This window comes from Candidatus Synchoanobacter obligatus, from assembly GCF_024259865.1.
Taxonomy (GTDB): domain Bacteria; phylum Pseudomonadota; class Gammaproteobacteria; order Comchoanobacterales; family Comchoanobacteraceae; genus Synchoanobacter; species Synchoanobacter obligatus.
Map to the genome: position 1 here is coordinate 600,498 of NZ_JAKUDN010000002.1, position 57,671 is coordinate 658,168.

Annotated in this window: 54 protein-coding genes and 4 tRNA genes (1 of these 58 only partly in view); 38 read left to right on the top strand and 20 right to left on the bottom strand. The window is 41.6% G+C overall.

All coding sequences use genetic code 11. The features are described from left to right. From rpsA to MKS91_RS04790, 5 genes are all read left to right on the top strand, one after another. On the top strand, positions 1–18 hold the 3' end of the coding sequence (gene rpsA / locus MKS91_RS04770) for a 30S ribosomal protein S1 (protein WP_258569700.1). It extends 1,638 nt beyond the left edge of the window; 18 of the gene's 1,656 nt are visible here — the last part of the coding sequence; its start codon lies off the left edge, out of view; it ends in the stop codon at positions 16–18. A 29-nt stretch (positions 19–47) separates the two neighbouring features. Continuing rightward, positions 48–929: a hypothetical protein gene (locus MKS91_RS04775; RefSeq protein ID WP_258569701.1), complete on the top strand. Its 882-nt coding sequence runs from the start codon at positions 48–50 to the stop codon at positions 927–929. Between the two features lie 122 nt (positions 930–1,051). Next, a complete protein-coding gene (locus tag MKS91_RS04780) occupies positions 1,052–1,867 on the top strand; it encodes a hypothetical protein (RefSeq protein ID WP_258569702.1) in 816 nt (271 codons plus the stop codon). Between the two features lie 146 nt (positions 1,868–2,013). Then, positions 2,014–2,343, top strand: a complete 330-nt coding sequence (locus MKS91_RS04785) for a hypothetical protein (protein ID WP_258569703.1) — start codon at positions 2,014–2,016, stop codon at positions 2,341–2,343. Continuing rightward, positions 2,340–2,819 carry a hypothetical protein gene (locus MKS91_RS04790; RefSeq protein ID WP_258569704.1) on the top strand — a complete coding sequence of 160 codons (480 nt, stop codon included), beginning with the start codon at positions 2,340–2,342 and terminating at the stop codon, positions 2,817–2,819. Before MKS91_RS04785 ends, MKS91_RS04790 begins: the two co-directional genes overlap by 4 nt. Here the strand turns inward: MKS91_RS04790 and trxB are convergent. Next, entirely contained in the window at positions 2,814–3,752 is a 939-nt protein-coding gene (gene trxB, locus MKS91_RS04795; RefSeq protein WP_258569705.1) for a thioredoxin-disulfide reductase, read from the bottom strand. The genes MKS91_RS04790 and trxB overlap by 6 nt on opposite strands. Positions 3,753–3,913: 161 nt before the next feature. On the opposite strand from trxB, the gene MKS91_RS04805 reads away from it, so the two are divergent. From MKS91_RS04805 to lgt, 5 genes are read left to right on the top strand one after another with little or no spacing between them, the layout of a single operon-like run. Then, positions 3,914–5,992 (top strand): DNA translocase FtsK, encoded by a 2,079-nt coding sequence (locus tag MKS91_RS04805; RefSeq protein WP_272880555.1) that lies wholly within the window; start codon positions 3,914–3,916, stop codon positions 5,990–5,992. Positions 5,993–6,000: 8 nt separating this feature from the next. Beyond that, positions 6,001–7,254, top strand: a complete 1,254-nt coding sequence (gene serS / locus MKS91_RS04810) for a serine--tRNA ligase (protein ID WP_258569706.1) — start codon at positions 6,001–6,003, stop codon at positions 7,252–7,254. Between the two features lie 12 nt (positions 7,255–7,266). Further along, positions 7,267–8,343: a mechanosensitive ion channel family protein gene (locus tag MKS91_RS04815; protein WP_258569707.1), complete on the top strand. Its 1,077-nt coding sequence runs from the start codon at positions 7,267–7,269 to the stop codon at positions 8,341–8,343. A gap of 9 nt (positions 8,344–8,352) precedes the next feature. Then, positions 8,353–9,324 carry a malate dehydrogenase gene (locus MKS91_RS04820; RefSeq protein ID WP_258569708.1) on the top strand — a complete coding sequence of 324 codons (972 nt, stop codon included), beginning with the start codon at positions 8,353–8,355 and terminating at the stop codon, positions 9,322–9,324. Then, positions 9,314–10,084, top strand: a complete 771-nt coding sequence (gene lgt / locus MKS91_RS04825) for a prolipoprotein diacylglyceryl transferase (RefSeq protein WP_258569709.1) — start codon at positions 9,314–9,316, stop codon at positions 10,082–10,084. The genes MKS91_RS04820 and lgt overlap by 11 nt, the downstream gene beginning before the upstream one ends. On the opposite strand, the gene MKS91_RS04830 is transcribed toward lgt, so the two are convergent. Beyond that, a complete protein-coding gene (locus MKS91_RS04830; protein ID WP_258569710.1) occupies positions 10,031–10,735 on the bottom strand; it encodes a ZIP family metal transporter in 705 nt (234 codons plus the stop codon). The two genes, lgt and MKS91_RS04830, sit on opposite strands and share 54 nt — an antisense overlap. Positions 10,736–10,859: 124 nt before the next feature. Between MKS91_RS04830 and MKS91_RS04835 the strand changes: the two genes are divergently transcribed. Further along, on the top strand, positions 10,860–11,816 hold the full coding sequence (locus MKS91_RS04835; RefSeq protein WP_258569711.1) for a hypothetical protein: 957 nt from the start codon (positions 10,860–10,862) through the stop codon (positions 11,814–11,816). On the opposite strand, the gene mfd is transcribed toward MKS91_RS04835, so the two are convergent. Together mfd and mnmA are read right to left on the bottom strand one after the other, a co-directional pair. Then, positions 11,806–14,976: a transcription-repair coupling factor gene (mfd, locus tag MKS91_RS04840; protein ID WP_258569712.1), complete on the bottom strand. Its 3,171-nt coding sequence runs from the start codon at positions 14,974–14,976 to the stop codon at positions 11,806–11,808. The genes MKS91_RS04835 and mfd overlap by 11 nt on opposite strands. Next, the gene (gene mnmA / locus MKS91_RS04845; RefSeq protein ID WP_258569713.1) at positions 14,973–16,028 is read right to left on the bottom strand and encodes a tRNA 2-thiouridine(34) synthase MnmA; all 1,056 of its coding nucleotides are present in this window, start codon (positions 16,026–16,028) and stop codon (positions 14,973–14,975) included. Before mnmA ends, mfd begins: the two co-directional genes overlap by 4 nt. 172 nt (positions 16,029–16,200) lie before the next feature. On the opposite strand from mnmA, the gene icd reads away from it, so the two are divergent. After that, positions 16,201–17,430 carry an NADP-dependent isocitrate dehydrogenase gene (gene icd, locus MKS91_RS04850; RefSeq protein WP_258569714.1) on the top strand — a complete coding sequence of 410 codons (1,230 nt, stop codon included), beginning with the start codon at positions 16,201–16,203 and terminating at the stop codon, positions 17,428–17,430. Here icd and MKS91_RS04855 read toward each other — a convergent pair. The 3 genes from MKS91_RS04855 to MKS91_RS04865 form a co-directional block, all read right to left on the bottom strand. After that, entirely contained in the window at positions 17,427–17,828 is a 402-nt protein-coding gene (locus MKS91_RS04855; protein ID WP_258569715.1) for a hypothetical protein, read from the bottom strand. The genes icd and MKS91_RS04855 overlap by 4 nt on opposite strands. A gap of 160 nt (positions 17,829–17,988) precedes the next feature. Continuing rightward, entirely contained in the window at positions 17,989–18,171 is a 183-nt protein-coding gene (locus tag MKS91_RS04860; RefSeq protein WP_258569716.1) for a hypothetical protein, read from the bottom strand. Between the two features lie 59 nt (positions 18,172–18,230). Then, positions 18,231–19,994, bottom strand: coding sequence for a hypothetical protein (locus tag MKS91_RS04865; RefSeq protein WP_258569717.1), 1,764 nt, complete (start codon positions 19,992–19,994; stop codon positions 18,231–18,233). 235 nt (positions 19,995–20,229) lie between these two features. On the opposite strand from MKS91_RS04865, the gene MKS91_RS04870 reads away from it, so the two are divergent. Further along, complete coding sequence (locus MKS91_RS04870) at positions 20,230–22,512, top strand: ATP-dependent Clp protease ATP-binding subunit (RefSeq protein ID WP_258569718.1); 2,283 nt, start codon at positions 20,230–20,232, stop codon at positions 22,510–22,512. On the opposite strand, the gene infA is transcribed toward MKS91_RS04870, so the two are convergent. Next, positions 22,505–22,750, bottom strand: coding sequence for a translation initiation factor IF-1 (gene infA, locus MKS91_RS04875; RefSeq protein ID WP_258569719.1), 246 nt, complete (start codon positions 22,748–22,750; stop codon positions 22,505–22,507). The two genes, MKS91_RS04870 and infA, sit on opposite strands and share 8 nt — an antisense overlap. Before the next feature lie 192 nt (positions 22,751–22,942). Between infA and MKS91_RS04880 the strand changes: the two genes are divergently transcribed. The 4 genes from MKS91_RS04880 (at position 22,943) to MKS91_RS04895 (ending at position 27,688) form a co-directional block, all read left to right on the top strand. Beyond that, positions 22,943–24,265, top strand: coding sequence for a hypothetical protein (locus MKS91_RS04880; protein WP_258569720.1), 1,323 nt, complete (start codon positions 22,943–22,945; stop codon positions 24,263–24,265). Beyond that, positions 24,262–25,947, top strand: a complete 1,686-nt coding sequence (gene recJ, locus MKS91_RS04885; RefSeq protein WP_258569721.1) for a single-stranded-DNA-specific exonuclease RecJ — start codon at positions 24,262–24,264, stop codon at positions 25,945–25,947. The genes MKS91_RS04880 and recJ overlap by 4 nt, the downstream gene beginning before the upstream one ends. A 69-nt stretch (positions 25,948–26,016) precedes the next feature. After that, positions 26,017–26,955 carry a tRNA dihydrouridine(20/20a) synthase DusA gene (gene dusA / locus MKS91_RS04890; protein WP_258569722.1) on the top strand — a complete coding sequence of 313 codons (939 nt, stop codon included), beginning with the start codon at positions 26,017–26,019 and terminating at the stop codon, positions 26,953–26,955. A gap of 355 nt (positions 26,956–27,310) precedes the next feature. Further along, entirely contained in the window at positions 27,311–27,688 is a 378-nt protein-coding gene (locus MKS91_RS04895) for a hypothetical protein (RefSeq protein ID WP_258569723.1), read from the top strand. Here MKS91_RS04895 and cdd read toward each other — a convergent pair. Further along, positions 27,651–28,064, bottom strand: coding sequence for a cytidine deaminase (gene cdd, locus MKS91_RS04900; protein ID WP_258569724.1), 414 nt, complete (start codon positions 28,062–28,064; stop codon positions 27,651–27,653). The two genes, MKS91_RS04895 and cdd, sit on opposite strands and share 38 nt — an antisense overlap. Positions 28,065–28,087: 23 nt before the next feature. Then, positions 28,088–28,342: a 50S ribosomal protein L31 gene (gene rpmE / locus MKS91_RS04905; RefSeq protein WP_258569725.1), complete on the bottom strand. Its 255-nt coding sequence runs from the start codon at positions 28,340–28,342 to the stop codon at positions 28,088–28,090. Between the two features lie 83 nt (positions 28,343–28,425). Here rpmE and MKS91_RS05335 point away from each other — a divergent pair, with 83 nt between their 5' ends. Next, positions 28,426–29,601 carry a tyrosine-type recombinase/integrase gene (locus MKS91_RS05335; RefSeq protein WP_258569726.1) on the top strand — a complete coding sequence of 392 codons (1,176 nt, stop codon included), beginning with the start codon at positions 28,426–28,428 and terminating at the stop codon, positions 29,599–29,601. Positions 29,602–29,673: 72 nt separating this feature from the next. Here MKS91_RS05335 and MKS91_RS04915 read toward each other — a convergent pair whose 3' ends face one another. Then, positions 29,674–30,153 (bottom strand): hypothetical protein, encoded by a 480-nt coding sequence (locus MKS91_RS04915; protein WP_258569727.1) that lies wholly within the window; start codon positions 30,151–30,153, stop codon positions 29,674–29,676. Continuing rightward, positions 30,143–31,258 (bottom strand): S41 family peptidase, encoded by a 1,116-nt coding sequence (locus MKS91_RS04920; protein ID WP_258569728.1) that lies wholly within the window; start codon positions 31,256–31,258, stop codon positions 30,143–30,145. Before MKS91_RS04920 ends, MKS91_RS04915 begins: the two co-directional genes overlap by 11 nt. A 222-nt stretch (positions 31,259–31,480) precedes the next feature. On the opposite strand from MKS91_RS04920, the gene MKS91_RS04925 reads away from it, so the two are divergent. Then, the gene (locus MKS91_RS04925) at positions 31,481–32,764 is read left to right on the top strand and encodes an MFS transporter (protein WP_258569729.1); all 1,284 of its coding nucleotides are present in this window, start codon (positions 31,481–31,483) and stop codon (positions 32,762–32,764) included. Further along, positions 32,745–33,326, top strand: a complete 582-nt coding sequence (locus MKS91_RS04930) for a transglycosylase SLT domain-containing protein (protein ID WP_258569730.1) — start codon at positions 32,745–32,747, stop codon at positions 33,324–33,326. The genes MKS91_RS04925 and MKS91_RS04930 overlap by 20 nt, the downstream gene beginning before the upstream one ends. 15 nt (positions 33,327–33,341) lie before the next feature. Here the strand turns inward: MKS91_RS04930 and MKS91_RS04935 are convergent, their stop codons facing one another. Beyond that, complete coding sequence (locus tag MKS91_RS04935; protein ID WP_258569731.1) at positions 33,342–34,574, bottom strand: cation:proton antiporter; 1,233 nt, start codon at positions 34,572–34,574, stop codon at positions 33,342–33,344. Positions 34,575–34,609: 35 nt separating this feature from the next. Between MKS91_RS04935 and nhaA the strand changes: the two genes are divergently transcribed. Genes nhaA through hflC form a run of 7 tightly spaced genes read left to right on the top strand, consistent with a single transcriptional unit; the run spans position 34,610 to position 40,610 of the window. Further along, positions 34,610–35,785 (top strand): Na+/H+ antiporter NhaA, encoded by a 1,176-nt coding sequence (gene nhaA / locus MKS91_RS04940; protein ID WP_258569732.1) that lies wholly within the window; start codon positions 34,610–34,612, stop codon positions 35,783–35,785. Beyond that, a complete protein-coding gene (locus MKS91_RS04945) occupies positions 35,782–36,234 on the top strand; it encodes a peroxiredoxin (protein ID WP_258569733.1) in 453 nt (150 codons plus the stop codon). Before nhaA ends, MKS91_RS04945 begins: the two co-directional genes overlap by 4 nt. Then, on the top strand, positions 36,227–37,294 hold the full coding sequence (locus tag MKS91_RS04950; protein WP_258569734.1) for a cation diffusion facilitator family transporter: 1,068 nt from the start codon (positions 36,227–36,229) through the stop codon (positions 37,292–37,294). Before MKS91_RS04945 ends, MKS91_RS04950 begins: the two co-directional genes overlap by 8 nt. A 45-nt stretch (positions 37,295–37,339) precedes the next feature. Then, a complete protein-coding gene (miaA, locus tag MKS91_RS04955; RefSeq protein WP_258569735.1) occupies positions 37,340–38,314 on the top strand; it encodes a tRNA (adenosine(37)-N6)-dimethylallyltransferase MiaA in 975 nt (324 codons plus the stop codon). Positions 38,315–38,351: 37 nt separating this feature from the next. Beyond that, positions 38,352–38,663, top strand: coding sequence for an RNA chaperone Hfq (gene hfq, locus MKS91_RS04960; protein ID WP_258569736.1), 312 nt, complete (start codon positions 38,352–38,354; stop codon positions 38,661–38,663). Between the two features lie 59 nt (positions 38,664–38,722). Beyond that, positions 38,723–39,724 carry an FtsH protease activity modulator HflK gene (hflK, locus tag MKS91_RS04965; protein ID WP_258569737.1) on the top strand — a complete coding sequence of 334 codons (1,002 nt, stop codon included), beginning with the start codon at positions 38,723–38,725 and terminating at the stop codon, positions 39,722–39,724. Further along, the gene (hflC, locus tag MKS91_RS04970; RefSeq protein ID WP_258569738.1) at positions 39,717–40,610 is read left to right on the top strand and encodes a protease modulator HflC; all 894 of its coding nucleotides are present in this window, start codon (positions 39,717–39,719) and stop codon (positions 40,608–40,610) included. The genes hflK and hflC overlap by 8 nt, the downstream gene beginning before the upstream one ends. A gap of 27 nt (positions 40,611–40,637) precedes the next feature. On the opposite strand, the gene MKS91_RS04975 is transcribed toward hflC, so the two are convergent. The 4 genes from MKS91_RS04975 to minC all read right to left on the bottom strand — a co-directional run bounded on the left by MKS91_RS04975 (position 40,638) and on the right by minC (position 44,507). Then, the gene (locus tag MKS91_RS04975; RefSeq protein ID WP_258569739.1) at positions 40,638–42,653 is read right to left on the bottom strand and encodes a hypothetical protein; all 2,016 of its coding nucleotides are present in this window, start codon (positions 42,651–42,653) and stop codon (positions 40,638–40,640) included. A gap of 134 nt (positions 42,654–42,787) precedes the next feature. Next, positions 42,788–43,018 (bottom strand): hypothetical protein, encoded by a 231-nt coding sequence (locus MKS91_RS04980; RefSeq protein ID WP_258569740.1) that lies wholly within the window; start codon positions 43,016–43,018, stop codon positions 42,788–42,790. Then, complete coding sequence (minD, locus tag MKS91_RS04985; RefSeq protein WP_258569741.1) at positions 43,015–43,842, bottom strand: septum site-determining protein MinD; 828 nt, start codon at positions 43,840–43,842, stop codon at positions 43,015–43,017. The genes MKS91_RS04980 and minD overlap by 4 nt, the downstream gene beginning before the upstream one ends. Positions 43,843–43,868: 26 nt before the next feature. Further along, positions 43,869–44,507 carry a septum site-determining protein MinC gene (gene minC / locus MKS91_RS04990; RefSeq protein WP_258569742.1) on the bottom strand — a complete coding sequence of 213 codons (639 nt, stop codon included), beginning with the start codon at positions 44,505–44,507 and terminating at the stop codon, positions 43,869–43,871. A 102-nt stretch (positions 44,508–44,609) separates the two neighbouring features. Here minC and MKS91_RS04995 point away from each other — a divergent pair. The 10 genes from MKS91_RS04995 to dapA all read left to right on the top strand — a co-directional run bounded on the left by MKS91_RS04995 (position 44,610) and on the right by dapA (position 50,722). After that, positions 44,610–44,694 (top strand) — tRNA-Ser (locus tag MKS91_RS04995). Between the two features lie 29 nt (positions 44,695–44,723). Further along, positions 44,724–45,389, top strand: a complete 666-nt coding sequence (locus tag MKS91_RS05000; RefSeq protein ID WP_258569743.1) for a response regulator — start codon at positions 44,724–44,726, stop codon at positions 45,387–45,389. Beyond that, positions 45,386–47,122, top strand: a complete 1,737-nt coding sequence (gene uvrC / locus MKS91_RS05005; protein ID WP_258569744.1) for an excinuclease ABC subunit UvrC — start codon at positions 45,386–45,388, stop codon at positions 47,120–47,122. Before MKS91_RS05000 ends, uvrC begins: the two co-directional genes overlap by 4 nt. Before the next feature lie 8 nt (positions 47,123–47,130). Continuing rightward, positions 47,131–47,691 (top strand): CDP-diacylglycerol--glycerol-3-phosphate 3-phosphatidyltransferase, encoded by a 561-nt coding sequence (pgsA, locus tag MKS91_RS05010; protein WP_258569789.1) that lies wholly within the window; start codon positions 47,131–47,133, stop codon positions 47,689–47,691. 10 nt (positions 47,692–47,701) lie between these two features. Further along, positions 47,702–47,774: transfer RNA gene (locus MKS91_RS05015), tRNA-Gly, on the top strand. Between the two features lie 9 nt (positions 47,775–47,783). Next, a tRNA-Cys gene (locus MKS91_RS05020) sits at positions 47,784–47,854 on the top strand. Positions 47,855–47,863: 9 nt separating this feature from the next. Then, positions 47,864–47,947, top strand: a tRNA-Leu gene (locus tag MKS91_RS05025). A 13-nt stretch (positions 47,948–47,960) separates the two neighbouring features. Next, entirely contained in the window at positions 47,961–49,145 is a 1,185-nt protein-coding gene (locus tag MKS91_RS05030) for an FtsX-like permease family protein (RefSeq protein WP_258569745.1), read from the top strand. Continuing rightward, positions 49,138–49,821, top strand: a complete 684-nt coding sequence (locus tag MKS91_RS05035) for an ABC transporter ATP-binding protein (protein WP_258569746.1) — start codon at positions 49,138–49,140, stop codon at positions 49,819–49,821. Before MKS91_RS05030 ends, MKS91_RS05035 begins: the two co-directional genes overlap by 8 nt. Next, positions 49,814–50,722 carry a 4-hydroxy-tetrahydrodipicolinate synthase gene (gene dapA / locus MKS91_RS05040; protein WP_258569747.1) on the top strand — a complete coding sequence of 303 codons (909 nt, stop codon included), beginning with the start codon at positions 49,814–49,816 and terminating at the stop codon, positions 50,720–50,722. Before MKS91_RS05035 ends, dapA begins: the two co-directional genes overlap by 8 nt. Here dapA and MKS91_RS05045 read toward each other — a convergent pair. Together MKS91_RS05045 and MKS91_RS05050 are read right to left on the bottom strand one after the other, a co-directional pair. Next, on the bottom strand, positions 50,697–53,759 hold the full coding sequence (locus MKS91_RS05045) for a UvrD-helicase domain-containing protein (protein WP_258569748.1): 3,063 nt from the start codon (positions 53,757–53,759) through the stop codon (positions 50,697–50,699). The genes dapA and MKS91_RS05045 overlap by 26 nt on opposite strands. Further along, a complete protein-coding gene (locus tag MKS91_RS05050; RefSeq protein WP_258569749.1) occupies positions 53,756–55,915 on the bottom strand; it encodes a PD-(D/E)XK nuclease family protein in 2,160 nt (719 codons plus the stop codon). Before MKS91_RS05050 ends, MKS91_RS05045 begins: the two co-directional genes overlap by 4 nt. Before the next feature lie 726 nt (positions 55,916–56,641). Between MKS91_RS05050 and MKS91_RS05055 the strand changes: the two genes are divergently transcribed. Further along, on the top strand, positions 56,642–57,304 hold the full coding sequence (locus MKS91_RS05055; protein ID WP_258569750.1) for a leucine-rich repeat domain-containing protein: 663 nt from the start codon (positions 56,642–56,644) through the stop codon (positions 57,302–57,304). Positions 57,305–57,419: 115 nt separating this feature from the next. Here the strand turns inward: MKS91_RS05055 and MKS91_RS05060 are convergent, their stop codons facing one another. Next, the gene (locus tag MKS91_RS05060) at positions 57,420–57,587 is read right to left on the bottom strand and encodes a hypothetical protein (RefSeq protein ID WP_258569751.1); all 168 of its coding nucleotides are present in this window, start codon (positions 57,585–57,587) and stop codon (positions 57,420–57,422) included. Positions 57,588–57,671: the final 84 nt, after the last annotated feature.

Below are 57,671 nucleotides of genomic sequence, written 5' to 3' on the forward strand. Positions count from 1 at the left end.
GACGACGAATCTAAATAATGCATATCGTATCGATAGGGGCTGGAGTTATGTCTTCAGCCTTTTCGGTTGCTCAGGGTGCATGTCATCAAGTATCTATTATTTCATCACCTTTTGATCAGCGGACAAGAAGCTGTATAGAAGCAACAGGGTTTGATGAGCGGCTTGAGTGTTCGTGGCCTAGCTCAGTATCTTTTGTTGACGAGAAGGTGGTATCAGAGTTTGATCTCATTGTTATAGGGGTTAGTTCAGCGGGTATGGGTTGGGCTATTGATATTGCACGAAGTCTGATAAATCATAAAAAAGTTCCAGTGTTATTATTAACGAAAGGGCTGCAGCAGTCAGGTGATACGTTGGTGGCGTTGCCTGTTTGGGTTCAAGAGACATTGGGTGTTGATGTATTAGCCATTACAGGACCTTGTATTGCCAAAGAGTTGGCACAAGGCTGCAAAACTTCTGTTGAAATTTCTTCTAACCAATATGCGTTGGCCGTCCAGTGGTCCTCATTGTTGTCCTTGCCTCACTATACGCTGTGTCCTAATGAGGATATGATAGGGTGTCAGTTATTGGCAGCATTGAAAAATGTGTATGCAATCATTATCGCGAAAGCAGGTGATCATTTAAATCATCGTTCTAGTCTGTTTGCACAATCTTTATTTGAAATGCAGCAGTGGCTGAGTGATTATCATGCGGATGATAAAAATACATATGGATTGTCAGGAACGGGTGATCTTTATGTGACGTGTCTTGGTGGCAGAAATGGAAAGTTCGGTCACTATTTGTCGACAGGGCTGTCTGTTACAGAAATATTAGAAGGCCCGATGAAGGATGTGACCATCGAAGGCTTAGATCTTGCTATGTTGCTTGCTAAAAGTCCCCAGAAGGTAGGCAAAACGCTGTTTTTGGATCTTTTGCAAACTTTGGGTTGTTAATTGTTTATAATCAATTGTTTTTGGCTCTCTTAAAACATATTTTCAGTCGTAGACGTCTCAAAGGTTGTTTTTTTTGTTGTCATTCAGTATCATTGTCCTAGATAAACACTAAAGGAATAGAGATGTATATAAAACTTAATGCAATTGTAGGGGCTTCATTGCTTTTTTCTGCGGTAGCTTCTCATGCAATTGATTGTGATATTGATGTACGCTTCGGCATGAAAACAGATTCAAAGCAGTTCTTGCAAATGCCTCACAATACTGGAGATAGGCTAAACGTTGGTGCGTCCATTGATGATATTTCTGATGCAATGGGTTATAATGTGCCAGAGTTTGTGGATTTTTCTTTTTTAGCCAGCCATGAAATTATGGCAGATGTGTATACCTCTTCTTATGTCAAAACAAGAACACTAGAAAGAAATATTGATATTGGAACCAGTGTGTCATATCAAAAAAAATATTTGGATAATCAGTTGTTCGCACAAGTTTATGCGGATGCATATTATTCTTGGTTTTGGAATGGTGTTGACTATCAAGATGTATACCCGATTCACCTGGACTTGGGTGCAAGAGTCGATATCCCTGTTTTTTCTCAGGGTGGCATGTATATTGAGTTGTCATACCCATTGCGTCATCAGTACCGTCTAGAAGCGGAGGACGCTGTTGCGGATGTGCATACAATGCCAAGTTTGGCCATTGGTTATTCGTTGTTTTATAAAATATATAGCACAGATAGTGGAGAGAGTGTGGTTCATCCTGCCAAAATAGCTTTTGAGCCGATTGCAATCCCTGTTGTGGGTTATGTTAAGCCAGAGGTTGTTAAGGAAGAGCCTGTTACGGCTGAGCCTCAAGTGATCGTTAACGAGGCGGTTGAAGAGGAGTCTCTAGGTTGGTTTGCATGGATTATTGAGTACATCGCTAGACTGTTTCGATTTTAGTATCACCTAGTGTATGTAGAGGGCCGCGATTGCGGCCCTTTTTATTGACAGCCTTACCAGAACCCTTCTTAAGGTCTTGATATTAAGTTGTTTTTGTTGGCATCTTGCTGTTTTTATGTTGTAATCCCTGCAATAATGATTAAAAAATGAAAAAAACGCAAAACATACCACCCTATTTGAGTCATAAGATAACTGCGGCGCAGTTTACCGTGGAGCTTTCCAGTTGTGGCATCATTGACTTTGAGCAAGCGTTAAAAGCGCATTCTTCACTTGAGCTGCATGCCCATACATTTGCACTGGCGGAATCACACATATTTTTGCCATCTCGACCATTGAGATTGGTTTATTTGCGCGAGGTGGGAGATAATCCTGATTTGATTAAACCGTTATTAGGTTCAGAAAAAGATTTTAAATTTGTGCCAGAATCTGGCATAGATCGGGGCAGCAGACTTATGATGCAGAGAAGAGTGAGTTGATTGCCTATAATGCATTAGCGCTATTGCGTAAGTGTGATTATGGAGTAAGTTTGCAGGATGCTGTTCATGAAATGCGAGCAATTGAATGGAGTGGGCTTGTCATTACGCCAAAAGAAATTCTTAGTTTGGCATTTTCAACATGTATAGACTCCTTCTATCGCTTTAGGCCTAGTAGAGTGGATGCCTTTAGAGACAATGTTGCTCAAACCATGTTGTGTGCTACTGCTAGAGACAATTTAGGTCTTCCTAAGCTTCCGGTGGAAATTGTCGAGGAAATATTAAAATTTTTAGTCACACCTGCAGAGTGGCGAATGGTGAAGCGACTTGATGATAGCCCACAGCCGTGGGCCAATAGCACAATTCCTGTTGCTGCTAACGCATTATTAGCGGCCAATAAAGAAGCCGCTAAAGCGCATACCCATTCACCTGAAAGTTTGGCAGATTTTTTGGCAGATACTGCGGTAAAGACTTTATAGCGCATCTAAGTATTTTTCAGCATCTAGTGCAGCCATACAGCCGGTGCCTGCAGAGGTAACGGCTTGGCGGTAGACTGAGTCCATCACATCACCAGAGGCAAACACACCTGGGATGCTGGTTTGGGTGGCGTGTTCATTTTGGCCGCTTTTAACGGTTAAATAGCCACCTTTCATGTCTAGCTGGTCAACAAATAATGAAGTGTTTGGTGTGTGACCGATAGCGATAAATACAGCACTTAAGTCAATAGTGCGTCGGCTTTCATCGAGCGTGCTTTTTAAGCGAAGCTGGGTGACCTCTTTCTCGTTACCGAGTATTTCATCAACAACGGCACTCCATTCTATGTGAATGTTGCCATTCTTTTCTTTTTCAAATAAACGATTTTGTAAGGTTTTATCTGCTCTTAATGCTTCTCTTCTATGGACTAATGTAACGCTTTTAGCAATGCGGGACAGATACAGGGCTTCTTCAACAGCCGTGTTTCCACCGCCGATAACAGCAACGTCTTGGTCTTTAAAGAAGAAGCCATCACAGGTTGCACAAGCTGAAACACCTTTGCCATTATATGTTTTCTCAGACTCAATGCCTAACCAGCGTGCTGTAGCCCCCGTTGAAATGATAATGGCATCAGCGCTATAGGTTTTTTGTCCTTTAAGGATAAAAGGTCTTTGTTGGAGGTCAACGCTATCTATATGGTCATTAATGATGTTGGCCTCTAAGTGTTTTGCATGGGTTAGCATACGATCCATTAAGTCCGGCCCTTGAAGCCCGATGGCATCGCCTGGCCAGTTTTCAACATCCGTTGTACCCATTAGCTGACCACCTTCTTCTAGGCCTGTGATGACTGCAGGGTTTAGGTTTGCGCGTGCAGCATAAATTGCTGCAGTTAGTCCAGCAGGGCCAGAGCCTAAAATAATGAGTGAATGATGTTCCATAATATATGTCTCAAGTTTTTTTACAGTGTGGGGTAAGGTCCTATTAATGTCAATAGAATGTTGAGAAAAGCAGTCATATTTTGATGCAGGGAGAGTGGGATTTGATTTGCCATATGGTTAGCGATACAGTAAAATATTCCCAATATTATGAATGGTAAGTTATGGAACATGTAGAAAGTCAGTTTGTTCGAAAGGATATTGTATTTATTGTATACGCATCACTGGCGATGTTTTTGTTTATTGCTTTGTGGTCATATCATGAGGCAGACCCTGCGTTTTATCAACAGGTAAATGGTTATGAAATTGCAAATTGGGAAGGGTTTTTAGGAGCGCATCTTGCGGGGTTGTTTGTTTTCTTTTTAGGGTATGCCGCTTATATGCTACCTTTTGTCTTTTCATATCGGGCTTATTGTCTTTTAAAAGGAAGCCACTATCTTGCTAGTAGGAGCTTGTGGGGGAGTTTGTTACTGTCTTTAGGATGTTTGGGCTTGATGAGTTTGCATTTGGTTCACGAAGCAACTTTTCCTGTGGGCATGGGAGGATTTGTAGGAGATCAGTTGGCATGGCTTTTAACAGATTGGGTTGATGTTGTGGGTGCCACAGTTGTCTTTGCAGGTCTAACAGCTATCGGTGTGACGATGGTATTTAATGTGACCATAGAGCGCTTGGCTTCAGTTAAAATTCATATTCCCAAAGCATCTGTACCAATGCCAGTCGCTAGGAGCAGGAAGCGCCCACAAGTAGTTTCTAAGCTCAATGAAAAACGTAAAAAGAGACCAGTTACTTTGAGTGATGATCTCTTACAAGATAATGCGAAACCAGCGGTGGTTGCAACACCACAAGAGCGAGAACAGTTTTCTAGAGACATTGAAGAAAGACTGCTAGATTTTGGTGTAGATGCGCGTGTTGTTGGTGTGGTTGAAGGTCCCGTTGTGACGCGTTATGAAGTGGCATTGGCTGCAGGAACAAAGGTTAGTCGTATCAGTACCTTGGCAAAAGATTTGGCGCGTTCATTGTCTGTCGTCAGTGTGAGGATTGTTGATGTGATTCCTGGTAAAGCTGTGATTGGTTTGGAGTTCCCTAATAAAATCCGTCAGATGGTTACTTTAAAAGAGATCATTGCCTCAACGAAGTTTAAGCAAGCAAAATCAGGCTTAACATTAGCGTTGGGGAAAGGTATCAGTGGTGAGGTTGTTTGTGCGGATCTGGCTAAAATGCCACACTTATTGGTTGCTGGTACAACGGGTGCCGGTAAGTCTGTGGGGCTTAATGCCATGTTGTTGAGTATGCTTTATAAGTCGTCCCCTGAAGATTTGCGATTAATTTTGATTGACCCTAAAATGCTTGAGCTCTCGGCATATGCGGATATTCCTCATTTGCTAACACCTGTGGTAACCAATATGGATGATGCCGCAGGCACCCTACGTTGGTGTGTTGCTGAAATGGAAAGACGTTACCAGTTAATGGCATCACTTGGTGTAAGAAATATTGCTGGCTATAACGAAAAAGTTAAAAATCAGAGTCAGACGAAAGGCCTGTTAGAGGAAGCTGCTGCACATGCGAATGGAGAGTGTGCTGACCATTATGAAACACTTCCATACATTGTCGTTGTAGCGGATGAGTTTGCTGACATGATGATGGTTGTGGGTAAAAAGGTTGAGCAGTTGATTGCCAGATTGGCGCAAAAAGCGCGTGCTGCAGGGATCCATATTATTTTAGCAACACAAAGACCTTCTGTCGATGTGATTACAGGTTTGATTAAAGCAAATATTCCGTGCCGTATTGCTTTTCAAACATCATCGCGAATTGACTCAAGGACTATTTTGGACCAACAAGGTGCTGAAACATTACTGGGCCATGGTGATATGTTGTATTTGCCGTCAGGCAGTGGTATGCCTACAAGGGTTCATGGTGCGTTTGTTAGTGATGAAGAAGTGCATCAAGTGACCAGTGAAATTAAGAAGTTAGGTCAACCAAAATACATCGAAGGTGTGACGGCAGTACAGGAGGCTTCAACGGTTGAGGGGGGGGATAATTCCTCTGAAGATGCGTTGTATAAAGAAGCTTGTGAAGAAGTTATCAAGCAAAATAAAGTTTCTATTTCAAGTGTTCAAAGGCGGTTTAGAATTGGGTATAATAGAGCAGCAAACTTGGTAGAGGCGATGCAAAAAAATGGTGTGGTTTCAGAACCCGAGTCAAACGGTCAGCGCCGTGTGCTCGTCACAAATAATCAAGAGTAGGAGCTAGCATGATTCCAAATAAAATATTAAGAAAAGATATTAAACGTGTGAAAGACATGGTTAAACGGCGAGGGCTCAATGTAGACTTTGGTACATATGAGGAAATGGAAGAAGAAAGAAGGTCACATCAGGTTGCAACAGAGGCAGCACAGATGGAATCAAATACTTTGTCAAAAGAAGTTGCTGTTCTCAAACGTTCTGGTCAAGACGCGTCACCTATTCTTGAACAGCTGGCAGTGATTTCAAAAGACAAGAAAGCAAGAGAGCAGTCATTAAAAATACTATTAGATAGTATGCGGGACTTTGAGCTGTCATTACCAAATTTGTTGGATGAGCGTGTTCCAGAAGGGAAAACTGAGGCAGACAATCAGGAAATATCAAAACATGGTGATATTCCCAACTTTGATTTTGAGGTGAAGTCACATACGGATCTTGCGGGCGATGCACTGGATTTTTCTCGTGCAGCGAAGATGTCAGGTTCACGGTTTGTGGTGATGAAGGGGCGAATGGCAAAGTTGCATCGAGCATTGGCTCAATGGATGCTGGATACTCAAGTTGAACGCGGTTATGAAGAGGTGAATCCTCCCGTTCTGGTTGAGCACCATGCTTTGGTTGGAACAGGGCAGTTACCAAAGTTTGCGGATGATCAGTTTTTTACAGAAGGGCAGCATGCATTGATCCCAACGGCAGAAGTGAGTGTTACGAACCTGCATCGAGAGGAGATTTTACCATTAGGGGCATTGCCAATTGCTTATTCAGCATTAACATTGTGCTTTAGGAAAGAAGCAGGTGCTTATGGGAAAGATACTCATGGTTTGATTCGTTTGCATCAATTTGAAAAAGTAGAATTGGTCAAGTTTGTGTCTGAGGCGACAGCACAATCTGAGTTTGAAGCGCTGATTACAGATGCTGAGTATATCCTACAGCAGCTTCAGCTTCCTTATCGAAAAGTATTGTTATGTGCTGGGGATACCAGCGCCAGTGCAAAGATAACATATGATTTAGAAGTATGGTTGCCAGGCGAAAACCAGTATCGGGAAATATCTTCATGCAGTTATTTTGGGGATTACCAAGCAAGAAGGATGCAAGCTCGTTACCGCGATGAAGACGGTAATGTACAGCCATTGCATACCATCAATGGCAGTGGGCTTGCAGTAGGGCGGGCCTTGGTTGCGGTTATTGAAAACTACCAATTGGCTTCTGGAAAAATTGCGGTTCCGGATGTTTTAAAACCTTATCTTGGCATGGTCGATGAAATTTAATTAGGAGTAAGTATGAGCTATATAGAAATGGTACATTTGGCAAACATCGAGTTATTTGTTCGTTTGCTTTCATTGTTTATCATCGCCTTGGTTTATCGTTCAGCTTGGAGGCATGTTTATGCTAGAACCAAGGACAGTACTTCAATCCTTGATACCAGTTTTTTGCAAGCGTTACATTACCCCTTCTATTTTCTATTACTGTTGTTTGCGATTAGTATGGTGCTGCCCTTTATACCGGGAAGCTTATATAAAGCAATAGATAAAACGCCTCAACACTTTGAAGGGATATTCTCAGTAGGGTTTACCGTTTTTGTGCTGATGGTATTTAATCGATTCTTATCGAACATCCAATCAACGATTATTCGAATAGAAAAAAATACGGTAATGGAGAACTCTCAAGCTTGGATATCTGCCTGTAAATTGGGACGTTTGGTTTCTATATTGGTCTTTGTACTGGTAACCTTAAGTGTGTTCCATGTGCCGATGGGGCAGATATTGGCACCTACAGCAGTATTGGCTTTTGCGATTCCTTTTGCAGGTAAAGATATCTTAGCCAACGTATTTGGTGGTGTGATGGTATTATGCGATCGACCCTTCACGGTAGGAGATTATGTAACAATTGCTAATAATGAAGAGGGGACAGTGCGTTATATTGGCTGGAGAGTCACACAAGTTCAATTACGTAACGGTCGGATTCTTCATGTACCTAATGGGCTTATTACCACATCAACAGTGACAAACTATTCAGAAAAGACGCATTGGTTTGTTCAAAAAGAAATAGGCTTAAGGTATCAAGATTTAGAAGTCGCCGCAGAGATTGCTCAAGCCTTAGAAGATTGGATTAATGGGCATAAACTAACCAATCAACGCCGTGTTAGTTTTGCAAAACTCTATGATTTGTCGGATTCCAGTGTGATTATTCGTGCAAGGGTCTATTTGAAAAGCAGTATTAATACCAAGCAATGGTATGCATTTACCCAAGAGCTTTTATTAAAAACCAATGCTCTGGTTAAAGATAAGGGCGCTGATTTTGCGTTTCCAACAAGAACAGTGGTTATGGAAAAATCTGAGGATATAACCGAGTCATAGGAGAAGGATATGAATGAAATAACGGTTGCAATTACTGGGGCTGCAGGTCAAATTGCATATCAATTAATTCCCATGGTGTTGGGAGGGCATGTATTTGGCGATGCAAAGATACATTTAAAATTGGTAGATATTCCGGTTGCTGTACCCAAGTTAGCCGGTGTTGTGATGGAAATGGAAGATTGCGCATGGTCTCACATGCTAAGTGTTGAAGCTTTTAGCAGTGATGCGCTTGACCAGGGATTTAAGGATATTGATTTTGCTTTTTTGGTGGGTGCGAGTCCTCGAACAAAGGGTATGGAGCGTGCAGACTTGCTGAGTAAAAATGGTAATATTTTTAAAGTACAAGGTCAGGCATTGTCTGATTATGCTAAGCCTAGTGTCGAGGTATTGGTTGTCGGGAACCCCTGTAATACCAACTGTCTCATTGCCATGAAGCACGCTAGAAATATCCCGGATACGCAGTTTTATGCCATGACAATGTTAGATGAGCATCGTGCCCGTTACCAAATCTCTCGTCGTTTGAACGTGGCTATAGATGCGGTAAAAGAGGTCTTTATTTATGGTAATCACTCTGCAACTCAGTTTCCTGATTATGAAAATGCCAAGCCTGCGGTTGATCATAGCGATCCTTGGTGGCAAGAAACTTTTGTACCCATGATTCAAACAAGAGGTGCTGCGGTTATCCAGGCTCGGGGAGCGTCATCAGCAGCCAGTGCGGCGTATGCAGCTGCACAAACAGCACAGTTTATTGTGCAAAAATCTGATCAACCATTTTCAGTAGCCAGATTGTCAATGGGGGATTATGGTTCTCCAGAAGATTTGATTGTGTCGGTGCCTTCCTATTTCAAGGATGGTATTTGTACAGCTTATGGTAAATATACGCATTCGGAGTCTGCCAGTGCGCTTATTCAGGCATCATATGATGAATTGCAAGCTGAGTATGACCAGGTGCTAGAACTTGGTTTGATTGATGTGGATTGACCCAGTTGCATTTCATTTCTTTAGCTGGCCAATTCATTGGTATGGTATTGCATGGGCAGTATCTTTTTTGGCGATATTGTATTGTCCACCCAAAAGGGCTCGTGATTCTATTGCTTTAACCAAGTATTGGCACGATATTGTCTCAAATGCATTGTTGGCTTCTGTTATTGGTGGCAGGCTTGGTGAGATGTTATTTTACCAGTATGGATTGTTGTTGAATCAGCCATGGTCAATGTTTATGGTTTGGCAGGGTGGTATGTCGTTCCATGGCGCACTTATTTTGGGCGGGCTTACTTTATGGGGGATGTCAAAACGATATGGTATCAACTTTTGGGATATCACGGATGCAAGCTTGATACAGTTACCATTGGGGCTAGGGATTGTTAGGATTGCCAATTATATCAATGGTGAGTTAATCGGCAGGGTGACGGAACAAACCTGGGGTATGTCCTATGTAGAAGGTGCGCTACATCGTCATCCTTCTCAGTTGTATGAAGCGGTACTCGAGGGGCTGTTATTAGGGATTCTTATGCATGGTTATGCCAAGTATCATCCTCCGAGAGGGCGGCTAACCATTCTTTTTATGTTTGGTTATGCCAGTGTCCGACTCTTGGTGGAGTGTTATTTCAGAGAGCCAACTTATGAGTTGTTTCAATGGATAAGCACAGGACAATTGTTGTCTGTACTTATGTTATTGGTGGGGGGATTAATGGCAACAGCCTTGAGGTATCAGCATCACAAACGTCAAACCTCCCAATAACACCCAAAGAAACTTGATATGCTGATGGTCATCGCATGAATGTAATAAGAAGCAGTTGATACTGATGCCTAAAAATGATCCGCAAGTTAAGGATTGGATAAATAGATAGATGTTCTCAGGTAATAGGGTTAAATAGCTTCCAATAAAGATACCAAAAGGTGTGAGCAAGGAAAACACAATCAATAGTAGATATAATGTATTTTGAGACCAATTTTGCCTTGAGATTAGATTGAAGAAGACAAAAGCTTCAACGGTTTTGTGGGCTAAGATAGCCATAGATAAGGTGTGCTGTAATGTTGGGTCAGATACTGCCGCTACAGTAATGCCTTCAACCAAGCAGTGTGCAAAGAGAATGTAGGTAATATAATGCTTCATATTGGAATGATTGCTTTTAATAGGCAGCTGAATGGCCAATACCGTGGCAAGAATGGCAAGGGCATAAAATGTAAATTGTAATGTTGTGGCACTGTGCTCATAAATTTCAGGTAATAAGTGTGTACATGCAATCGCAATAAACATTCCATCACAGAATGAATCAAGGTGATGTGCCCAGCGGTGGTGGCCAATATTGTTTTTTTTCAAGGGAATAATTCCGCCAAACAATGATGCAAAAAATGCAATAATCGATGTGGTTAATAATACTGAAGACATGGTAACACTCATTTTTCTAGTATTTTATACCTTTTTTTTCGAAAAATCAAGGCTGTCTTATTTATTTCTGTCAAAATAATTTAGTGTGCTAATACTTAAGCGTGGTGCACATTAGGAGATACAAATGAACACGCAAGTAACGACACATTTACATGTTCTTTCAGTGACTTATCCTGAATTAAAAATGTCATTGGAGAGTCTAATTGGTAAGCCTTTGCTGCCCAGTGAATTAGAATTATATGCCAGTTCATATTGGTATGGGGGTGGCGTTATGAGTCTTGCAGCAGCAGTGCAAACATACTCATCAAATTATCACCGTATTAATCTGGTTTTAAATCGGTTCAATAAGATCATATTGTGTTTTGATCACTTAGCATACGATAAAATGTCAGAATCACAGCTACACGATGCACCTGAGTTAGGCTCTGAGATAGACAGTACTATCGAGCATATCAGAAGTGACATATACCCTAAAGCACATGAGCGTTACCAAGTTTTAGTCTCTGAGGAAGGTGTTGCCCTAAAGGCTGCTCGTGCGCATGTTCAAAATATTATGAAGGAGCTTGAGCAAGCTATATCACAAGTCAACGATAAGTTTGGTTTATCTGCGGATGTTAAAATTTGTCAGTCAATGCTATTGAGTCAGGATGTTAAAGATTGGGTAGAACGGAATCAGCAAGTCGATAAAAAGTCCTTAAATATGTTAATGGACAACTTAAGTGCTGCAGATAAGTTCTTCCAATCACTTGTGGCTATTTCAGTGTTGGCCCATTTGTACGAGAGTGTGTCAGAAGGTGCAGTTGCAGATGTTGAAAAAACTGCTAGAAAAGCAGTTAAGTTTATTTATAAGCAAAGCATGCAGGCTGTGATCTTCCCTGCTGTAGAGGTTCCGGTAGGGGGGTATGTCGAAGAGTTGGAAGAGATTAATGAAAGAGCTTGTGAGCTTGAGGAGATTTTAGCATCATACCCCAGTGATCAAGAGGAATCAGAGCATAATGATGTTGAAAAGGGCTTGCATAAAATCTTAAATAGCAATAAGGATGCTATTTTTACAGAAGTTGACAAAGGTGTTAAGTCGTAAGATCAGCCAATCGATGCAGTAAGATTTGACAATCTTTTAAGATCTTTGTTGTGGCTATAATTTTGATATGGTGCTTTCCACCAAAGCTGTAGTTTGGGTAGCGGTTGATGAGTGCGATGATGTCTTCTCCAGAAATCATAGGTTTTTCTCCCACATCAACAAGTACACTATCTTCTCGAGATTGTATGCTGATAATATTTAGGGCCATTGCCGCAATTTTCAAGTTAGCTTTTTGAATGAGGTTGTCTGCTTCAGGAGGGATTTTTCCAAACCGATCTTGAAGTTCAGCGGCCAACTCATCCAATGTGGCTTTGTCGTAGGTATTGGCAATCGCATGATAAAATTGATAACGGGTTTCGGTATCGGCGATATAATCTGTTGGAATGATAGCAGGGATTTCTAAGTCAATGTCTGTTTGTATGGTATGTTTGGTCGTGGTTGCTTGATTGAGAAGTTGGGTGTAGTAAGACAGTCCTATGGCATTTACATGCCCACTTTGCTCGTCTCCCAGTAGATTGCCGCCACCACGAATTTCAAGATCCGCCACTGAGAGTTCGTAGCCGGCACCCAAATGCATGGCTCTGGCGATGGCATCAAGCCTCATATTGGCTTTCTTTCCCAATTCGCTATCCGGTGTTAACAGATAGGCGTAAGCTTGGTGATGTGATCGTCCAACCCGACCTCGTATCTGGTGAAGTTGAGCCAATCCCAGTTTGTCTGCTCGATAGATAATCATGGTATTGGCATTTGCAACGTCAACGCCTGATTCAATAATGGTACTAGCAATTAACACTTGAAAGCTATGGCTATGAAACTTGGCCATTTGCTGTTCGATGGCGGAAGCCGGCATTTGGCCATGGACTACGCCAAAAGTCATGTGAGGACAGAGTGTGTCTAATTTTTTATGGATACGGTCAATGCTTTTAACATCATTGTAGATGATATAAGCTTGGCCGCCTCTATGGATTTCCCGTTCAAGCGCCGTTTTTACAATGGCATCATTTTCTGTCATGACTTCAGTAATAATAGGCAACCGTTGTCTTGGGGGAGATGTCATGATGGAAAGCTGGCGCAATTTGGATAGGGCCATATTTAAGCTTCTGGGGATCGGGGTGGCGGTTAAAGACAATTTGTGTGCCAAGTTGAAGGCCAAGATACTGTCTTTTTGTTTGACGCCAAAGCGGTGTTCTTCGTCAATGATCACAAGCCCTAATTCATCAAAGTCTAAATTTAAGAGTTTGTGAGTACCGATAATCAGTTTGGTTTCACCTAGTGTAATGGCTTCTTCTTCTTTTTTTGAAAACTGATTGCTTCTGGATATAAGGCTAATGTTGATGGGACAATTTTTAAACCGTTCCTTAAAATTATTGTAGTGCTGCGTTGCTAAGACGGTTGTTGGTGCAATAATGGCAACTTGGTAGCCATTACCAAGAGCGATAAAAGCACTTCGCATGGCAATTTCGGTTTTGCCAAATCCAACATCACCACAGACTAAGCGGTCGAATAGCTGAGGCTTCTTGAAGTCTTCAGTAATGGCTTCCATAATGTGAATTTGATCTTTTGTTTCAGTAAACGGAAAATCTTGGGTAAACCTAGAATAGTCTCCGGGGATACTAAAAGGCTTGGTGCTACTTTGCTGCCTTGATGATTGGAGTCGTAACAGTTTTGCTGAAAACTCTTCAATGTTTTTTAGTGCTTTGGCCTTTCGTTTTTGCCATCGCTTTGAACGGAGCTCATCCAGCATGGTTTCATCACCATGATAAGGATGAATCTTGAATAATTGATCAGGCGGGAAGAGCAGTTTGTCATCATTGGCATAGCGTACAATGACAAAGTCTTGCACAATATCCTGAATTTTTCGGGTTTCAATTCCAATAAATTGCCCAACACCATGGTCTTCATGGATCAAAAAGTCACCAATGCTTAGTTGCTCTTGGTGCATAGATGGCTTGGCGGTTGATGGTTCATCAATGATGATTTTTCGCGTTAAGCTCTGCTCAGGAAGAATGAGATTTTTGGGCAGGTTGATGGCATGGGCAAGACTACCAAGACATAGACCTACTTGAATGTTTTTTGACGTAAACGCATACCAAGAGGTTACATGCTCAAATGTGATATTTTTACTCAGTAACAAACTTTCAAGTTGGTGAAGTCTAAAGTAACTTTGGCAAACAAATAAAACATTTTGCTTTTTTGTGATAGCAGTTAAATCATCTTTTAGTGTTTTGCTTTCTAAAACCAGCGTTGAATTAGCAGGAGCACTATGTTCAAGGAGAATATTTTGGTTCTGAATAACAAACTGACATGTTTTTTCAGAGATCACATGATCAATGTCGATTGTGTTGTTTGCCTTTCGTGCGGCGTGAAGGAAGGGTTTTAAATCACAGGGTGTCATGATATGACACTGATGGTTGAAGTACTCTGTTAGCGGGGCTAATTGACGATGAAAAAGAGCCAGGTAGCGCTGCCAGCCAGTAACAACGTGTTGTTTTTTTAATGCACTTAGAATCTTGGGGTCTAAATCAGGGTATCGAGTCTCAACATCTTTTATATCAACTTGTGTCGGGGTGTATTCTAGAATCGGCGTTAGTACCACGCTATCTTCAGCAGTGCTGGAGGATCGTTGGGTTTCTTGATCAAAGTAATGAATTTCAGATAGAGTATCATCGTCCAGTTCCAGTCGAATGGGCTGTTTGCTGTGTGGTGGATATAGGTCAATAATACCGCCTCTAACAGTAAACTGTAAGGGCGCGGTGACTTGATGGGTGTGTTGATAACCACACAATGATAATTGTTTTTTGAAATGGATGAGGTCTATTTGATCATTTTTATGAAATGAAAAGACATTCTGGGCTACAAAATCAAGGGGAGGGAGTTGGCGACACAAAGTTTCAATCGTTGTAATGATAATATTCAGACGATTTTGTCTGATTTGATGAAGTAGCTGTAGTCGTCGAGTGACCACCGCATTAGCAGGTGATAGATGATCGGTGGGGAGGACTTCATAGTCACTGAGATAAGCAACTGTTTTATCTGTGTCTTTCAATAAAAAAATCAGATCTTGTAAAAGTTTTTCACAATCAGAAGCATGTTCTAAGACACAAATAATAGGGCGGCTATCATCATGGATTTTTCGAGCTATTGAATATGCATAGCTCATGTATAAGCCTCTAGGATCATGCTGCCACCCAAACATTCGCCTTGGTGATAAAAGACCACATGCTGACCTGGGGCTGGGGCTGACTGAGGCTTTGAAAACTTAACGGTTTGCTCATCAAGCAATGTTCCTTCTACAAATTCTGGTCCATGACGGAGCTTTAACTGTAATACCGTTTGCTCAGGTTGGCCACGTATCCAATGTATGGGTTCAACCTTAACGTGAGATTTCAATAGGTCAGAGGCATTTTGTGAGAGGATTAATTGGTTGTTAGCCAAATCTTTTTCAATCACATACCATGGAGATGGTTGGCTGTTTTTAATGCCACCGATACCCAAACCTTTGCGTTGTCCAATGGTGTAGCAGAAAAGACCTTGGTGCTGGCCAATGACGATGCCTTCTTTAGTAACCATATCGCCAGGTTTTGTGAGTAAGTAGTTTTGCAAAAAATGATCAAACTTACGTTCACCGATAAAACAAATACCTACGGAGTCTTTTCGCTCCGCATTCGGTAGGTGAAATTCTCTAGCCATACGACGGGTGTCTTCTTTACAATAAGCCCCAAGGGGAAAGTGGGCATAAGACAATTGCTCTTGGCTAAGCTGAGAAAGAAAATACGTTTGGTCTTTAACGGCATCGGGTGCTTGGAGCAAAGCATATTGGCCATCTCGATGCTCAATATGCGCATAGTGTCCAGTAGCCAGCCCGTCAAATCCCATTTTTTTAGCATGGTCACTCAAGAGTTGAAACTTAATTCGACTATTGCATAAGATATCAGGGTTTGGTGTTAAGCCTTGCTGAAACAGGTCCAGGCTATGTTGGAATACCTCTGAAAAATAGGCATCTCTAAAGTTAACAGTGAGCAGTTCACAGCCTAGGTGTTGGCAAATGTTTTGGCATTCTTGAATGTCTTCTGAAATATGGCAATGATCATCTTCTTCCCAATTTTGCATAAATATGGGTTGTATGAGGTGCTGTTGCATCAATAGCGCAGCAGTGGTTGCAGAATCTACACCCCCTGATAAGCCGACCATATATTGTTTTTTCACTGTCATAGATTCAAATTCAATTTTTATACAATATACAATAAATGACTGTTTATGTAAATATAAATATAAGGATCTAGAGGGTTTTTTATTGAATGCACGGGTGTTATCATGTGCGGTTAATTGACAGAATCTTGCAGATTCGTTACCATCGAAATACATTTTATAGGGGGATTTTTAAGTGGTTGATAGTGTAGAGAAGGGACAACAAATTCAATGGACGGATAGTATCAGTGTTCCTGATTTTCCGATCATACCGTATATTGAAGGTGATGGTATTGGGTCAGATATTACCCCTGCGATGTTAAAGGTCGTCAATCATGCGGTTAGCAAAGCTTATGGCGATAAACGGGCAATTGAGTGGAAAGAGATTTTTGCAGGTCAAAAAGCCTTTGATCTAACCGGTGAATGGTTGCCACAGGATACAATCGATGCAATTGAAAAATACCATGTTGCAATAAAAGGGCCATTGACAACGCCTGTTGGCGGAGGGATTCGATCATTGAATGTTGCATTAAGACAGAAGCTTGGGCTGTTTATATGCCAGCGCCCAGTGCAGTATTTTGAAGGGGTTCCGTCACCAATGATGCACCCTGAAAAAGTAGATATCACGGTTTTCAGAGAAAATTCAGAAGATATTTATATTGGGATAGAGTTTAAAGCGGGAGATACGGAAACCAAGCGATTACTGGAGACGTTAAAGAATCAGTATGCGGTCGACAACATAGCTAGGCCTGAAAATACTGGTGTTGGGGTTAAATTGATTTCAGAGCATGCCAGCAAACGTTTGGTAAGGCAAGCACTTCAGTATGCTATTTCTCAGGAAAAAGAGCATGTTGCTTTGGTCCATAAGGGCAATATTATGAAGTATACCGAAGGCGCATTTTGTCATTGGGGATATGATGTTGCTGTAGAAGAGTTTGCTGCCAAAAAGGTCGAGTGGGGCTATGAAATTGAAAATCCAAATAATGGTCAGAAGATTTTAGTCACAGATGTGATCGCAGATGCGTGTTTTCAACAAGTGCTATTAAAACCAGAAAACTTTGATGTGATTGCAACGATGAACTTAAATGGGGATTATCTATCAGATGCACTTGCAGCGCAGATTGGTGGAATCGGGATTGCACCTGGTGCAAATTTAAGTGATCGTGATGCTTTGTTTGAAGCAACACATGGTACTGCACCATTGTATGCAGGTAAGAACTTGGCGAACCCATCATCACTGATCCTTTCTGCAGAAATGATGTTAAGACATATGGGTTGGTCCGAGGCTGCTGATAAGCTCATACAAGGCATGCGGTTGTCTTTGAAGGCTAAAGAAGTGACTCAGGATTTTGCTCGCCATATGGAGGGAGTGGAAGGCTTGTCGACTTCTGATTTTGCTCAAGCTATCTGTCGCCATATGCGCTAGTAACGTGCTATGGGTGCAAAGATGATTGATTCATCTAAGCTACTTGGAAGTACCCTAGGAGGAAAGATACAACAGGTTGAAAGACTGTGTGTATCTAGTGCCTCTAAGCAAGTGCTCAGGGGGAGGTGTTTTTTGGGGGGCTGACCAAAGTTAATCTGCCCAAGGTTATGAATGTATGCAGCAGATAATGGGATGCCATAATATGGGTTGTAGATACCATTAACAAGCCAGCGTCCAGGTTCATCACCAAGATAAATACGCTGCAAGTTGATGCATAGATTGTTGGCATACACATAACTTGGCTGTAATAAAACAATATAATTGGATCTAAAAGGCCAATTTTGTCGGATAAGGTTTAAAAAACCGGATAAAGAGTTTTCACGCCATCGGCTACTCATATTGATGGTATGGTGCTTGTAGTTGCGGTATTTCTTGGTTTAGGGATAACGTCCTGCAAATGATCTGGTGAATGGATGATGGGCTTAAGTCAATATATGCGGGCGCATTAAGCACGCTGTTGTTTTTTGAAGAAAGGTGCTCAATCTCCTTAATTGAGCGTTAGATCATGCCGCGTCCGTTAATGTATTGATATAATGTTTTATAGGTCGCGACAGCACGTTCTGAGTCAGGAAACCTTTCCCCTTGGGTGTTTTGTGTAAGATCAAGCCGAACAAAGCCAGTTTTCGATCCCTTAAATGTATTTTTTGTTAAACCAAGTAGCTGTAAAATTCGTTGTTGCATGAGAAGCCCACATTTTTTCATTATAAGCAATAATGATATTTCTATGTGGGCCTGAAACATCATCGGTGCATAGCTGGAGCCGGTTGATCAGTATGTTGTACTTCTAGTAGCATTTGTAAGATGGTTTCCTCTTTGATATCAAGAGCGGTGTTGCGCATACATACCACCATACCTGATATGGCCAGCTTTTTAATCTCTCCGTCAAGTTCTTTACTAATTCGATTGAGAGCCTCACGATCCATAGGAAGACCCTTTTTATTGATCAACTTTGAAAATTTTTCTTTTCCATCCTCTGATAATGGGAGTCTTTTTATGCGCAATAAAATATCCTTTTCTACAACTTTTATTTCACGATCCTGCGCGTTATTTGCAAGTAGCTTTCTATAACGAATCATTGCCCCATCAAGTTTAAGAATTTCTTGAGTAGGGGTGAACATAATATCCTTACTACGTTTTAATCCAAGGAAGGTCTTGTCGGATCGTTTTTTAGGTTGAATGATTTTTTTAAAGTATCGGCTATCAAGCTCTTCGAGATTTAATGCCATGACAGCAGGAATGGTGTTGATGTCATCATCTGGGCTTATTAAGGCATTTTTTGATGCTTTGTTAAATAAAAAGAATGCAGTTTTGGTTTTATCAAAGTCTTTTACAATCGCTTGATAATCCATGGTCCTCTGTTTGAGATAGGTTCCCTCCTCGAGATTTAGAGCTTTACGTAGACCCTCTTCGGTTGCGTGATCAGTGCTTTGTAGCAGCGTTTGAAGTTTTCTCGCTGTTTTAACCGAGGGGTAATCACTACTATGTGATTGTTGGCTTGCATGAGCCTCTGATGGCGTATCAATCTCAAGTTCGGTGGCAATATTAGAAAACGTAATTTCAACCAGATTATTATAAGCAACTTTTAATGCAAGGGAATGAATGTTTTCATCTGTATAGATGTCTTCAAGATCACCAATCCGGTTAATCATCTGATCGGGTAGATGTTCTTCAAGTCGCACCAATTCATCCGGTGTAATTAATTGCAGCTCACGATCAGCGATGTGGTCTCGGTACTTCTCTTTAAGACGATCCAGTTGGCTAGAGTCTCGAGATAAGTCATTTAGGTCCTTTTGAATCTCCTGATTGGTACTTTCTAGAGAGCTTAATAGGCTCTCATATATTGAGTCTTCTGCAAGGCCTGAGTCAGCAGAATATTTAGAATCTAACGACCCTGATCTTACCGCACCATCCGGGCTATTATCGAGAAGGCCACGTAATGTCCGTTTAGCACTTATTTTAGGTGATGATTCTACGATAGCACTACGATAGCCACCAGTGGGTATGCCTGCTCCGGCAACTAAAGTTGACGCCTTAATAATCGATTTTGCTTGGATTGCGTATTCCTCTAACTGGGTTAGTTTTTTTGTGGAGGGTTTATATGCAAAAAACTTATTGAGTAATGTCCGCCATGAGTGGTTAAATTCTGACTCAATAATATTCGTGGTTAATCCTAACAGTAAGAACACGTTTACGAGCCCCAGTATGGCGATTACTCCGGGAATAATTAAGGGAGCTAGTGCTATGGTGGACCCAAATAAACCTGTTAGTAACGCATAAATCAATGCGGGTATGGCAAATGATATGACATATTTACTGATGTTCTTTAATATATGGGTTCTAATTCTTGGCGGAATAGAGGACATTCGGTCTATCTTTGAGTGAATATAGTCAGTTGATCGCTTGGATGCCTCTGAGCCTTCGATCAAGCTTTTACCCGCTTCTTTCACATCGATACTTCTAGATGCCTTGCTCTTCGTGCCTTCTGTTGTTGAATGCTCATTCATGGTTATCTCCATATATAATTAACTTGTTCGACTATTTTTAATGCAAATTTTAGACTTGGCAGAATTTTTTAATGATTTTGAGCATAATGGGTAGATAGTAGTTAATATTGGCTGAGCATGCTGCATCTAGAAGTAAAGTTAAAGGAGTCAGCCAATTTATTTTTAAAAATTACTAATTAAATCTGCCAAATAAAAAATCCCTCCTATAATGTTTGGAGTTACAGAGGAGAAAGGGATGTTTTCAAGTAAAGTTCAAGTTATGATAGATCGGTTATACCAGAAATCTCGGGATGAGCGATATGAGTTTATTACGGCTGAAAATTTATTATTGGCACTTGTTGATGATGAAGATGTAAAGAAGTTATTTACAGCATTTGAAGTCGATAAAGCAAGCGTTAGACGTTTGTTACATAGCCATATAAAGAAGACTCAGTTATATTTATCAGAGAATTCGGCTCGCGATTTTCAATTGACCCCTAGTTTTGATCGGGTAATGCAGCAAGCAATATATTTGGCGACAACAAATGGTTCACCTGAAGTTGATGGGCTAATGATGGTGGTTGCTATTATGAGTGAAGATTGTGCGGCTGCTGATATCTTAAAGAAGAAAAGTTTAACGTTATACGATGTCATCGGCTATATGGATAGTTTGCAGATAAATGCTACGCCAAATAATATGGGCCAGCCATTTATTGAATTTCCACCAATGATTATGGGAGGCTTGTCTCAGGATATGGAGGCAACCCCTCAGTCAGCGGATTTAATTAAAAAGTATACAAAGAATATTAATCATATGATTGCTTCTGGGGAAATTGATCCTTTGATTGGTCGGGATGAAGAAGTTAATATTTTGGCAGTGACGCTGTGTAAACGTATTAAGAAAAATGGTTTGTTGGTCGGAGAGCCTGGTGTTGGAAAAACCGCAATAGCGGAAGGTTTGGCATCATTAATTCTTTCAGGTAAGGCGCCTAAAAAATTGGCCAATGTCGAGATCTATAGTATGGACATGGGAGCAATGCTAGCAGGGACCAAATATCGAGGAGATTTTGAAAAACGTTTTAAAGCTGTCCTTGCAGAGTTTTCAAATATGAAAAATGCTGTTATTTTTATTGATGAAATTCATACTTTAGTTGGTGCAGGTGCGGCTTCAGGTGGTGCGATAGATGCAGCAAATCTTATTAAGCCTGTGCTTAATCGAGGGAATTTAAGAGTGATTGGTGCAACGACTTATAAAGAGTATCGCAATGTGTTTGAAAGGGATCCGGCGTTATCACGGCGATTTGAAAAAATTGATATTAAAGAAACATCTGACGAGGAGACTTTGGAGATCTTAAAAGGACTTCGAGAGCGTTTTGAGTCACACCATAATATTAAGATATCAGAAGATGTGTTGGATGTTGCTGTGTCGCTTTCGAACCGTTATTTGCACTCAAGATATCAGCCAGATAAGGCCATTGATTTATTGGATGAATCCTGTGCAATGCGGATGTTACAAGCCAAGCCAAATGCTATCGTGAACTTAAAGCCACTGGATATTCAAACATCGGTAGCTAAAATGGCTCAGGTACCAGCGCATCATATCACCACCAGTGATAGGGCATTACTCAAGTCACTTGATTCAAAGATTAAACGAAAAGTCTTTGGGCAAGATATGGCTGTTGAAGAGCTGGTTAATGCCATTAAATTGGCCAGATCAGGGTTAAAGTGTGAGTCAAAACCTATTGGAAGCTTCTTGTTCACGGGGCCTACTGGGGTAGGTAAAACAGAATTGGCGGTACAGTTGTCTGAGATTATGGGGGTTAAATTGGCTCGATTTGACATGTCAGAGTATATGGAGCGGCATGATGCATCGCAGTTGATTGGTGCGCCACCAGGTTATGTGGGTTTTGATCAAGGCGGTATGTTGACTGAGGCGGTCATTAAAGATCCTCATAGTATTATATTGCTCGATGAGATTGAAAAAGCGCACAGTGATGTGTTGAATTTGTTCCTGCAGGTTTTGGATTATGGCACGCTAACAGATAATAGTGGCAGGGTTGCCAATTTTAGAGACTGTATTATTATTATGACATCGAATATGGGGGCTGAATTTTACAAAAGTCAAGATTTGGGGTTTGTTAATCAGTCACATGTTAGTGATGGGGCCCAAGCAGTGAAAGTAGGCTTAACACCGGAGTTCCGTAACCGTATAGATGGCATTATTACTTTTAATCAAATTAATGATAAAACCATGAGTAAAATCGTTGATAGAATGCTAGCAGAGCTGTCACAGCAGCTTGTTGAACGAGGTATTAAAGCTGACATTACCGATTCAGCAAGAAAGTGGTTGGTTGAGAATGGCTTGGATAAAGAGTTGGGCGCGAGGCCACTAGGAAGATTAATTAATGAGAAATTGAAACGTCCTGTTGCTGAGCACATTCTCTTTAAACAAAAAGGTGATACAGAGCTCAAGGTAAGAAAATGCCCAGAAGATAATGGGCTAATCATTGATTTTGGCCGAAGTAAAGTTGCTAATTAGCAGGGGGTCTATCTCGATTGGGTTTATGTCGGATTGTAATACGTCCTTTGGATAAGTCATAGGGCGTTAATTCGACTGTAACGCGATCACCTGCCATGATTCTAATATAGTTTTTGCGTATTTTTCCTGAAATAGTGGCAATAATCATATGGCCGTTTTCTAGTTCAACACGAAACATCGCATTGGGTAGTGACTCTGTCACAATGCCTTCTGATAAAATGTGTCCTTTTTTGCTCATATTGATATAAGGTTTAAACTTGTCGAATTATTACAAAAAACAGCAGTATATGTCAAGAGTTATCTCAATAATATAATATGACTGTTTTGTAATCAATGCGGGATACATAAAGAGAGAACAAAAGTATTTAAATCCTTGAGGTTTGAGGTTTGACTTGGTAGATTAGCTATGGTTTCTCTATTGAGGTTGAATATGCAATTTACCCAGAATGTCTCTTCGTTTTTTTCCCATATTTTAGGTCGTCACAGCTTGGTTGCGCGCTCTTCAAGCATGTTGTTAGATATGGTATTGAATGTGATTTTAGCGTTCGTATGTATTGGGTATATTTCAGCAGCTTTAGGGATGCTGATGCCGTGGTTAGGGGCTGGGTATAATACCTTGCTGGCAAGTTTTTTGTTGGCTTGTGCACTACCGTATGAGCTATTAAATACTGTGATCAGCAATGCGAATGTAGGGGGTAAGGACCAATTTTATTGGGCAAAATACCCTTTTCTTGTCCAATCTTTTGGTTTGTTGTCAAGTATGTTGGGGGCCATTCAGTACCTGATCCGTAACTACTCGTTGGTCAAAAACTTTGCGGAAACCAGTATGGGGACCTTGTTCTTAAAAACTTTGAGTGGTGTTTTTGGCGCAGTGACTGTGACGCGGTTTGCGGTACTTGGTGGGATGGCCGGTTTTTTGGTCCATGCGCTATCAGCTATGATCAATTGGGACAAACTGCTGATAGGGGAAGAGGACCAAGCGAATACTTGGATGCAATACGTTGTGTATGCGTTGGTTGGATTGGGGCTAGGGATCTTGCTCTCACAAATCAGCATACCAAGCTTGGTGATGAATGATGATATATTTTATGCCGTTGGGGGGTTGTTGTTGGGTGGTGTTGCATTATCCTACGGCACCTCATTTTTAAAAGTCGTTTGGGAAAACACCTTAAATATTTCCTTGCCGATTGGGGCCTTATTATATACTTTGGTTGATTTCTTTAATAGTCAGGCAGTTATTAAAAATTTGGGCTGGCTGACGCCTAATACTCAGATTTTATGTTTTGCATTTGGTTTGTTTTCTTGGTGGAACCAAACTTTGGTCTGGGGTTACAATACGGTTCGGTCATTGTATGCTGATAAAAATAAGCCAGTAGACGATGACTATCCCATATTTGTTCGATGGTTCTACAGCGCACCAGAGGTGAGAAGGGTGGCCTTTTATACCAAAGAATTACTGCTTTGTGCCCTAGATCTCCTGAACAACAGGCTTGTCATTCAGGCTGTTAGCCAGGTGCTGTTTACAGTGACGGGCTTTCATATTGGCCTTGCAGCATTAAATACGTGTACAATATTTTATATGCTGAATAGGTTGGTGATATTACGCTTTCAGTCGACTGAAGATAAGAAAAGTTTGGTCTCAGAGGGTATTCAAAAAAATACCTTACCTGAAAACTCATGGAGTACGTATGCTGCGAAAGGGATTTGTAATGTGCCCACTATGGTGTGTCGTCAGATTGGATTGGGCAAATGATAAAAGAGCGTGAATTGGTTGGAGACCCGTTGCCAGGTGTTGACAGTGTGATGGATAAAATTTACCGGTCCCGGCAGTTATCCAGTCCTGTTGACGTTAATTATATGCTGAGTCATTTATTGCCTTATCATTTGTTGAAAGACATTGATCGAGCCTGTGAGTTACTGTATAGCGTTTATGAAAAGAAACAACAGGTTATTGTCATTGGTGACTATGACGTAGACGGAGCGACAGCAACAAGTGTGATGGTTGCAGGTCTTCGGGAGATGGGGCTCGAACATGTGAATTTCATTATTCCAAATCGCATTACTGATGGTTATGGGTTGACACCCAAGCTTGTAGATCGAGCAAAGTCTGAAGGCGGTCATTTAATCATTACAGTAGACAACGGTATTGTCAGTTATGCAGGTGTTGATCATGCAAAGCGTGAGGGTCTTGAGGTCTTAATTACCGATCATCATTTGGCAGGTGATACGCTTCCGGATGCAGTCTGTGTGAACCCCAATCAACCAGGATGTGCTTTCCCATCTAAAGCGATTGCTGGCGTCGGGGTGGCTTTCTATGTATTGGTCGCACTTAGGGCTTACTTTAGAGAGAAGGGTATATTTGAACAAGGGCCAAACTTACTGGCATATTTGGACCTGGTCGCACTAGGGACGGTTGCTGACTGTGTCCAGTTGGATCGTAATAACCGAACAATGGTTGCCAATGGTCTATCTCTAATGAGAAAAGGTAAATCTAGATTCGGGATTCAGGCGTTAATGGGGGTTGCAAAGCGTTCACCAACTTTGATTGAAGCGGATGATATGGGGTTTTCACTAGCGCCGAGATTGAATGCTGCAGGGCGTTTAGATGATATGACCATTGGTGTGAAATGCTTATTGGCCGAGACTATTAAAGATGCCAAATATTTTGCATTGCGCTTGGATGATATCAATAAAACCCGTCGTGATATGCAGCAAGTGATGACACAAGAAGCTCTAGATTATGTAAAAGGTATGAAGCACATACCCAGTATAGCTGTTGTTTGCCAGCCAAAATGGCATGAGGGTATTATTGGTCTTGTGGCGTCAATGATTAAGGAGCGTTTTCATATTCCAAGTATCGTTCTGACACAAGATGAAGATAAGAGCTTAATGAAAGGATCCTGTCGCTCGATTCCTGGACTAAACATTAGGGATGTTTTGGCAGATTATGATCGCATGCATCCAAGCTCTTTAACGAAGTTTGGTGGTCATGCCATGGCTGCCGGTTTAACGATGAATGCCTCAGATGTGGATCAGTTTCGCAGGGTTGTGGAAACATTGTGTAGTGCTGCAATCACTGATGAAATGAAAAATAAATACCTTTATGTTGATGGAACATTACCAGCATCACATCGAACCATTGGTTTTGCAAAGAAGCTGATTGAGTTAGGCCCTTGGGGGAATGGTTTTGAGAAGCCCATGTTTTATGATGAGTTTACATTGGTTGAGCAGTACGTAGTTGGTGGGAAGCACTTGAAAGTCGTTTTGAGTGATGAAAACAATAGTTATGATGGCATTGTCTTTAATATAGAAGAAGGAACTTGGCCCAATCATCGTTGTCAGCGGGTGAGGGTAGCTTATCATGTGCAAGTGAATGCATTTAATGGCAAGCGCAAATTACAGTTTTTAGTGACGGATATTCAGACGATTGACTGATTGTTTGGAGTGTGGTTGTATTTGTTTGAAAATTATTGTATATTTTTAAAAATATAGTGTAGAAATCTCATGTATCAATATCAAATAGCCCCAATGATGGGTTGGACAGATCGACATTTCCGTTATTTAATGCGCCTTTTGGGAGGCGATAGTTTTCTATTGTTTACTGAAATGGTCACTATTAATGCATTAGCCTATGGTGATGCGCACCGCTATTTGGATAAAGCTGATGCTGAGGGTGATGTGATTCTTCAGATAGGTGGTAGTGATTTACAGCGAGTGGCTGAGGCTATTCAGAAAGCTGAACCTTATGGCTATGCTGGGTATAATTTAAATGTGGGCTGCCCAAGTGATCGGGTACAAAATGCAAAAATAGGCGCATGTTTGATGGCTGAGGGAAAGCTTGTCTCACAGGTACTGAGTGTCATGAAAGATCATACGGATAAACCTGTGTCTATAAAAACCCGGGTGGGTATTGATGGCGTCGATTCTTATGACTATTTCCGAAATTTTGTTGATGAGGTATTGGCTTCAGGGTGTCATGAATGGATTATCCATGCACGTGATGCCTGGTTAAAAGGTTTGAGTCCACGACAGAACCGTTCTATTCCGCCATTACGTTATGAGTATGTGTTTCGTTTAAAGCAGGAGCTGCCACATCTGCATATCGCATTAAACGGAGGTATTCGTGATATTGATACGGCGAATGATGCACTAACCCAGGTGGATGCTGTTATGTTGGGACGAGCAGCCTACCAAGACCCTCGCTTTATCCATCAGCTGGGTCATTCAAATAAAGATTATGATGATGTGCTAAAAGAGTATATCTCTTATTTAAAAGCCAACCTAGAACATTTCCCTGTCCGTAAAATTATCGCTCCTTTGGTCATTGCTTTGATGGGCTATCATGGTGCGAAAAAAGACCGAGCAAGGCTTGCTGCTTGTAAAACTGCCTCAGAAGTTTTAGTGGTCTTGGACAGTTTGCATTTGCTTGCAGAAGGGGTATGATGAAGCGGCCTTATAGAGGCTGAAACATGAAATGCTACCTGTTGTGTCAACATGTGTTATTGCGTATTCAGTCGTTTAAAAAGTGTTATTTGGTGAGGCGGGTTGAATTGGCATTTGATCGCATTGAAAGCCAAGAAACTTAGCGTGATTTGGAGTGGATTATTTATTTTGACCGTGACCTAGAGACGATGCCAGTAAACATGCGGCAACCAAAGTATCATGAGCGTCGCAGTCGATTTTCCAGAGCACAGATATTGCCTTAATACGGATATTTGACTGTATTAAGATTATGATTAAAAAGTCTTGATGTATCTCTTTTATGCGCTATAATTTGGCACTTAAAATGAGAAAAAATATGGCACGAACAAATATTAGAGACAGACTAAAAAAGGTTTCCCAGCATTCGGTGCTGGCTAAGGGTCTTCTTAACTTCAAGCAAAAGTTAAAAAATTATCCTGATATGGAGCGTCTTCGTAACTTAGCTATGTGTGCACAAAGTCGCATTTTCCAGGGGAATGCTTTAGACATAGATAAACTTCGGGTTTATAAGTATGAGCGCTTGTCTAACTTAAAGTCAGTGCCTCAAAAGACAGACTATGAAAATCTGGAGCCAGAAGCGGCTGTCCGGTTTAAAAAGAAAAACAAAAAGCGTTCACCATTAAGCAAAAGAGTACTTACCAAACGTGGTGATAAAATTATTGCTGTAGCTCAAGGTCAAAAGCGTGTGGGATAAGTAGACTCAGCTGATGCTTACGAATTTCATTCTTCTGATTGACTAAGTAGACAGGGATGTCATGATCAGCAAACTCAGCAATTGTTTGTCTACAAGCACCACACGGTGTCACAAATTGTTCTGAATTTGAGAAGATAAAAATGGCCTGTATACTGGTATGACCAGACGAGACCATATTACTAATTGCTGAAACTTCAGCGCAGACTGTTAAGGAGTAACTGGTGTTTTCAATATTGCATCCAGCAAATTCTTGGCCATCATGAGTGACTGCAACACAACCAACTTGAAACTCGGAGTATGGAGAGTAAGAATTTTTTAGCATTTTCTTACCCTTCTCTAAAATGCTTTTAGTCATGCCTTGACATTTTGATGGCATCCATGCCTCCTGGTTAAGGACAGTTAGCTATTCTTAGCGTCTGCGCTGTCACTAGGTTTCTTACGAGTAAAGGAGAAGCCTGCATATTTGTTATTGAAGGCTTCAACACGACCTGTTGTGCTAGCGCGTCTCTTACCTGTGTAAGCGGGATGGCAGTTATAGCACACCTCAACATCCATGGATTCTTGCTTCATTGTGGTAAATAGTTGAAATGTATTAGAGCATCCGCTACATTTGATACTAAGTGCTGATAAGTTTGGGTGTATTTCTCTTGCCATAACGAAATTTAATTTGTTTAAGTACACGTATTTTAGCAGTATATTCTTGCTTGTCAAGGAAAAAAGAATTGAAGGAGCGTAAAGTGAATGGAAGATTTATTCCTCGGGCAATTTTTTATGATTCAGCTGATTTGTTGCGTAGGATTCAGGCCCCTATTGATGTCCCTCAAGAGTATGCTGCTGTTCGGCTCTTCTTGCTAAGTTATGTACACTCACAGGATACTTATAATACGTACCGGAGAGAAATTGAGCGCTACTGTCAGTGGGTGTGGTTTGTGAACAAGACATTGCTGAGTGAAGTGATACGACATGATCTTCAAGGCTATATTCGTTTTTTTCAAGATCCACCATCTAACTGGGTATCAACGAAACATGTTGCTAGGTATGTAGAGTCCCTTGACGGTTTAGCGCCAAATCCGTTGTGGCGTCCGTTTGTGATTACAGTGGGCAAGAAGAGAATGGTAAGTAGCGCGGGCATGAAATCAATGCTTGCCTGTTTGTCAACATTTTATAACTTTTTACTTCATGAGCAAGTCGTTAATCAAAACCCTGTGCAAATGCTTAGGCAAAAGAATCAGTTAATACAAACTGTGTCATCGAGTCGAGTTAAGCGTCGCTTAACCAACAAGCAATGGTCCTATGTGATTTCTGTTGCACAGAAAAAAGCAATAGCAAATCCTCTTTATGAAAGGACTCTATATTTATTGACGTTATTTTATTTATTGGGGTTAAGAATCTCTGAGGTCTCAGAATCCAAAGAGGGGGCTAAGGCCATGAACTTGTTCTTTCAAGATCAACAAGGTCGCTGGTGGTTTGAGGCTCATGGTAAGGGCAATAAGGTAAGGCAGGTTGCAGTGCCTGATGCGATGCTAGAGGGGTTAAAGCGTTACAGGCAGTCACTGGGGTTGGGTTTTTTTCCAGTTGCCAATGACTTATCACCGCTAGTGCCCAAACTAAAAGGGCAAGGCGGCCTATCCGCACGTCAAATTAGGGCATTAATTTCTGAATCATTTTCTGATGCAGTCATGGTAATTTTGCACGAAGGGTTTTCAGATGAATCAGAGGGTTTAAAGCAAGCGACTGTTCATTGGTTGCGGCATACTTCAATATCAGAAGATGTATTAACGAGGCCTAATGAGCATGTACGTGATGATGTGGGTCACGAAAATATTGCAACAACCAGTTTGTATATGGATGTGCATGATGAAGAGCGCCACCGCTCAGCAAAAGATAAACCATTAAAAAGGGAACGGTGCTAGGAGGCTCTAATTAGAGCCTATATCAGCATTTTCATTATGATCATCTAGGCATATGCCCTGATGCATTGCAGGTTAGGGTCTAGATTCAGTACATTTTTTGGCTTGATCTAGAACGTAGTTTTTTACCTGAATGGGTTTGGTGGTTTGTCCTTCAAACTGGCTAATGGCAAGTTTGCCATCGGTATCAGAGAGGGTTAAAATGAGTTCCATAGGCTGTAGCCAACTGCCGTTCTGATTTGAGAATTTAACCAGGAAGGTTGTATGTGCAAAAAAGTTTTGATTATCGGCGGGGGATATTTCAATCGGTTTCAAGAATTTTGATATATGAGTATGATATTCTGATGGGCTATCATGGTTTCTGAAGTTAGCTTGGTGAATTTGGTCTTGGAAAACACGCCACGCAGTTTCAGAAAAATATGACTCTAGTGACTCTAGAGGCGTTGAAGCATCAAACATTTCGGTTAGGCGGTATTGTGTCCAATGTGCCATATAGCTGTGTTCTACAGCTAAGCTTGAAGCAGCAAGAATCGGTAATACGTATTTATTTAGCATGGAATGTCTCCGTTGATGAGAGGGATTTTCGGATGAAGCTTAGTGCCTTAGAAAGGGGGGTCTTAGTCATTGGGTTGATGGTAAAGTCAGGTATGATACCGATGTTGTTTATCGGGTCACCATTGGGTCGGGTAAAGTATGCTGTGGTTAGCTTGAGCATGCTGCCATCACCAAGGGGTATTAGAGATTGCACTGTACCTTTCCCTTGAGAGGTTTCACCGAGGATGGTTGCACGTTTATAGTATTGTAGCGCGCTGGCAAATATTTCAGCACCTGAAGCTGAATTTTGGTTTAAGAGGATAAATAGCGGTTTGTTTTGTGTGATGTCTGTGGCTTCTGGAGGTAGTTGGAAGGGCATGGTGCTATGTTTGCCAATGAGCTGCGTGATCGTTGCATCAGGTACTGTATCATAATTTAAAAATAACATGGTTGCATTAATCGCGGCGCCTAACAAGCCACCAGGGTTATTACGAAGATCAATGAGATAGGCATCAGCATCCTGGTTGTTGTAGAGGGCTTTGATCAAGTCATCTGTGGTATCCTCATTGAATAATGAGATATGAATCCGTGTGATGTTTTCTGGGAGGTTTTCAATGTTAACTTCGGGAATGTCAATTGTTTTCCTTTGTAGGCGAATATTAAAGGGCGCTGTTTGTCGAGTTAGTGTCACCCAGCTGTTCGAGGGACCTCGCATTTTTTTGATGTTGTTTAATAAATTGTTGGGGTCTATGGGTGTCTGATCAATGTGTGTGATGACATCATGGACTTTTAAGTTAGACTTTTCTGCAGGAGTGTTGGGTAAAATATTGGTGACAATGAGTTTTTGGTTTTGTAAGGACAAGGATAATCCAACGCCCACAAAGTCTCCTTGGGTGATGGTTTTTAAAGCATCTGCTTGCTCGTTAGTGAGGTATTGTGAATGTGGGTCAAGGTAAGAGAGAATACCTGTGAGTGCCTGATCGGTGAAGTTATCTTGGATATTGTCTTCAACATAAAATAGGTGGATATAATCGATGGCATCTTGAATTTTTTGCGTATCAAGTGGTGTTGCCATTGAGAGTTTAGCGCAAAAAATCAGCATGAATGTATGAAGCATGCGGCTCATAGAGTATTCCATCATATGTTAACCACATGTTAACATAAACACGATGTTTATTAAACATATTTATGTGTAGAACCGTTGTGGTATTTTTGCTGTCATTGACATTTGGTGAGATTTTGCTAAACTGATCTTTATTGAGTATTCACAAGAAGTGATGGTATTTCATATTAATGGTTCCCTATAAAAGGGCAGAATTTCGCAGAAAAATAATCATGAGGTGTTTGTATGTTAGGTGTTTTAAAAGGCTATCGTAATGGGTTATTGACAGCATGGTTGATTGTTGCAGTAAGTGCGGCATTTTATTCATACGATGTGCTTTTAAGAATTGCCCCAAGTGTTATGAAGCAAGACTTAATGTCACATTATGGCATTAGCGCTGCAAAACTTAGTGGTATCACATCGGTATATTTCTTGATTTATGCGCCGATGCAATTACCGGTTGGTGTCCTAATGGACCGGTATGGCCCAAAGTTTTTACTATCAATTTCTGGTGTGATATGTGCTCTAGGGATTGCGTTATTTGCCGCCACCTCTATTGTCTCAGTTGCTGTTGCGAGTCGCTTTATGGTGGGATTGGGGTCAGCCTTTGCTTTTGTGGGGGTGTTAAAGCTTGCTAGTATTATGTTGCCGCCCAACCGGTTTGCATTTGTATCTGGTTTAACCATGGCACTGGGGATGTTGGGTGCTACCATTGGCGATCATTTAATTGCGAACTTATTGTTGGTTGAAGGTTGGCAGGCTGTTTGTCTGCAGGCAGCATGTGTTGGTGGTGTGCTAACATTGCTAATGCTTTATTTAATTCCATATGATGTTCATCAGCATCAGGATCAGCATCAAGATCAGTCTGAGGTAGCCAGTTTCGAAGAGATATGGCAGGGAATATTGGCTTTAGCGAGTAACCCGCAATTGTGGTTAATCGCTTTAATAGGGTGCTTGTCATATACGCCGCTTACGTTGTATGCAGAGCATTTTGGTATTGAGTTTCTTCAGGTGAAGTATGGGATTACGCATATTCAAGCCTCTTCTATTAATTCATGTATCTTTATGGGGTGGATGATCGGAGGCCCTTTGGTGTGTAGTATTTCAGATTATTTGAAGAGCAGAAAGATTCCGGTATTATTAGGGTTGGTTTTTTCTTTCATTGCCTGCGTGTTGGTCTTGTATGCGCCAGTCCCATTGTTCATATTGCCATTGCTGATGATTTTCTTTGGAATTATGAATAGTGTTCAAGTGATTGCTTTTCCGATGGCGAGGGAAGTTGGTGGTAAAAAGTATACAGCAACTGCGATCGCATTGACCAATATGATATGTATGCTATCTGGATTAATGCAGGGCATTGTTGGTTGGTTATACGATGCAACATACCGAGTTATGGCGGGATCAGCTAGTCTTACAGAATTGCCGCTGGTGTCCTATCGGGTGGCATATTTGCCTTTGCCTATCTTTTTGATCTGTGCGATAATATTAGCACTGTTGGTGAAGGAAACTTATGGCCTGGAAAGCGATTAATGCAACACTCCTATTGATTTTGGCAGGCTGTGGGCGTTTTCCTCCGGATACTTATGATAATCATATCTGCCAAGTGGTGCAAAGTCATTGGGGTTGGGCCAAACCATTGCGTCATGTCAGTGAAGAATACCATATCTCCCCAGGGTTGGTATTGTCCGTGATTTTTCATGAGTCATCTTTTCGTGCACAAGCCAGGCCTGAGCGGAAAAGTGTTTTGGGTTTTGTCCCCTGGACAGTGAGTAGTGCTTATGGTTATGGTCAAATTAAAGATGAAACATGGGCGTGGTACAAATCTCACCGTCCGGGGTACTTTCAATCAAGGACACAGTTTTCAGATACAGTAGATTTTATTGGTTGGTATTATCAGATATTTCGACGTAAGAATCCGCTTGAGTCATTTAATGATATGCAAGTTGCACGTGATTTTTATTTTGCTTATCATGAGGGGTTGGGGGGCTATCAACGGAAAACATACGCCAGTCAAGCATGGTTAATCAATAAAGCTGAGCGTGTAGCCAAGCGTGCGTCAGAATATAATCAACAGCTTGTGAATTGTTTGTAGCGCACATCTGTGCTTTTAATTGTTTCTCAGTAGGCGTGATATGGTCCCGCCTTGAACAATGGTGGTAAAGCAAACAACCGCATAGGTGGCTATAAGAATGATATCTTTGTGGGGTATTTCCGGTAATGATAGAGTCAGTGCCACTGCTAGCCCACCACGCAAGCCCCCCCAGATGAGTATGCGTTTTGTTTTGGGCTCAAAGCTCTGAAAGTGGCTTAAGGCGTACATGGGCAGGTTAATGGTAATGATGCGGGTGATGAGTGCTAGGGAGATACTAGATAGGGCGATCATCAGAGACAAGCTGGTAAAGGGCATTAAGAATGCTTCGAAGCCTATAAGTAAATACAAAACCATATTGAGAATTTCTTCGAGAGACTCCCAGAAATAAGTGAGTGGTTTATAATCTTTAGGGCTTTTGCTGGTATGATGTGCCATCATCAAGCCACAGATGACAATAGCAATAGGGCCAGACATATGGATGGCATTGGTTAAGGTATATACCCCTGTAACAATAAATAGACTTATGAGGATATGGTTATGGGCATGATCAATTTCATGGGATATGAGTTGCTGGCATAAATATCCAGTAATGGTGCCAATAATAGCACCGCCAATAGCTTCATAAAAAAAGTGGGCAAGGACTGAGGATGTGGTTAACTGTTGGCTGCCGGATGAAAAAGCAAGTTCAGACAAGGCAAAAAAGATAACGATACCAACACCATCATTAAATAGCGACTCTCCAGCAATTTTGGCTTCAATATCAGGTGATATGTTGCTTTGTTTGACCAGCCCAACAACCGCAACGGGGTCTGTGGGAGAAATGAGTGCGCCGAATAAAAGAGCGTGCAGAAGAGGGATGCTTACCCCGATAGCATTCATGGCATAAAAGAACCCATAACCAATGATAAAGGTAGAACATATGGTTGATAAAGTCGCTAATGATAGTATGGTGAGTTGGTGTTTTTTGAAGTACTCAGCATTCATTGAAGTAGCCCCGGCAAATAACAAAATCGGAAGCATGGCATCTAAGAGAATGCTGCGGAAATTGGTGCTTTCAATAAATTGAGCGATATGGTCATATAAGGTAAAGTGGCCAACGATTGGCTCTAAAGCGTGCGCCGCGGTGACAACCAATAGTGATAGAGATAGTATGGCAATCGTGGGTTGAATGCGGAGAATGCGAGCAGCAAGATAACCCAGAAGTGTTGCGCCAGAGGTTAAGACCATGACAATTTGAAGTTCGTTCATTTGTAAACCGTAGATTCATTGATTCTTTATTCTATATGGTTAATAATGGAATTGATAGTACTATTGGAAAAGTGATGGCAAAAAGCGATGTGTATCCAGGGCTCTTGATTATGTTAGCAGCGGCCGCTGCATTATTGATGTGTAATTTAGGATATCAAGACCTGTATCATAATATTTGGGCGCAATATATTGAGCTGTCTTTGGGGCCATGGGCGGTCAAAAAACAATTGTTGCCATTAATTAATGAAGGTCTAATGGCCATATTTTTTTTGGTAGTGACCATTGAGATTCGTCATGAGTTTATGTTTGGCGTCTTGAATGATCGCCGGTATATTTGGTTACCACTGATCGCGGCCATTGGTGGTATGGTGTTTCCAGCAGCCATTTATTTGGGGTTGAATTGGGGAACCCCTTTGGCTGTTGGCTGGGCGATTCCCACCGCGACAGATATAGCATTTTCATTGGCATGTTTGATGTTGGTTGGGAAATCCTTGCCTGCGCACCTGCGTGTTTTTCTGTTATCTTTGGCTGTTATTGATGATTTAGGGGCGATTCTTATTATTGCGTTATATTATTCAGATAATTTGTCTATGATGATGCTTGGCGGGTTTGCGCTGGTGTCATTCGCTATGGCTGTATTGAATATGTTAAGGATTCGTTCACAGGTTTGGTATCTATTATGTGGTGTTATTGCATGGTTGTTCCTTCTTAAGTCAGGTGTTCATGCCACATTGACAGGCTGTGTCGTTGCACTATTTTTACCCATGTCAGATGACCAGGGGGCGCGGGTGAAGTCAATGTATAAAAAATTATTACCTTGGGTGAATTATGGCATTTTGCCATTGTTTGCCTTTGCGAATACTGGGGTTGTTTTGGCACAAGATGTGAATGTATTGAGCCCGATGTTTCATGGTATTATGGGTGGCTTGGTTATTGGGAAGCCTTTGGGGGTCTTGGCTTTTTCATATTTGGCAATTCGTACAGGTGTGGCCATATTGCCAGAGGGAGTGAGATACCGCCATATTGTTGGTGTGGGGCTATTGTGTGGTATTGGCTTTACGATGAGTTTATTTGTCGGTATGCTGGCTTTTGATGAGGCCCTGTCACCACTTTTAGGTACAGTTCGTATGGCTGTGTTGACCGCATCTTTGGTTGCAGGTGCCTCAGGTATGTTGTTTTTGAAAATTAGTTGTCGGGGAGAGGGTGTATGAGTATTCAGTGTCAAATGAGTGATGGGTCGCAGCAGTCACTTCAAGATTTGTGTCAAGGGTATGCAGCTGTTGTATTGTATTTTTATCCTAAAGATATGACGTCTGGTTGTACACTGCAGGCAGAGGCGCTTAGGGATGCTCAAGATTGGTTTAATGAGAGAAATATCCGCATTGTGGGTGTGTCACGTGACAGTGTGAAAAAGCATCAGCGGTTTGTTGAGAAATACCGGCTACCATTTGATTTGGTGGCTGATACTGATGAACAGTTGTGTCAGAAGTTCGGGGTGATGGCTGAAAAATCGATGTTTGGGAAACGTTACATGGGGATTGTGAGGTCAACATTTTTGTTGGATGCTAATGCTGAAATTTTACAAGAGTGGCGTCAGGTAAAAATTGATCAGCATCTGTCAGCTTTGCAGTCCTATATTGGTGAGATGAAGCATGAGTGAAGTTTCCCGTCATGATTTGTTAAAGCGTTGCGGACATTTGTGTTTATGGTTGAATGTGCTGCTGATGGGCGTAAAATTGTCAGTTGGGTATTTTTATGCTTCTAGAGCATTGTTTGCTGATGGTATTCACTCTTTGTTGGATGTGACGGCAGACATGTTTGTATTATATGCGGTATCAATGTCTGCTAAGCCAAAAGATGTACAGCATCCTTATGGTTACTCTCGTTATGAAACATTGGCAAACATTGTCATTGCAGTCATGTTGATCATGGCTGTTTACGCTATTATTTACGATGCTGTTCAAGGGTTTTATCAACCTAGCTTGGTGATGGATTTTAGGGTGGGAATTGTTGCAGGCATCTCCATTGTTTTGAATGAGGCCTCATACCGCTATGTGAGCTATTATGCGAAATTGCTCAGGTCTGATTTATTGATGTCAACCGCGGTACATCAGCGTGCAGATGCAGGTACATCGGTCATCGTATTGTTGGCGACTGCTGCCAGTTTTGCCGACTTGACGGGTGCAGATTTATTTGGCGCTATTGGGATTGCGCTGATGATTCTTTATTATGCGTTACCCTCGTTAATTAAAAGTATTAAAGAGTTATTGGATCAAGGTTTGGATACGGCGCGGCTTGCTGAAATTGAAACAATTATTAATGGGGTCCCAGGTGTGGTGGATCATCATTTTTTAAGGTCGCGCTTTATGGCTGAAAAGGGCTATGTTGATGTGCATGTGGTGGTTTCTCCCCGTATCAGTGTTTCTGAAGGTCATTATATTGGGGATGTGGTAAAAGAAACCTTGTTGAAGTGTCATGATATTGGTGATATTACCGTTCATATTGATGCAGAAGATGATCAGCATTATGGGGCAAAGCTTCCTGATCGCCTCACCATTCAAGAATGGGTTGATCGGTGTGAGCATATTGATAGTTTTCAGATCCACTACCTGAACGGAACAGTTGAATTAGACTTGGTAACGACTCAGGAAAGAGTCGTTGTTGCTGAAAAGCCTTTGTGGTTATCAGTATATCGACTGAATAAGGTTATAAAGTGTTGATTATGTTTGTTTTATGTGCAATATTGTAAAAAAATAATGAATACTATGAAAGAGACAATTGACTATATATCTATCTTGGGCCCAACGGCATCGGGTAAGAGTAGGCTGGCGCTAATGCTTGCCGATATGTTGCCTATTGAGATCATATCTGTGGACTCTGTCAGTGTTTATCAAGGGTTAGATATTGGATCTGCGAAGCCTACACGAATTGAACGCGGTAGTGTTCCCCATCACCTTATCGATATTTGTGATTTGAGTAGTATATATACTGCTGGGCAGTTTCTAGATGCAGCAAATAATCTTATTGTGGACATACAGTCTCGGGGGAAGTTGCCAGTATTTTGTGGTGGGACATTAATGTATATGAAAGCATTGCAGAAGAACTATCAAAATTTGCCGGTCATTGAGGGAGCAGTTGAAGAATCAGTGGCGTTACTTTATCAAACAGAGGGGGTGGCAGGAGTTTTTCAAGCTTTGGCTCAGGAAGATCCTGTTATGGCTGCGAAGCTACACCCGAATGACAGTCAGCGTTTGCAGCGCGCCCTTGCAGTTGTCCGTTCAACAGGGCGCTCGCTACAAGAATTTTGGAAAAGCCAAGGTGATAGCCGTTTTAAAGGGTTGGATTTTTTGTTGTTGGTAGAGGATAGGGCGCGGCACAAAGTCATCTTGGAGCAACGTATTGAGGGTATGCTGCAAGAGGGCTTTGAAGATGAGTGTCGTGGGCTTTTGAAACACTATGGGGCAGAGATTGTTACGCACCCAGCATTGAAAAGTATTGGGTATAGGGAAATGTTATTATATTGCAAGGGTGAGTGGTCACTCAGTGTGGCAAAAGAGAGGATGCTTGTGTCATCATCACAGTTTGTTAAACGGCAAATGACCTGGTTGAATCGTTGGGACAATGCTAGACAAATATCTTCATCCTTAGTGTATGATAATAAAGGTTTTATTGATCTAGCGCGAATGGTTGTTGAAACTGTGCAAAGATATAACTATACTCAAGGCAAATATTCACAGTAATGGTACTGTGGGAACCATAACAACATAGGAGTTGGAAATGTCATTACAAGCGGCAAAAGGGCACTCATTGCAAGATCCTTTTTTGAATGCACTGCGAAGGCAGCGCGTTCCGGTTTCTATCTATTTAACAAATGGAATAAAGCTTCAAGGTCAGGTTGCAGCTTTTGATCAATATGTGGTTTTGTTAAAAAACAATACCAAGCAGGTGGTCTTTAAGCATGCAATAGCAACTATTGTCCCTTCTCGAAACATTATTTATTCTGATGAATCAGGTAATATAGATGCTTCTCAAGGCAACAGTACTCATGCTATGGCTGAGCCAATGGATGACCCAATTGAGAATTATTAAGCTTGTGGCTCGCAGCTATCCATGGTAACATACAAGAGTTAACCAATTAGGATAGCTGAATGAGCCAGGTTACTAGTTACCATATGGATGATGACCCTTGGACAAGGAAGAGGCAAGAGTCTCCCCCTGATCTTGACAAGATATTGAAAGATATTTTTGGCGGTGGGAAGCGAGGTAAAAGTAAAAAGAAAAGTTTTTTCCCATTCTTGATGTTCATTGCTGTCTCTCTTTTTCTTGCTTCAGGTTTTTTTATTGTTAAGCCAGCTGAAAAAGCAGTGGTTGTGCGCTTGGGTAAAGTTCATCGTATTGTAGGTCCTGGGCCGAATTGGTCATTCCCATTTATTGAGGTTAGACAGGTTCTTGATGTTCAGAGAATCTATTCCTACAACTATAACGCAGAGATGCTAACCAGTGATGAGAGCTATGCTGATGTTGATGTTACCGTGTTCTATAGGATTGCGAGTCCTGAGGACTTTCTATTTAATGCTGTAAATCCAGTCGATGCTTTGGGCCAGGCGACAGCAAGCTCCCTTCGTCAGGTTGTGGGTAACACAACCTATGAATCTATTTCAACTGACGGTAGGGCAGAAGCACGGGATAGCATTAAGGTTCATATTGAGAGAGTTATTAATGATTATGCATTAGGGCTTGAGATTACTGATACGAAGTTACAAGATGCCAAGATGCCAGACGCTGTGAAGCCTGCATTTGATGATGTGATTCAGGCGAGAGAAGACTTTGATCGATTTCAAATGGTGGCTGAGGCATATCGAAACACAGTGATACCAAAGGCTTCGGGTCAAAGAATGCGTATCCTCAATGAAGCAAATGCCGAATATGAAAAGCTTATCATGAATGCTCATGCAGAAGTCGCCAGCTTCTTGGCAGTATTGCCGGAATACCAGCGTTATCCAGACATTATTCGAAATAAGATGTTTGTCTCAACGATGCAAAATGTCTATGGAAAGACAAAGAAAGTGTTTTTATCAAACGAAGGCAGTTTAAACTTGCTTCCTTTGGGCAAGTTATTAGGACAAAGTGACGGGGAACAATATGGCTAGTTCGAATAGTAACAATCAAGTTTTCGTTTTGATGATTGCAGCAGTTGCAATATTGGCGCTATCTCAGTCTTTGTTTGTGGTCATGCCAATGCAAGCAGGGATGGTGGTTCATTTGGGGGATTTGAATACCAATGACGAAGGGCAGGTTAAGGTGTATGGTCCTGGGTTGCATGTCAAACTTCCTGTTATTGATCGATTGGTGCTTATTGATAAGCGTTTACAGTCATTTGATGTACCAACGGCTAGGGTTCTTACCCAGGATCAAAAGTCTATGAATGTTGATTACTATAGTAAGTGGCGTGTTGTAGATTTTGCACTATTTTATAAGAGAACAGGTGCAAATTATGCCCAAGCACAAGATATTTTGCTTCGAAAAATTTCAGATGCTTTACGGGCAGAGTTTGGACAGCGAAATCTCAGTGAGATTATTTCAGGAGATGAGCGTAATTTAATTATTGCTCGTATGCAGCAGAAAGCCAGTGAAAGTGCTGCAAATATTGGGGTCAAGGTACAAGATGTGCGTTTAAAGCGGGTGGATTATCCGCAAGAAGTCACGCTGTCTGTTTATGAGAGAATGCGTTCTAGTAGGAATCGTGATGCAAAGCGCTACCGGTCAGAAGGTATGGCTGAGTCTGAAAGAATTAAAGCAGAAGCGGATAAAGAGGCTGCTATTATTATTTCTCGTTCTCGTAAAGAGGCTGCAGAAAAAATAGCAGAAGGTCATAGTGAGGCGGCTAAAATATTCAATAATGCCTATAGCCGAGCACCTGAGTTTTATGAATTTTTTATAAAAATGCAGGGATATGAAAAGAGCATTAAAGATGGTGAGGTGATGTTGCTATCTCCTGGAAATGATCGTTTCTATTCTATCCTTGCAGACCGTTAGGTAGGTGATTCTATTTTTTGTGGCGTCTTAGATCGTAAATGTACTGAGTCTACCTTCTTTTGTTCCAGTTATGGTTCGTGCGCTTGCCAGGCCATCTCCTTTATAGTTATGGTGAACAATGACTGTGCAGGCATGTGTATTCTTGGTAATATCGGTAATGAGCTTGTAATATTGTGGGCATCTATCTGCGTGTACACCGCTAATTGTCTCATCAATCATAATGAAGTCATACATAGTTGGTTCTTTGCTTAGTTTATAAGCAAGCGTGAGTATGTAAAGTTGTTGTTTTTCGCCATCTGATCCCCAGCGATCTTCATGGCTATTAAATCGTGTGCTAAGTATGCTAATGAGGTTAGAGTTTAGTGCACTACCATTAAACATTTTCTCTAGTTGTTCTATGATGTATGTTTCAAGATCCGAGTGATCTTCGGGTGCAATGGAGAATGTGTTTGCTAAGCGAGTGAGGATAGTATCCTGGCTTGTTTCATCTTTGTTTGGGAGTAAGTAGGGTTTTGCGGTAATTATACTGGATTTGAAGCAGCCCATGGATGTTGATTCAAGGTCTCTTGGTAGCTTGTTTGCAAGATGCTGGCCAAAGAATAGACTTTTACCGACACCATTCTCAGCAGATAAGAGATATAGCTGCCCAGGTTTAAGGGGGGTGTTAAGTGAAAAATCCCTATTTAGTTTGCTGGTTTTATCGTTGTGGGTGCTTGTAATCGTGGTTCTTAAGTCATTAGGTTTTAATATTGCCGCTTTTTTCTTTCGGTTTGAGCTTCTGTACATTTTCTTGTCAGGTAGTGCCAAAGCGTAGCGTGTTAAGGATAGGTAGCTATGAGGCCAGTAGTAAACTGTCGTTACATAGAGTGTTACTATTGATAATACTTGGGGTAGAATGGTATGAGGTGTGTACGCAAGTGCAATAGTGTATAAGGAAAATATTAACAATTGGTAGCAGGATTGGATAAAGTGCTCGCTAATATCATAAGATATAGTACTTTCAGGCAGTGATTCTCTCCATAGTCTGGCAACAATGGATGCGTCACGTTGGTATTCGTTTTGGAGGTAAGGTAGGTAGTGCATAGCAAACTGTCTAATTTGAACGGACAGCTGTGTGGATACGGAGATAACAGCAAAGGCTTGTTCTGGCGAGAATACGCCGATGGATAAGAAGTAGATAAGGGACCCATATAGTAAAGCTGTTTCTAGTATTGCTCCAAGTGGTTTGATGATGTCCTGGGCGAGAACACTGATTAGATTACGCTTTAAGGAAATATTTTGAAGATCTTGGCTTTTTTCATCCAGCGTGTTTTTGATGGTGTCGTCTAGATTTAGGGCACGAATTTCATGTAAGTGAGACCAAAATCTTGAGTAATTTTCACGAAATGCGCTTATAAAATTATAGTGTCTGGATTGGTGTTTTGTTATTAGGGATTGTGACCACTGGTTGGTCAAATAGTGGAAGCAGTTGACGCTGGCGATAATAGCAATCATTTGATAAGGAATTGCTGTGAGGCTGAAAGCGTTGAACAGAATAATAGCTAAGTTTATACTGACTGATGCTAATGCTATCATATTTCTGACTAGATAGTGTATGGTATTATATAGATATTCTTGGTGATTGTTTGGAGATTGAGTGCTTTGAGGTTTGTTTAACCATTGCTGGTTGATGTGCTTTCGATACTTATGTGCAAATTTATCCCTGTCGTAGAGATATATCCAATGATTGATTGCTTCCGAGAGCAGTGAGACGGCTTTGATTAGTGCCCATTGCCCTAGGCAGACGGTGGCAAGTGCAAGGGCATTATTTTGGATGTGTAGTTCAAGTGCTCTAAATATCAGCCCCACTTTAGTGGCTGTTAAGAGAGTTGTGACAATAGATATTGTGAAGAAGGCGAAAAAGTATTTTAGTGAGCTGAAAAGGTCATACAGGGTAATGGGGGCTTCCTTTTCAATGACGCACTTTGCCATGAGGGAGATGCTTAACCAAAAAGAGTATAGAAGGGATTCGCTTGCTTTTTCAGCGCTTGGTAGGTCGTTCATGCTCTGCCTATGTTTTCTTTCTATCTTTAGTTTACCTGGCTTTATCTTGGGTGTCTACTTTTATTCACTATTCGGCCTTTGTGGTCCTGGTATGGGGTAGGACGATGCAGTGTCTTTCTGCATTGGCCATGCGGTTAGTTCACAGGTAGCGAGATGGTGAGTATTAAGCTTTTTTTATCAGGACTGGTTTGGAATGAGGGGCTAACTTCATAGGGTGACAAGGATTGAATGACCGCGTTTTTGATATCAGAAACACTGGGCTGTGCGCTAGGATCTTGTTTTCCGAGTGCTGCATTCAAACGGGATTTGGCACAGTTTGCGGATGATGCCGTTTTATTAAAGTTGAAGAAACGTTTGATGTTCATGTTGTTGCGGCCTCCTTTTTCTGAAAGGGGTTTAAGCGCTGAATGAAACTTTTTTTAGGCTGGCAAAATTTAAGAGAGATGTCAGACCCTAACAGACGGGCAACTGCATCTGCATAAGCGGTTCCTGCATCACTTGTGGTATTGAAAATGACGGGTGATCCTGTGTTCGACGCATCTAGAACGGCGGGCGATTCAGGTATAATGCCAAGGATTTTTACGGAGAGAATCTCACCAATATCGGTGTATTTCATCATTTCGCCTTTTTCGACACGGTCAGCATCATATCGGGTAATGAGTAAGTGTTCTGTGATAGACTGGTTATTGATGGCTTTGTCGGTTTTGCTGGCAATCATTCCAAGCATTCTATCCGAGTCTCGTATGGATGATATTTCAGGGTTGGTGACAATAATGGCTTCATCTGCAAAATGCATGGCAAGCTGTGCGCCTTTTTCAATGCCAGCAGGTGAATCACAGATAATAAAGTCAAAGCGTTCTTTCAATGCCTCAATGATTTTTTGCACACCTTCCAGGGTTAATGCGTCTTTATCGCGTGTTTGAGAGGCGGGTAGGATATAGAGTTTATCGGTTCGCTTGTCTTTAATGAGTGCTTGGTTTAGGTTAGCGTCACCCTGGATTACATTGATGATGTCATAAATAACACGGCGTTCACAGCCCATAACCAAGTCTAAGTTTCTAAGACCGACATCAAAGTCAATCACACAGGTGTTTTTGCCTTTTAAAGCCAATCCTGCACTAATTGCCGCTGCTGATGTGGTTTTTCCGACACCCCCTTTCCCTGAAGTGATAACAATGACTTTACTCATATTCATTCCATGAACCAATTATTGTATTATATGGTGTTTTGAAAAATTTGTCCATTCTTTATCATGAAGTAGCTAGGCACTGTTGTGGCTTTTAAGTCATCAGAGCGTAAGCTATAACCTGCGATTGAAATTAGCTCGGGATAGCCACTGTGGATATAAATTCGAGCGTTGTGATCCCCGGATATGCCAGCAAGTACTTTACCATTGGCTGAGCCAAAAATATAAATATTCCCTTCAGCGGCAATTTCTGCACCGGCATTGATATGGTTATGAATAACCAGGTTGCCTTGTTTAACATAGACCTGTTGGCCTGAGCGAACGGGAGTTTTGCGATAGGTAGTGCTGCTATTCAAAGTCGCTGGAGTCCCTTGGGTAGGGGTGTCAATCGTTGGGATTTTTAGAGCCTTACAGACCTCAAGGCTCAGTTGAGGGTTGCGGACAGCAAGTAGTATAAGGTTATATTGCCGCATTAAGCTACGAATACTTCTAAACCATGCAGGAGACTCCATGGTTTGGATATGTGTCATATCTAGGATGGCGTACTGGGTTGTGTTTTGGGGATTGGTGGTTGCAATGATGTTGGTTAGATAATCAGCTTGGGTTGATGTGATGCAAATGCGGATTGTGTGAACAACTTCCTGAGTGGCTTGAGCGCTTCGTGTCATAGGTTCTCTTTCGGTGAACTAGCTATAGAGTACAAATAAGTAGGATCATTCGTCAAGTATCTTGACTGTTTGTGAGAAATGGATTACAGTACGTCAGTATTCGGAGAGGTGGCTGAGTGGTCGAAAGCGGCGGTCTTGAAAACCGTTGAAGGGAAACCTTCCCAGGGTTCGAATCCCTGTCTCTCCGGTAATAAGATACAACAAATGGAGACTTACATGCCCTTATCCCCAATTCGTGTTGCTGTTGTTGATGATGAAGCACTGGTTCGGGCAGGGATAATCGCCATCTTAAGCCAGGTTGAAGGGATTGACGTCGTTGCAGAAGGTAATTCTGGTGAGGACGCCATTCAGATTTGTCGAGATCAAAAAGTCGATGTTCTTCTAATGGATATTAAAATGCCAGGAATCGGTGGTTATGGTGCTGTTAGGACATTATCAAGAATAAATACTGACGTTAGTATACTGATTATTTCAGTTCATGCGGATGATATGTACCCCACTCGATTGTTGCAAGCAGGCGCAAAAGGCTATATGACAAAAGCAGCGTCTAGGTCAGACATGGTCAGGGCGATACGTAGCATTTATCAGGGGCAGCATTATATCAGTCCAGAAATTGCCAATATGATTGCATTGAAGCAAATTGGTGATAAATCTGAAAACGTTTTTGAGCAGCTTTCGGAAAGAGAGCTTCAAGTATGCTTAAAGATTATATCAGGCAGAAAACCTCAAGATATTGCTGAAGAGTTCCATTTAAGTGCTAAAACGATTAATAGCTACCGTTATCGGGTTTTTGAGAAACTGGGCATTAGTAATGATGTTGAGCTAACGCATTTGGCTATCAAGCATGGCATTATTTCTTTGGTAGAGACAAGCGAATTGTGAGGTTTTCTGATTTAATACAGCATGTAGAGTCCAAGCCTGGCGTTTATCTCATGCGTTCTGAGACAGATGAATATCTCTATATTGGTAAAGCCAAAGACTTGAATAAAAGGCTGAAACAGTATTTTCAAGGCAAGAAGCATCCGCATCGGGTTAAGGTCATGTTGGAACAAGTGCATGATTTAAACGTGATGATTACAGAAAGTGAAGCGGATGCACTTATACTGGAAAATCGTCTAATTAAACAGCACCAGCCAATATTTAATATCTTGTTAAAAGATGATAAAAGTTTTCCCTACTTAAGGTTTTCTGAGCATGGTTTTCCAAGACTCGAGTTAACTCGTGCAAAAGGAAATGTTGATTCTGAGGTTTTATTTGGGCCGTATACCCATAAAAAAGAAGCGTCTATAGTATTGGATCAAATTCAAAGAAGTTTCCTCATTCGTAATTGTTCTGATCACTTTTTTAGAAATAGGGTAAGGCCCTGTTTGCAATATGAAATCAATCGTTGTTCTGCGCCGTGTGTGCAATATATTGATCAAAAAACATATCAAAAAGACGTGATTGCGGCAGAAAAAATGCTTAAGGGCGAGGTCGGTCAATCCCATGTAGTTTTAACCAAAAGAATGCATGGTTATGCTAAAAAACAAGATTTTGAAAAAGCGGCAGCATGTAGAGACTTATTGAGAACCATTGCAACGAAAAAGGAAGGAGGGGCATTTGAGCAGCATGTTTTCTTTGCGGAGAAGATTGGCTCAAGTATCATAGTGGTGAAAATTGATCGGATTGATGAGGCAACGTCTTCTGTTTATTGTGATGTTATTGATGCGGAGGGAAAATACTTAGAAGAAGATTGGATTTCGCAGTATGTATATCAATATTATCAAACTTTTTCGAAACCATCTCAGGTATTGTTGCCCATAGCGAATAAGCGTTTGTTAGAAAAAGCATTGGGAAGCGTTACTGTTAAAGACTTATGTCACCAGTCATACCAGCATCTTGTAAAGCTTGCAAAAGAGAATATCCAGGCGCATTTACAATCAAAGTCCTCAGAGCTGTTTCAATGGCCAATATTTTGGCAGCAATTAGAACATTATTTACAGCGGCCAATCTCTAAGATAGTGTGCTTAGACGTTAGTCACAATCAAGGCAGTTGCACTTATGCGGCTTTGGTACAATGTGGTGTTGATGGGATGGTTAAGAAGCAATATCGGTCATATAAAACCAATACAGGTGGAGACGACTATCTGGCGATGCAGCAAGCCTTGACGAAGGCTTTGTCCTCTAAGCGCATCGATGAAGACACCTTAGTGCTCATTGACGGGGGGAAAGGTCAGTTGTCATCTGCAGCAGTGGTTTTAGAAGCGCTAGGGTGTCCATTGACGTCTATTGCCAAAGGGCCAGCTCGAACATGGGGTAAAGAAACCTTTTATCGCTATGATAATGGTGTGCATGCGTTTAAGTGGCCAGCAGAGATGATTAAATATGTATTGCATATTCGTGATGAAGCACATCACTTTTCTGTGAAGCTACACCGACGTGCGTTACGTAAGTTAACTTTGCAATCCGTATTGGATCAAATTCCAGGTATTGGGCCAGAGAAAAAATCTCAGATATTGAGATATTTTGGTGGTTTAGAGCAGCTTCAATGTGCTAAACTAGAGGAATTGGTTCGAGTGCCAGGTGTTGGAGAAGCATTGGCCAAGAAAATTTACCAAACACTACAAGGTGGTTAACGTCAGTGATGTATATGAATCTTCCAAATTTCTTAACAATGATGCGGTTAGCAGCTGTTCCGTTGTTGGTTGTGATGTATTATGGCGTAGAGAGTACGATACCTGCAGTATTCATATTTATGTTAGCAGGGTTTACCGATTGGCTTGATGGGTATGCTGCACGTTTGTCTAATCAAGTAACGGCCTTAGGCGCTTTCCTTGATCCAGTGGCAGATAAACTGTTGGTTGTTACTGTCTTGTTTTTGGTGATGGGCAAGCACCGTGACCCATTACTGAGTGTGTTGGCTATAACATTGGTTTGCCGTGAGGTATTTATTTCTTCCTTAAGAGAGTGGCTTGCACATTCGGCATCAAAGTCTCGGCTTTCGGTATCCCTCGCAGCAAAATTAAAAACAGCATGCCAAATGGCTGCACTGACTATATTGTTGTATACACCAAGTGTTTACTCTTATTTAGGGTTGTTTGGAGTGGCATTATTAACCCTTTCAGTCGCATTATCGGTCTTTTCTGCAATAAATTATGTAAAAATTGCATGGCCGGCCTTGACTTTTTCTCCAAAGAAGGAATAATAAGTGTGTTGCGGGAATAGCTCAGTTGGTAGAGCACAACCTTGCCAAGGTTGGGGTCGCGAGTTCGAGTCTCGTTTCCCGCTAAAGTGTATGGCTGAGTGGCAGAGTGGTTATGCATCGGCCTGCAAAGCCGCGGACACCGGTTCGATTCCGGTCTCAGCCTTAAAAGTTTGCCCGGGTGGCGGAATTGGTAGACGCAAGGGACTTAAAATCCCTCGAAGTTTACTTCGTGCCGGTTCGAGTCCGGCCCTGGGCAATTGGTTTTCTCTATGATAAGTTGGTCGATTACTTGTTTTCTTGGCAGGAAGCTGTCGGCCTTGGCTTCTGAAAATCGTTTTATTGTTCTTTCAACTCGGTTGGCTATTTTAGGGATCGTGCTTGGGGTGTCAACATTGATTACGGTTCTAGCCGTCATGAGAGGTTTTGAAAATGAGATTCGTCAATCATTGGTGGGGCCTTTTGATCAGTTGCATGTCTTCGCTTTTAATGATTACTATCCAGATAGTTTGTATGAAGAAATCCAATCCTTGCCTCATGTGACAGCGGTTACGGGCTATGCAAAATCTTACGGATTGATCCGTTCATCTAAGCGTTATATTCCATTGGAGATATTGACTTTTGAATCCCCTGATGTTGCGCTAGATGTTCCTGATGTTGATTTGGGCGGTGTTTATTTGTCTAGCTCTGGGATGTATTTTTCTCAAGGGGATGAGGTGAATATCATTCTGCCACAAAAAGACCGTTTGCGACCTAAAGTCGTTTCGCCAAAATACTTGGGAGAGTATCAGCACTATGGCAAAGCATCAAAAGGGCTTATGACGGCCTTAGTGAGCTTCAAAACATATCAAGAAATGCATCGGGATACCATTTTGTCAGGTTTGGTTGTCACCGTGGATGATTTGTATGCGACTGCAGATGTAAAAGCGTATTTAATGGACCGTTATCATGGCCTTTACCAGGGTTTTGATTGGAAGGATAAGTATCAGCCTATGTTTTCAGCACTACGGATGCAACGGCTACTTATGGTGTTTATTTTGTCTATGATCACCTTAGTGGCGCTATTTAGTTTGGTCTCTGGGTTGGTGATGTTAACAGCAGATCGTCGGTGTGAAATCGCATTGCTTCGTACGATGGGGCTCTCTAGAGTAAAAATAGCAGGAGTCTTTATGATACAAGGTGGGCTGATTTCATTCATTGGGGTCATTATGGGTGTGATATTGGCCGTAGTCTTGTGCTACTTCGCACAAGATATCGCCAGTCTTTTAGAATCAGTACTGGGTTATGCTCTCATTGATGAGCGTATTTATGGAACATCAAAATTGCCCACAGCATTGGATGTTGAGCTCGCAATGAGTGTGGCAATTATTGCCTGGGTATCAGGCTTATTGGCATCGTTCTATCCATCTGTTCGTGCGTCTAAAGTTGAGCCGGCGGAGGTGCTGCGGTATGTCTAATATGATAGTGGCTCAAGGTATTGAGCAGTTTTATCAAGACGGCCACCAAGAGTATATGATTTTGTCGTCACTATCATTATCGATTCAAGAGTCCGAGCGAGTTGCTGTCATCGGCAGTTCAGGGTCCGGTAAAACAACCTTATTGCATATATTATCAGGATTGGCATCTCCCAAGAAAGGTACTGTTCAGTTGAAAGGACAGGATATCTCCCAGTTGTCTAAACGAGAGGTTGAACGGTTTCGTGCCAAGCATTTAGGATTTATGTTTCAACGGCAGCATTTTATTGCTGAGCTTACTGTGATACAGAATGTGGCACTGCCATTACAAATATTGGGGCAGGATAACCCTGAAGACCAGGCCTATGAGATGTTACAGTCCATACGCTTGCCTTCAGCACTATATCAAGCCAATCCCAATACGTTATCAGGCGGCGAACAAGCAAGAGCTGGCTTGGCCAGAGCGCTGGTACACCAGCCCAGTCTTTTGGTAGCGGATGAGCCCAGTTCTGCTTTGGACCATGTGTTAACTGAGGAGATTTTTTCTTATATCACTGATCTTTATGAGAAGCGACGGTTTGCAATTGTGATCGCAACCCATGACCATTCGTTACTGGATTATGTGGATTGCACGTATCATCTTAAAAATGGACAACTTGAGGAGCATCATCATGTTTGAATTAAGAGGAAGTATTGTACCTTTGGTCACTCCGCTAACACATCAGCGTGAGGTCGATTACCCAGCATTGGAGAAACTCTTGGCGTGGCATAATGATGCTTCGACACAGGGGCTCATTATTTTAGGGTCTACCGGTGAGGGCAATTTATTGACAGAGGAAGAGCGTGCTGAAGTTATTGATTTTGTCATTAATGCCTCAAATCATACGATGCCTGTTTGGGTTGGCGTGAATGATACCAACCCTGATAGGGTGCTAAAACTGATTCACCAAGCTGCGGATTTGGGTGCTGAGGGGGTTATGGTTCCAAGTCCTATGTATGTTAAGCCATCTCAAGCTGGTATTATTTCCTATTTCACCCATTTGGCTGATGCCAGCCCCATTGGTTTGATGATGTACAATGTGCCGTCAAGAACCGGATCAACCATTGATATTGAAACTGCTTGTATTTTATCCCATCATGAACAAATTATCGGGATTAAAGATTGTCAAATTTCGGTAGATGGGATGGCACAATATCAAAATGCAGCGCATCATTTTGAGGTATATTGTGGCAATGACCGTGATATGTTGGTATGTCTTGAAAATGGTGGCGCAGGGGTTATTTCGGTGATTGGCAACCTTCTACCAGAGTTGGTTAGGGCGTTGTATGAGTTATCAGTATTGGGGGTTCATCATAAGTCAGCCGCATTGGATTCAAGATGGCAGCAGTTAATCGGCGCTTTAGAAAGAATGTCAAACCCTGCTGCAATCAAATGGGCCATGTCTGAACGAGGTATTATATCGCCTTATACCCGTTTGCCATTGTCACCACTGAACTTTGAAGAAGAAGCGGTCATGACGGAAGCTTTAGAAGACTTGGCGCCATTATGGACCTTTAATCCAGATTATGATGTATCTTGATCATCTTTTGTTCTAATGGTAGATACAACGCCGTGGTGATCGGTGCTTCTGGATAGGGGTTATGTGGGTATGCCATAAGGGCTTTTCGGTAGCCGTCTAACTGAGATTGATAGCGAGATACCATATCAGAAGACGGATTGTTTGGGAACTTATAGTCGATGATGTACCAGTGCTCTTGATCAAAAAATACCCGATCAATGATCTGATGTTGTGACTCATGGCAAAGGTTGAATTCATTATGTTGCCAAACATGTTTATCTAGAATCCACTGGAAGTGAGCACAGTCTTTTTGGGCTTTTAGAATCTGGTTTGCTTGCTGTTTGACGATAATCACTTCTGCTGGTGAAAACCCTTGGCATGATACGTAGTAGTGCCATTTAAGGTCACGATTAGGGTGATCAATATGTTGAATGAAAAAGTGTAGCGCGCTACCTCGTTTGCTATCAAAGTTTTCAGCAGGAAGTAAAACAGGTGTTATGTTAGGTAATTGATGGTCCTGTGTTCTCACATAAGACAATGTTTGATGTGTTTGCTGATGTTCTATTTGGGTTTCCTGGCTATGGATGGGTAGCGAACCATGTTGTGCATACTGCCAAACGCTTTCAAGCCAGCTCTTGGGGTTGGGTTCATCTACCCAATGCCCTAATAGGTGTAACGTGGATTTGGCTCGGGTGCATGCGACATAGAATAATCGCATGCTTTCATACTGATCACGGGTTTTATTGAGTTGCTTGAAGTACTCAATATTCCTAGGATTGTCAGTGAATGTGGGTTGTATGATAGGATGTTGGCCATTCTCACAATAGAATAAGGGGCTTTTCCCTGGGGGTTTGCGTTTCTCTAAGTGTGGGATAATCACATGATGATACTCTAGGCCTTTTGATTTATGTGCGGTTAAGAGTTCCACTGTGGCGCCAATTTTGTGTTGACTGGTATATGATGACGCAAAGAAGTCTAAAATGGCTTGTCGGTGTAATGGTTGCTGTTCTGAAGAGAGTTTCGCTGCTGACTGAAACCAATGATCAATTGCGGCTTTTTGGTCGCTAGGGTATATGCTGGGACCCTGTAAGGCTTGCCAAATATTCCATACTTGAGCGACAGGCTCAGGTATCTGTTGTAAGGTGCTTTTTAAAATGCTTTGAAGCTTTTGTAAGTAGGGCTGTTCTGGGTTAGAGAGCTCAGCGTTTAAGATAGTCTCAAGGCTATCATTATTCTTGGGCAGTGATGCCAAACTGGCTATGCTTAAGCCACATAGAGGAGAGCGCAGTATGGTATGCCAGCTGAGTTGGTCATAGGGATCAACCAAGCCACTCAGCAAGGCGGTTAAATCTTGGATTGCGGATAGATTGATGGTGGGATAGATATCAATGGCATTAAATGCAATATTGGCATTTTCTAAAGTAGGGATAATGTGCTTAAGATGAGATCGTGCTTGTACCAAGATGGCAATACGCTCACCAGGGTGCTTTCGTTGTAAAGCCTGAATGATCTCTAAGCATCGTTGGGCTTGCGCACTGGGTTCGGTTGCAGTTTCTTGATAAAGGCTGATGCCATGGTGATCTGCTTGAGGTTGGGTTGGATGCGCTTGACTGTATTGAATGGCAGCCAAGAAAGGGGCGTTCTTTTTGGGGAAGATATGTTCAAACAAGTCATTAACTTGATGGATGATTTTTGTTGAGCTTCTAAAGTTACATTCCAGCGCAATAGGTGAGGGGTCTATGTGGTTGATGGCTTGTTGTTGTAGCTGCATGAACAGTTTCACATCTGCTTGTCGAAAACGATAAATGGATTGCATGGGATCCCCAACAGCAAACAATGTGCGGTGAGATGCTTTGGGCCATATGGCAGTCAGAGCATCTAACAGCTGGTACTGCGTTTGAGAGGTATCTTGGAATTCATCGATGAGGACATGGTGAATATTTTCTCGGCAAAAGTTTTGTAGTGACACATCGGTTTTCAATGCCTGTATTGCATCTTGTGATATTTGGGTAAAGTCACAGATGCTGTGCTCTATAAACAAAGCACTCAAGTCTCGATGCAGGGTATTGAGAACATGTGATAGATCGGTTAAAAACTTTTGATCTTCTAGAGGTTGTTCTATAGGCAAGTGGCGGATTTCATGGAGCTTGGTGAGTACGTCATCTGAAAGCGCTTCTTGTAGAATGCTGTGATGCTCTTTAAAGCTTTTTTGCAGAGCCTCAACGTCAGCATTGAGTCGTGATTTAGGGTAGATGCCTTGTTTTTTATTAAGAGACTTGCGTAGGCCACCAGATTTTGTTAACAGCATCTCGGCCAAATGGCATAAATTCTGTTGTACTTTTCCAGCGGGGTAGATGAGATCTTCTCCCAGTTGCTCCGCAATCTTGTGATGAATCGAAAATAGTGTATCGATGTGCTCTTGAAGCGGCTGGAGAAGCCTTTCTAAGTCAGTGACAGCTTGATTGATAATATGTTTGATGCCATGTTGGCATAGTTGTGCCAAATTTTGATCTTGTAGCGGTTCAAGCCATTGATCTCTGGTGGCCAACAAGCTAATCAGTAGGGTCTCTAACGTTTGGTACTGGCCATGGAACGCTTGTAGGAGCGCATGTTGAGCAGGGTGCCATATCTTTTTTTGGTAGTACTGATGAATCACGTATTGGTATAGGTATTGGCCATTCTGACTGATGTTCATCCTTTCAGGCTTTGATGTGTGCGCCAGAAGCCAAGCACAGTATGCATCAATGGTCATGATAGACAGTGCACTGGGGTTTTTGAGAATATGCCAGTTTTTTTCCTGATCACGAGATAGGACTTGTTGGGCAATCTCTTCAGTTGGGTTCTCTAAACATCCTATGAGGCGCTCATGCATCTCATGGGCCGCTTTTTTGGTAAAGGTAATGGCAATGACGTGTTGAGGTTTTTCAACATGCATCAAAAGGTTCAAAATCCGTCTGGTTAGTAGATAGGTTTTACCCGATCCTGCAGGAGCGCTCACAATCCAAGAGTGCATGGGATTCATGGCTTTTAAACGAATCTCTTGATCAATTGGAATCATGTATATACTCCTTGGTCATAAACACGACAAAAGCTCTTAAAGTCACATAGGTCACAAGCTTGGGTATTGACTGGCTTCACTGGGTAGATACCACTCATGTAATGATTTAGGCAATCTAATGCTTGTTGTTGCCAACGTTGTCGGAGCTCCAAATAGGTTTGAGTGTCAGCATGCCGAGCTTCTTGTCCTTTCTGCAAAGACTGTTCACATGCAAGATCCAATCCTTGCCATTGAACGTTTTGATGTAGAACCTTGCCATATGCAAGAATTGCAGGCTGTTCTGTGGTTAGCGCATACAGCGCCATTTGCGGATGGGTAAAATCAGGTTTAAAGGTATCAATAATATTGGCCTTACCAGTTTTGTAGTCAACCATCACCGTTTGTTGATTGACTTCGTCAATCCGGTCAATACGAATATTGATTTGGTAATCACCAATAGCCAATACTTTTTTGGTTTCAAGCGCTTTAATGAGGAATGGTTCACGGTTTTTGTCGGTTTCAATCCATGCTGTGATGGTTTGGTACATCTTGTCCTTTAGAATCTCTATTAAGGTAGGGTGTAGGGTATGCCGATGACGAGAGTGTGCCCATGCAGATAGGATATGGTCTTTAATTTGATCAGTAGGCAGTGTATGTAAGGCATCTTGGGAAGGGATGTCTTGATAGAGCATTTCCAAAACATCATGGACCAATGTGCCATAATGATGTGGTTGGATGTCATGACTACTGACTCTCTTGCGGTTGATTTTCAAACGATGCCGGCTAAAAGCTTTAAATGGACAGGTTGCATAGTCTTGAATCAAACTCACACCGCCTTTGAGCTCATCAGCTGCATGTAGCGTATCTTGCCAGAGGTTTAAGGTGATATTGTTTTTGGGTATAGAGAAATCTAAAGTTGCTGCGCTAATGCTTGTTGGTATAGCCAAAGCCTCACCACTGTCTCCGGTCAGTTGGTGGCTACAGATGAGTGTTTCAGGTAGATTGGCCAATGATAAATAATCGGTAGAGGATTGATGCTCTGGCGCAAAACCAGCAAGCTGTGATACGCTTCTCCATTTTTCCTCTGCTGCGCCTAGGACCCATAGTTGTTCAAAACGAGCGCCTAAGGCCTGTTCAGGCGTTAGAATATACACAGGCATGCTGCTTGGCAGAGTGAGGGTTTTGAACCGCTCATGCCATTGTTTGTAATCAAGCTTTACGTCTAAAAAACTGAGTGGGTAAAGCTTCTTGATCTGCTGCTCAACTGCTTGGCAGGTGTTTTGTCGTACGCGCCAAAATGCCAACTGGGTGCGTATATACCGATGGAAAGACTCAATTGATATTGGCTCAGAGCTATGTTTATCGCAGTCTCCTACCCAAGCAATGACAGTAGCGATCTCTCTAGCATGGTCAAATGGATGCTGCTCTAAGGGAAGTAGTCCCTTTATTGCAAACCCTTCAGGAAACTGTTGACTGTAGTATAAATGAGGAATGATTTGGTAGGGTAGTGTACTGTGTGGTGCAGTAATCGCCTTGATCCACTCAAGTGATGTGGCATCTGATGATGCGACACAGCGCTCAAGCCATGTCTCATAATGAGGGTTTAAGCAAACAATGGCACTGTTTGGGGTGGCTTTTTGCCACGCTAATGCACATTGAATCTCAGCTTCCACAGAGTCAAATGATTGCTGGTATGCTTGAGTATCAGGGGTTTCTAAGAGGTGTTCTTTGATATTAAAAAGCGCAAAGAATTGCTCAATATTGGGATTCATAACGGAGAACCCATAGTGTGATACTTCCGGATGTTCTATGGTCACGTCATATTTAATCAGGGTATCAATGATCGCATGGGGATGAACACATTGGTGTTGTTCAAGTTGCTGGAATAAATAGGAGGCAAGCCCAGCAATCCAGGCACTATTGGGGTGACTGGAAATGGTCAGATCATCGAGATGCAGTCGGTACTCTAGTAGATGACTGATATGCTGCTTGACCATAGACAATTGGGATATGTTCACTTTTTTCAGCAGATAATGATCGATGATGGTAGTATGGGCCGTCTCCCAAGGTGTTTGATGCAACAGAATGGTTAAATACTGGGATAGTAGCAATACCGGCCTGGATGGCACGATCTTCTCTAGATGGGTTTTACTGGATATATTGGGCACAATGATCATGTTTCATCATGCCATAGTAGTTACGATAAATACAGAAAAAGTAGGCTGCTTCACCACATCAGAATGGTTAATCAAAGCCTTGAGAGAAACCGGTGAATTTACGCTTTAGTGTATATGGTCGATACCAAATTGAAGTTTACTATTGATCGTTGATACCTGCGATAATCGCACCCTAAAGGGCATATTGTCATCAAAACAAGTAGAATAGAATCATAGGAATAATTGACCACAAGCGGGTTTGAAATTTCTTCATTGGCTTTATGGTTTTGTGTATCGATATTTTCATTCAGTTAGTAATAGGCCTGGTTTAATATCCTGGAAGAAAATAATGCTTAAAGATGTGCTTTGATGGGGCGTTATAACACCAGTTTAAGGCTTATTAATTCGTCTTTTTCTAAAAGGTAGTGAATATGCGATATTTAGAGATCACGCATTTTGTCGAGAAAAATGACTTAAATGTGATCACCATAATGCAGGATGATGATGGGGAAATAGTCCCTTTATAAAGATTGCGTAAAGTGGTGTTAGAAAACCAAGAAATTGAGTATATCTAGACCATAGCAGCCGACTACAACTTTATCTTCTATATGCAAATGACAATATTAAGGTAATACAAGTAGCATGTATTTCTTAGCGCTAAAGGCAATGGGGTAAAATAGAGCACATAGTATGATCGTTATAAAAAGGGGTTGTAAATGTGGCTTGTTAGTTCATGGATTCAGGGGTATGATGGGGTTTTATGGCCAAGGATTAGGGATGCTATATAGGGAGGGAAATCTTGTTTTTAAAAGTCGGCAAGAAGGTGGGCAGAATATTTTACTGCACTGTGAAAGGGATGCTATTGGTGAGGTTGTCATTCCTAGTGGTGTTAGTAAAATTGAAGCAGGGGCTTTTCAAGACTGCAAGGCTGTTACAAGTATACGTTTTCCAGAAAGTGTCACTGAAATTGAAGATCGAGCATTTGCAGGTTCTGGCATAATGTCTCTCAATCTCCCGCGCTTAGAGCGAATTAAGTTTCGTTTATGCGCAGGTTGTAAAGCGCTCAAAAGTGTAAGGGTGCAAGAGGGGCTTATAGCTATTGATTCATCTGCATTTGAGCAGTGTGAAGTGTTAGAATCACTTGGAGTTAATGCAGATACAGAAGGGTTGGAATTACCAATTGGATTTGAGGAGCTGGGGGAGAGTGCTTTTAGGTCTTGCTTTAACCTGAAGATAGCCAAGTTGCCACAAACAGTCACGGCAATTAATTATGCAGCGTTCTGTTATAGTGGGCTGAAAATAATTTACTATCCTCAAAATGCAATTGTTGGGTATCATGCCTTTAATCAATGCAAGAACTTGCACCAAGTTGTGCTCCCGCAAGTACCTATGCAATCAATGGGATTATGAAGGGTCTATGAATAAATCATATGGCCCGATGTCAGCGACTTAAGATTTAACATGTTATTATAGGCAGCTAGTGCTCAATGCTGGCAAATGGCAAAGGACCCTTAATAGGCGATAGTTAGGGCTGTCTTAAAAGCAGCATGGGTTGTGGTGGGGGGGTATTCTCACTATAATCGCTTGCTTGGTTGAACTTCTCTAGTTGAAGTAGTTCTTGATCCAGTGAAACATAGTAAGTTTGTGCAGCAGTTAGGGAGCTGATCATGACCAATAAAACAATAAGAAACATCCTAGCCTCAATTTTGTGCCTAAATCATTTTAGTTGGTTTGAAAGGCTATTCCAAGCCTGGCAGTGATACTTAGGTAGTGATAC

Coding starts and splice junctions, on each gene's coding strand:
- hflC (WP_258569738.1), top strand. CDS start 39,717: ATGGCTAGTTCGAATAGTAACAATCAAGTTTTCGTTTTGATGATTGCA.
- MKS91_RS04815 (WP_258569707.1), top strand. CDS start 7,267: ATGAGCTATATAGAAATGGTACATTTGGCAAACATCGAGTTATTTGTT.
- MKS91_RS05035 (WP_258569746.1), top strand. CDS start 49,138: ATGTCTAATATGATAGTGGCTCAAGGTATTGAGCAGTTTTATCAAGAC.
- MKS91_RS04975 (WP_258569739.1), bottom strand. CDS start 42,653: ATGAACGACCTACCAAGCGCTGAAAAAGCAAGCGAATCCCTTCTATAC.
- serS (WP_258569706.1), top strand. CDS start 6,001: ATGATTCCAAATAAAATATTAAGAAAAGATATTAAACGTGTGAAAGAC.
- MKS91_RS05030 (WP_258569745.1), top strand. CDS start 47,961: ATGATAAGTTGGTCGATTACTTGTTTTCTTGGCAGGAAGCTGTCGGCC.
- cdd (WP_258569724.1), bottom strand. CDS start 28,064: ATGCCATCAAAATGTCAAGGCATGACTAAAAGCATTTTAGAGAAGGGT.
- MKS91_RS04820 (WP_258569708.1), top strand. CDS start 8,353: ATGAATGAAATAACGGTTGCAATTACTGGGGCTGCAGGTCAAATTGCA.
- MKS91_RS04855 (WP_258569715.1), bottom strand. CDS start 17,828: ATGAGTAGCCGATGGCGTGAAAACTCTTTATCCGGTTTTTTAAACCTT.
- MKS91_RS04935 (WP_258569731.1), bottom strand. CDS start 34,574: ATGAACGAACTTCAAATTGTCATGGTCTTAACCTCTGGCGCAACACTT.
- MKS91_RS04775 (WP_258569701.1), top strand. CDS start 48: ATGTCTTCAGCCTTTTCGGTTGCTCAGGGTGCATGTCATCAAGTATCT.
- mfd (WP_258569712.1), bottom strand. CDS start 14,976: ATGAGCTATGCATATTCAATAGCTCGAAAAATCCATGATGATAGCCGC.
- MKS91_RS04870 (WP_258569718.1), top strand. CDS start 20,230: ATGTTTTCAAGTAAAGTTCAAGTTATGATAGATCGGTTATACCAGAAA.
- MKS91_RS05050 (WP_258569749.1), bottom strand. CDS start 55,915: ATGATCATTGTGCCCAATATATCCAGTAAAACCCATCTAGAGAAGATC.
- MKS91_RS04805 (WP_272880555.1), top strand. CDS start 3,914: ATGGAACATGTAGAAAGTCAGTTTGTTCGAAAGGATATTGTATTTATT.
- MKS91_RS04880 (WP_258569720.1), top strand. CDS start 22,943: ATGCAATTTACCCAGAATGTCTCTTCGTTTTTTTCCCATATTTTAGGT.
- MKS91_RS04830 (WP_258569710.1), bottom strand. CDS start 10,735: ATGTCTTCAGTATTATTAACCACATCGATTATTGCATTTTTTGCATCA.
- MKS91_RS04980 (WP_258569740.1), bottom strand. CDS start 43,018: ATGAACATCAAACGTTTCTTCAACTTTAATAAAACGGCATCATCCGCA.
- infA (WP_258569719.1), bottom strand. CDS start 22,750: ATGAGCAAAAAAGGACACATTTTATCAGAAGGCATTGTGACAGAGTCA.
- nhaA (WP_258569732.1), top strand. CDS start 34,610: ATGGTTAATAATGGAATTGATAGTACTATTGGAAAAGTGATGGCAAAA.
- hfq (WP_258569736.1), top strand. CDS start 38,352: ATGTCATTACAAGCGGCAAAAGGGCACTCATTGCAAGATCCTTTTTTG.
- MKS91_RS04920 (WP_258569728.1), bottom strand. CDS start 31,258: ATGAGCCGCATGCTTCATACATTCATGCTGATTTTTTGCGCTAAACTC.
- MKS91_RS04945 (WP_258569733.1), top strand. CDS start 35,782: ATGAGTATTCAGTGTCAAATGAGTGATGGGTCGCAGCAGTCACTTCAA.
- MKS91_RS05055 (WP_258569750.1), top strand. CDS start 56,642: ATGATGGGGTTTTATGGCCAAGGATTAGGGATGCTATATAGGGAGGGA.
- pgsA (WP_258569789.1), top strand. CDS start 47,131: ATGTATATGAATCTTCCAAATTTCTTAACAATGATGCGGTTAGCAGCT.
- MKS91_RS04895 (WP_258569723.1), top strand. CDS start 27,311: ATGGCACGAACAAATATTAGAGACAGACTAAAAAAGGTTTCCCAGCAT.
- dapA (WP_258569747.1), top strand. CDS start 49,814: ATGTTTGAATTAAGAGGAAGTATTGTACCTTTGGTCACTCCGCTAACA.
- MKS91_RS04860 (WP_258569716.1), bottom strand. CDS start 18,171: ATGCAACAACGAATTTTACAGCTACTTGGTTTAACAAAAAATACATTT.
- miaA (WP_258569735.1), top strand. CDS start 37,340: ATGAAAGAGACAATTGACTATATATCTATCTTGGGCCCAACGGCATCG.
- MKS91_RS04930 (WP_258569730.1), top strand. CDS start 32,745: ATGGCCTGGAAAGCGATTAATGCAACACTCCTATTGATTTTGGCAGGC.
- minC (WP_258569742.1), bottom strand. CDS start 44,507: ATGACACGAAGCGCTCAAGCCACTCAGGAAGTTGTTCACACAATCCGC.
- trxB (WP_258569705.1), bottom strand. CDS start 3,752: ATGGAACATCATTCACTCATTATTTTAGGCTCTGGCCCTGCTGGACTA.
- MKS91_RS04780 (WP_258569702.1), top strand. CDS start 1,052: ATGTATATAAAACTTAATGCAATTGTAGGGGCTTCATTGCTTTTTTCT.
- MKS91_RS04785 (WP_258569703.1), top strand. CDS start 2,014: ATGAAAAAAACGCAAAACATACCACCCTATTTGAGTCATAAGATAACT.
- recJ (WP_258569721.1), top strand. CDS start 24,262: ATGATAAAAGAGCGTGAATTGGTTGGAGACCCGTTGCCAGGTGTTGAC.
- dusA (WP_258569722.1), top strand. CDS start 26,017: ATGTATCAATATCAAATAGCCCCAATGATGGGTTGGACAGATCGACAT.
- MKS91_RS05060 (WP_258569751.1), bottom strand. CDS start 57,587: ATGTTTCTTATTGTTTTATTGGTCATGATCAGCTCCCTAACTGCTGCA.
- MKS91_RS05045 (WP_258569748.1), bottom strand. CDS start 53,759: ATGATTCCAATTGATCAAGAGATTCGTTTAAAAGCCATGAATCCCATG.
- MKS91_RS04865 (WP_258569717.1), bottom strand. CDS start 19,994: ATGAATGAGCATTCAACAACAGAAGGCACGAAGAGCAAGGCATCTAGA.
- minD (WP_258569741.1), bottom strand. CDS start 43,842: ATGAGTAAAGTCATTGTTATCACTTCAGGGAAAGGGGGTGTCGGAAAA.
- rpmE (WP_258569725.1), bottom strand. CDS start 28,342: ATGGCAAGAGAAATACACCCAAACTTATCAGCACTTAGTATCAAATGT.
- MKS91_RS04950 (WP_258569734.1), top strand. CDS start 36,227: ATGAGTGAAGTTTCCCGTCATGATTTGTTAAAGCGTTGCGGACATTTG.
- mnmA (WP_258569713.1), bottom strand. CDS start 16,028: ATGACAGTGAAAAAACAATATATGGTCGGCTTATCAGGGGGTGTAGAT.
- hflK (WP_258569737.1), top strand. CDS start 38,723: ATGAGCCAGGTTACTAGTTACCATATGGATGATGACCCTTGGACAAGG.
- MKS91_RS04915 (WP_258569727.1), bottom strand. CDS start 30,153: ATGCTAAATAAATACGTATTACCGATTCTTGCTGCTTCAAGCTTAGCT.
- MKS91_RS04835 (WP_258569711.1), top strand. CDS start 10,860: ATGAACACGCAAGTAACGACACATTTACATGTTCTTTCAGTGACTTAT.
- MKS91_RS04925 (WP_258569729.1), top strand. CDS start 31,481: ATGTTAGGTGTTTTAAAAGGCTATCGTAATGGGTTATTGACAGCATGG.
- lgt (WP_258569709.1), top strand. CDS start 9,314: ATGTGGATTGACCCAGTTGCATTTCATTTCTTTAGCTGGCCAATTCAT.
- MKS91_RS05000 (WP_258569743.1), top strand. CDS start 44,724: ATGCCCTTATCCCCAATTCGTGTTGCTGTTGTTGATGATGAAGCACTG.